The organism is Lactobacillus sp. ESL0225, assembly GCF_003692905.1.
Lineage (GTDB): Bacteria > Bacillota > Bacilli > Lactobacillales > Lactobacillaceae > Lactobacillus > Lactobacillus bombicola.
The window spans coordinates 173,014-230,684 of the sequence record NZ_REHK01000010.1; the positions used below are offsets into that span (position 1 = coordinate 173,014).

General features: G+C 35.3%; 51 protein-coding genes (2 of these 51 only partly in view). 10 read left to right on the top strand and 41 right to left on the bottom strand.

The features are described 5' to 3' along the window. The 5 genes from F5ESL0225_RS06885 to F5ESL0225_RS06905 all read right to left on the bottom strand — a co-directional run. Positions 1–199, bottom strand: the start of a protein-coding gene (locus F5ESL0225_RS06885; protein ID WP_122022214.1) for an MFS transporter. The gene continues 1,232 nt to the left of window position 1, outside the view; only the first 199 of its 1,431 coding nucleotides appear in the window; its start codon is at positions 197–199; its stop codon lies off the left edge, out of view. Between the two features lie 184 nt (positions 200–383). After that, positions 384–2,492, bottom strand: coding sequence for a BglG family transcription antiterminator (locus F5ESL0225_RS06890; protein WP_122022215.1), 2,109 nt, complete (start codon positions 2,490–2,492; stop codon positions 384–386). Between the two features lie 49 nt (positions 2,493–2,541). After that, entirely contained in the window at positions 2,542–2,832 is a 291-nt protein-coding gene (locus tag F5ESL0225_RS06895) for a PTS sugar transporter subunit IIB (protein WP_122022216.1), read from the bottom strand. Positions 2,833–2,850: 18 nt separating this feature from the next. Continuing rightward, the gene (locus tag F5ESL0225_RS06900) at positions 2,851–4,251 is read right to left on the bottom strand and encodes a PTS galactitol transporter subunit IIC (protein WP_122048131.1); all 1,401 of its coding nucleotides are present in this window, start codon (positions 4,249–4,251) and stop codon (positions 2,851–2,853) included. 27 nt (positions 4,252–4,278) lie between these two features. Beyond that, on the bottom strand, positions 4,279–4,731 hold the full coding sequence (locus F5ESL0225_RS06905) for a PTS sugar transporter subunit IIA (RefSeq protein ID WP_122022218.1): 453 nt from the start codon (positions 4,729–4,731) through the stop codon (positions 4,279–4,281). 403 nt (positions 4,732–5,134) lie between these two features. On the opposite strand from F5ESL0225_RS06905, the gene hflX reads away from it, so the two are divergent. After that, a complete protein-coding gene (gene hflX, locus F5ESL0225_RS06910) occupies positions 5,135–6,400 on the top strand; it encodes a GTPase HflX (protein ID WP_122022219.1) in 1,266 nt (421 codons plus the stop codon). Positions 6,401–6,549: 149 nt separating this feature from the next. On the opposite strand, the gene F5ESL0225_RS06915 is transcribed toward hflX, so the two are convergent. The 4 genes from F5ESL0225_RS06915 to F5ESL0225_RS06930 form a co-directional block, all read right to left on the bottom strand. Beyond that, positions 6,550–7,398: a C40 family peptidase gene (locus F5ESL0225_RS06915; protein WP_122048132.1), complete on the bottom strand. Its 849-nt coding sequence runs from the start codon at positions 7,396–7,398 to the stop codon at positions 6,550–6,552. Between the two features lie 198 nt (positions 7,399–7,596). Beyond that, positions 7,597–8,322, bottom strand: coding sequence for a C40 family peptidase (locus F5ESL0225_RS06920; protein ID WP_122048133.1), 726 nt, complete (start codon positions 8,320–8,322; stop codon positions 7,597–7,599). Between the two features lie 211 nt (positions 8,323–8,533). After that, on the bottom strand, positions 8,534–9,019 hold the full coding sequence (locus F5ESL0225_RS06925) for a C40 family peptidase (RefSeq protein WP_122022222.1): 486 nt from the start codon (positions 9,017–9,019) through the stop codon (positions 8,534–8,536). Between the two features lie 149 nt (positions 9,020–9,168). Further along, a complete protein-coding gene (locus F5ESL0225_RS06930) occupies positions 9,169–9,714 on the bottom strand; it encodes a guanylate kinase (protein ID WP_122024953.1) in 546 nt (181 codons plus the stop codon). A 94-nt stretch (positions 9,715–9,808) separates the two neighbouring features. Here F5ESL0225_RS06930 and F5ESL0225_RS06935 point away from each other — a divergent pair, with 94 nt between their 5' ends. Together F5ESL0225_RS06935 and F5ESL0225_RS06940 are read left to right on the top strand one after the other, a co-directional pair. Next, complete coding sequence (locus F5ESL0225_RS06935) at positions 9,809–10,126, top strand: DUF2187 domain-containing protein (protein ID WP_122048134.1); 318 nt, start codon at positions 9,809–9,811, stop codon at positions 10,124–10,126. Positions 10,127–10,212: 86 nt separating this feature from the next. After that, positions 10,213–11,712, top strand: coding sequence for an O-antigen ligase family protein (locus F5ESL0225_RS06940; RefSeq protein ID WP_122048135.1), 1,500 nt, complete (start codon positions 10,213–10,215; stop codon positions 11,710–11,712). Positions 11,713–11,755: 43 nt separating this feature from the next. On the opposite strand, the gene F5ESL0225_RS06945 is transcribed toward F5ESL0225_RS06940, so the two are convergent. Both F5ESL0225_RS06945 and F5ESL0225_RS06950 read right to left on the bottom strand, forming a co-directional pair. Continuing rightward, positions 11,756–12,376 (bottom strand): LVIS_2131 family protein, encoded by a 621-nt coding sequence (locus F5ESL0225_RS06945; RefSeq protein ID WP_122048136.1) that lies wholly within the window; start codon positions 12,374–12,376, stop codon positions 11,756–11,758. 78 nt (positions 12,377–12,454) lie between these two features. Then, complete coding sequence (locus F5ESL0225_RS06950; RefSeq protein WP_122048137.1) at positions 12,455–12,991, bottom strand: hypothetical protein; 537 nt, start codon at positions 12,989–12,991, stop codon at positions 12,455–12,457. 347 nt (positions 12,992–13,338) lie between these two features. Between F5ESL0225_RS06950 and F5ESL0225_RS06955 the strand changes: the two genes are divergently transcribed. After that, the gene (locus F5ESL0225_RS06955; protein ID WP_118896132.1) at positions 13,339–14,916 is read left to right on the top strand and encodes a multicopper oxidase family protein; all 1,578 of its coding nucleotides are present in this window, start codon (positions 13,339–13,341) and stop codon (positions 14,914–14,916) included. A 147-nt stretch (positions 14,917–15,063) separates the two neighbouring features. Next, positions 15,064–15,774, top strand: coding sequence for a C39 family peptidase (locus F5ESL0225_RS06960; protein ID WP_122048138.1), 711 nt, complete (start codon positions 15,064–15,066; stop codon positions 15,772–15,774). A gap of 194 nt (positions 15,775–15,968) precedes the next feature. On the opposite strand, the gene F5ESL0225_RS06965 is transcribed toward F5ESL0225_RS06960, so the two are convergent. The 7 genes from F5ESL0225_RS06965 to F5ESL0225_RS06995 all read right to left on the bottom strand — a co-directional run bounded on the left by F5ESL0225_RS06965 (position 15,969) and on the right by F5ESL0225_RS06995 (position 22,417). Next, entirely contained in the window at positions 15,969–16,421 is a 453-nt protein-coding gene (locus F5ESL0225_RS06965; protein ID WP_122022230.1) for a threonine/serine exporter family protein, read from the bottom strand. A 1-nt stretch (position 16,422) separates the two neighbouring features. Beyond that, on the bottom strand, positions 16,423–17,199 hold the full coding sequence (locus tag F5ESL0225_RS06970; protein WP_122022231.1) for a threonine/serine exporter family protein: 777 nt from the start codon (positions 17,197–17,199) through the stop codon (positions 16,423–16,425). 7 nt (positions 17,200–17,206) lie between these two features. Then, complete coding sequence (locus tag F5ESL0225_RS06975; protein ID WP_122024958.1) at positions 17,207–18,754, bottom strand: ABC-F family ATP-binding cassette domain-containing protein; 1,548 nt, start codon at positions 18,752–18,754, stop codon at positions 17,207–17,209. Positions 18,755–18,858: 104 nt separating this feature from the next. Then, positions 18,859–20,253, bottom strand: coding sequence for an MDR family MFS transporter (locus F5ESL0225_RS06980; protein WP_122022233.1), 1,395 nt, complete (start codon positions 20,251–20,253; stop codon positions 18,859–18,861). A gap of 42 nt (positions 20,254–20,295) precedes the next feature. Beyond that, entirely contained in the window at positions 20,296–20,739 is a 444-nt protein-coding gene (locus F5ESL0225_RS06985; RefSeq protein WP_158592407.1) for a MarR family winged helix-turn-helix transcriptional regulator, read from the bottom strand. An 89-nt stretch (positions 20,740–20,828) separates the two neighbouring features. Continuing rightward, on the bottom strand, positions 20,829–21,194 hold the full coding sequence (locus F5ESL0225_RS06990) for a hypothetical protein (protein WP_122022235.1): 366 nt from the start codon (positions 21,192–21,194) through the stop codon (positions 20,829–20,831). A 32-nt stretch (positions 21,195–21,226) separates the two neighbouring features. Next, positions 21,227–22,417 (bottom strand): LCP family protein, encoded by a 1,191-nt coding sequence (locus tag F5ESL0225_RS06995; RefSeq protein WP_122048139.1) that lies wholly within the window; start codon positions 22,415–22,417, stop codon positions 21,227–21,229. A gap of 149 nt (positions 22,418–22,566) precedes the next feature. Here F5ESL0225_RS06995 and pepF point away from each other — a divergent pair, with 149 nt between their 5' ends. Further along, positions 22,567–24,372: an oligoendopeptidase F gene (gene pepF, locus F5ESL0225_RS07000; RefSeq protein WP_122048140.1), complete on the top strand. Its 1,806-nt coding sequence runs from the start codon at positions 22,567–22,569 to the stop codon at positions 24,370–24,372. A 58-nt stretch (positions 24,373–24,430) separates the two neighbouring features. Here the strand turns inward: pepF and F5ESL0225_RS07005 are convergent, their stop codons facing one another. The 15 genes from F5ESL0225_RS07005 to F5ESL0225_RS07075 all read right to left on the bottom strand — a co-directional run bounded on the left by F5ESL0225_RS07005 (position 24,431) and on the right by F5ESL0225_RS07075 (position 41,000). Beyond that, positions 24,431–25,576 carry an ArgE/DapE family deacylase gene (locus F5ESL0225_RS07005; RefSeq protein ID WP_233551664.1) on the bottom strand — a complete coding sequence of 382 codons (1,146 nt, stop codon included), beginning with the start codon at positions 25,574–25,576 and terminating at the stop codon, positions 24,431–24,433. A 10-nt stretch (positions 25,577–25,586) separates the two neighbouring features. Further along, positions 25,587–26,333 carry an amino acid ABC transporter ATP-binding protein gene (locus F5ESL0225_RS07010; RefSeq protein WP_122022238.1) on the bottom strand — a complete coding sequence of 249 codons (747 nt, stop codon included), beginning with the start codon at positions 26,331–26,333 and terminating at the stop codon, positions 25,587–25,589. Next, positions 26,326–27,819 carry an ABC transporter substrate-binding protein/permease gene (locus F5ESL0225_RS07015; protein ID WP_122048141.1) on the bottom strand — a complete coding sequence of 498 codons (1,494 nt, stop codon included), beginning with the start codon at positions 27,817–27,819 and terminating at the stop codon, positions 26,326–26,328. The genes F5ESL0225_RS07010 and F5ESL0225_RS07015 overlap by 8 nt, the downstream gene beginning before the upstream one ends. Positions 27,820–28,170: 351 nt before the next feature. Next, a complete protein-coding gene (locus F5ESL0225_RS07020; RefSeq protein ID WP_122048142.1) occupies positions 28,171–29,400 on the bottom strand; it encodes a lactate oxidase in 1,230 nt (409 codons plus the stop codon). Between the two features lie 159 nt (positions 29,401–29,559). Beyond that, positions 29,560–30,357 (bottom strand): metal ABC transporter permease, encoded by a 798-nt coding sequence (locus F5ESL0225_RS07025; RefSeq protein ID WP_122022241.1) that lies wholly within the window; start codon positions 30,355–30,357, stop codon positions 29,560–29,562. Then, positions 30,357–30,977, bottom strand: coding sequence for a metal ABC transporter ATP-binding protein (locus F5ESL0225_RS07030; RefSeq protein ID WP_122025077.1), 621 nt, complete (start codon positions 30,975–30,977; stop codon positions 30,357–30,359). Before F5ESL0225_RS07030 ends, F5ESL0225_RS07025 begins: the two co-directional genes overlap by 1 nt. 51 nt (positions 30,978–31,028) lie before the next feature. Beyond that, entirely contained in the window at positions 31,029–32,222 is a 1,194-nt protein-coding gene (locus F5ESL0225_RS07035) for an SLAP domain-containing protein (RefSeq protein ID WP_122024966.1), read from the bottom strand. A 19-nt stretch (positions 32,223–32,241) separates the two neighbouring features. Further along, positions 32,242–33,129: a metal ABC transporter solute-binding protein, Zn/Mn family gene (locus F5ESL0225_RS07040; protein ID WP_370466423.1), complete on the bottom strand. Its 888-nt coding sequence runs from the start codon at positions 33,127–33,129 to the stop codon at positions 32,242–32,244. A 273-nt stretch (positions 33,130–33,402) separates the two neighbouring features. Continuing rightward, a complete protein-coding gene (locus tag F5ESL0225_RS07045; RefSeq protein WP_122022244.1) occupies positions 33,403–34,128 on the bottom strand; it encodes an LrgB family protein in 726 nt (241 codons plus the stop codon). After that, the gene (locus F5ESL0225_RS07050; protein ID WP_122024968.1) at positions 34,128–34,562 is read right to left on the bottom strand and encodes a CidA/LrgA family protein; all 435 of its coding nucleotides are present in this window, start codon (positions 34,560–34,562) and stop codon (positions 34,128–34,130) included. Before F5ESL0225_RS07050 ends, F5ESL0225_RS07045 begins: the two co-directional genes overlap by 1 nt. A 153-nt stretch (positions 34,563–34,715) precedes the next feature. Then, positions 34,716–35,444 carry a LytTR family transcriptional regulator DNA-binding domain-containing protein gene (locus tag F5ESL0225_RS07055; RefSeq protein ID WP_122048144.1) on the bottom strand — a complete coding sequence of 243 codons (729 nt, stop codon included), beginning with the start codon at positions 35,442–35,444 and terminating at the stop codon, positions 34,716–34,718. A gap of 1 nt (position 35,445) precedes the next feature. Further along, positions 35,446–37,152 (bottom strand): LytS/YhcK type 5TM receptor domain-containing protein, encoded by a 1,707-nt coding sequence (locus F5ESL0225_RS07060; RefSeq protein WP_199716458.1) that lies wholly within the window; start codon positions 37,150–37,152, stop codon positions 35,446–35,448. A 216-nt stretch (positions 37,153–37,368) separates the two neighbouring features. Beyond that, positions 37,369–39,315: a fructose-specific PTS transporter subunit EIIC gene (locus tag F5ESL0225_RS07065; protein ID WP_122048146.1), complete on the bottom strand. Its 1,947-nt coding sequence runs from the start codon at positions 39,313–39,315 to the stop codon at positions 37,369–37,371. A gap of 15 nt (positions 39,316–39,330) precedes the next feature. Further along, positions 39,331–40,245, bottom strand: coding sequence for a 1-phosphofructokinase (gene pfkB, locus F5ESL0225_RS07070; RefSeq protein ID WP_122048147.1), 915 nt, complete (start codon positions 40,243–40,245; stop codon positions 39,331–39,333). After that, the gene (locus F5ESL0225_RS07075; RefSeq protein WP_122024973.1) at positions 40,245–41,000 is read right to left on the bottom strand and encodes a DeoR/GlpR family DNA-binding transcription regulator; all 756 of its coding nucleotides are present in this window, start codon (positions 40,998–41,000) and stop codon (positions 40,245–40,247) included. Before F5ESL0225_RS07075 ends, pfkB begins: the two co-directional genes overlap by 1 nt. 158 nt (positions 41,001–41,158) lie before the next feature. Here F5ESL0225_RS07075 and F5ESL0225_RS07080 point away from each other — a divergent pair, with 158 nt between their 5' ends. The 4 genes from F5ESL0225_RS07080 (at position 41,159) to F5ESL0225_RS07095 (ending at position 47,112) form a co-directional block, all read left to right on the top strand. Then, on the top strand, positions 41,159–42,505 hold the full coding sequence (locus tag F5ESL0225_RS07080; RefSeq protein ID WP_122022250.1) for a threonine/serine exporter ThrE family protein: 1,347 nt from the start codon (positions 41,159–41,161) through the stop codon (positions 42,503–42,505). An 850-nt stretch (positions 42,506–43,355) separates the two neighbouring features. After that, the gene (locus tag F5ESL0225_RS07085) at positions 43,356–44,195 is read left to right on the top strand and encodes a PRD domain-containing protein (RefSeq protein WP_122024974.1); all 840 of its coding nucleotides are present in this window, start codon (positions 43,356–43,358) and stop codon (positions 44,193–44,195) included. A gap of 18 nt (positions 44,196–44,213) precedes the next feature. Beyond that, entirely contained in the window at positions 44,214–46,094 is a 1,881-nt protein-coding gene (locus tag F5ESL0225_RS07090; RefSeq protein WP_122024975.1) for a beta-glucoside-specific PTS transporter subunit IIABC, read from the top strand. A gap of 13 nt (positions 46,095–46,107) precedes the next feature. Further along, on the top strand, positions 46,108–47,112 hold the full coding sequence (locus tag F5ESL0225_RS07095; protein WP_122024976.1) for an alpha/beta hydrolase: 1,005 nt from the start codon (positions 46,108–46,110) through the stop codon (positions 47,110–47,112). Between the two features lie 71 nt (positions 47,113–47,183). Here the strand turns inward: F5ESL0225_RS07095 and F5ESL0225_RS07100 are convergent, their stop codons facing one another. The 8 genes from F5ESL0225_RS07100 to F5ESL0225_RS07135 form a co-directional block, all read right to left on the bottom strand. Beyond that, a complete protein-coding gene (locus F5ESL0225_RS07100) occupies positions 47,184–48,620 on the bottom strand; it encodes an FAD-dependent oxidoreductase (RefSeq protein WP_122024977.1) in 1,437 nt (478 codons plus the stop codon). A gap of 63 nt (positions 48,621–48,683) precedes the next feature. Next, positions 48,684–50,549 (bottom strand): FAD-dependent oxidoreductase, encoded by a 1,866-nt coding sequence (locus F5ESL0225_RS07105; protein ID WP_122048148.1) that lies wholly within the window; start codon positions 50,547–50,549, stop codon positions 48,684–48,686. Positions 50,550–50,579: 30 nt separating this feature from the next. Further along, positions 50,580–51,800 (bottom strand): nitrate/nitrite transporter, encoded by a 1,221-nt coding sequence (locus F5ESL0225_RS07110; RefSeq protein ID WP_122024979.1) that lies wholly within the window; start codon positions 51,798–51,800, stop codon positions 50,580–50,582. Between the two features lie 25 nt (positions 51,801–51,825). Beyond that, positions 51,826–53,310, bottom strand: coding sequence for an FAD-dependent oxidoreductase (locus tag F5ESL0225_RS07115; protein ID WP_122048149.1), 1,485 nt, complete (start codon positions 53,308–53,310; stop codon positions 51,826–51,828). 200 nt (positions 53,311–53,510) lie between these two features. Next, positions 53,511–54,419, bottom strand: a complete 909-nt coding sequence (locus F5ESL0225_RS07120; RefSeq protein WP_118896161.1) for a LysR family transcriptional regulator — start codon at positions 54,417–54,419, stop codon at positions 53,511–53,513. Positions 54,420–54,542: 123 nt separating this feature from the next. Then, complete coding sequence (locus F5ESL0225_RS07125; protein ID WP_122048150.1) at positions 54,543–56,345, bottom strand: FAD-binding protein; 1,803 nt, start codon at positions 56,343–56,345, stop codon at positions 54,543–54,545. 145 nt (positions 56,346–56,490) lie between these two features. Continuing rightward, positions 56,491–57,459 (bottom strand): asparaginase, encoded by a 969-nt coding sequence (locus F5ESL0225_RS07130; protein ID WP_122048151.1) that lies wholly within the window; start codon positions 57,457–57,459, stop codon positions 56,491–56,493. A 106-nt stretch (positions 57,460–57,565) separates the two neighbouring features. Beyond that, positions 57,566–57,671: the final stretch of a carboxymuconolactone decarboxylase family protein gene (locus F5ESL0225_RS07135; RefSeq protein WP_122048152.1), read on the bottom strand. Its footprint extends 215 nt past the window's final position; the window shows 106 of its 321 coding nt (coding positions 216–321); its start codon lies beyond the right edge, outside the window — the gene reads right to left on this strand; the stop codon is at positions 57,566–57,568.

A 57,671-nucleotide genomic window follows, 5' to 3' on the forward strand; every position in this document is an offset into this window, starting at 1 on the left:
CAACGATTAAATAAAGTGAAGCAACCCATTCTGATTGACTCATTGGTATATGTAAGTCGTTGCTAATTACTGGCAAAGCGATATTGACAATTGTTCCGTCAAGCGTAGACATAAAAGTAAAAAGACCTACAGCTACTAATATCCACCAGCGATTTTTTTGTACTTTTTGATCATTTTGGTAACTTAAAGTTTCCGTCATTTCTACCAGTCTCCTTAGTTTTTAATTTTGGTTAGGTACCTTATAAGATTAAATTATACACTTTATTTTCACTAATGCAAACTAATCAAAAGCGACCACCTTATTTCCGTGGTCGCATTCTTTTTAATATTTGTTAGTCCAATTAACAGTAAGCTAAATTAATACTTTTTAACTACTATTTTATTTAAAAGCATAATAAAATTTGTCGTACTTCTCGAATAGATTTAGCTTTAAGCAAGCGCAAAACATTTTCCTTATCCCTAACTATATCGACTAATTGTTCCAAAGCCTTCTCATGTTCACGTTTCATTCCTGGTGATAGGACAAACATACAGGTCACGATTTCTTTTTGTTGACAAGCTTCTATTACTAAAGGATGATCTAGTAAAATTAACACTATACCTGCTTTTTTACTACTAGTATCAGGTGCAGCATGTGCTAAAAAGATATTATTAGCTATCAGCATATACGGTCCATATTGCTGAATTAAATGTATAATCTTTTCGCAATAATATTCATCGATAATTCCGTCTTGCTCTAAGATCTCACATCCAAAATGCAGCACGTCCTGCCAATTCCAATCATCATTATTATGTAAAAACTTGATATGATTTGCAGATAACAGATTACTTAAAGTTGGTAAATTATAATGAACAGATTTTTGATTTTTTGGAAAAATAAAGCGATCTAAGCTCATTCTTAAGCCATTTTCATCTTTAACATCTGCATACTCATTGATGATAGAGACTAAACTATTAACAGCACTTTCATTATGCTCAATTTTACGTGGAATTTTTTGGCGTAATAATTTTTCAATCGCACTTTGATCATGCTTGGTCAAAACAGCCCTAACATTTACAACTGGAATAGGATATACGGTATCAGTTAAATTAGCTGTACTAATAATTAATTTTGCTTGATAAGACCGCTTAAAAATTTGCGGTAAATCACGAATTTCTAGTGGTAAAGAAAATTTTATCAATGGATACATTTTACTGAGTTCTTGATAAAGCATAGCAGATGTACCTATTCCACTAGAGCAAACAACTAAAACATCTGCTAGTGCTGCTCGTTGCAACTTGTCCATATCTGAAAAATCTTGATAATTTTTATGGCTAACTGATCCAAAATACAAGTATATTAAAGCAACTTCATTGCTTGGTAATTTTTTATGTAAGAATTGTTCAAGTGGTGCACATGCAACTGCCGTAAATTTAACCAATTCTGGATACTGCCGTTTGATTTCATCTACTTCATTTGAAGAAAATGGTAAATCAAACTTCACTCGGAAAAAGGTGGCATACAAATGGTTACATAAAACTTGAGTAAATAATTTATAAGAAATTTTTTGCTCTGTTAATTGCTCATAACGAAAAATAATTTCTTGGGCAATACTATCTAAATTATGGTATAAATCAGCCTTAACACAATTAACTTTAGTAGCTTGTGAACACAAAATAAATTTACTAAGAAAAACTATTTCACCTCTAGGCACCTTTTTTCCAATTAATGATTGCAATATTTTTTCACAGGTAAATAAAACATTGGTTGTATTAATTTTTATCCACTCTAAGTCTGCTGTGCTAGAAACACATAATCCATGCTCAATCCGCCATCTTGTAAAAGTTAACAAATATGCTAACTGTTCAATAGAATTTTCCGAAAAAGTCATTTCTAACTGCTTTTGCGCAGTACTAATTATTGTCTTAGCTTCAGTAATTGAAAAATCCAAATGTTTGATAAACTTAAAAACCAGCTTATTTTGATAAAGCAGTAATTCGTATATTACTCTTCGTATTGTCGACTCATCACTAATAATTCGATGCCCGAATCTAGAACTAGCGATTTCGAGTTGCGGAAAACGCTCATTAAGTGCTTTAAAATCCTTAATGATTGTATTACGTGAGCAGGAAAATTTTCTTGCCAATACATTAATTGAGCAATATTTGTTTTCCCCGATTAGCATCAAAACAATCATTATTTGTCGATCAGCGGCGTTGACACTTTTAATTTGACTATACCTAGATATGGTCTCTATTATCTCCGTATCAGCCAACAATTTCTTTTTTGTCTGATTAGTAATTTTATAACCATATTTAGGAACGTTAATGATTTCGTCTAAATTATTTTGACGCAAAGTTTGATTAATTAATTTTAACCAATTAAAAGCTGTTCGCCGCGAAATACTAAAAGTTTCTAAAATTTCTTTTAAACTTACAAAACCAGGGGATTTAACCAAATAATTTAATAGCCTTTTTGCCTTAACGGAACTGGCAGAATTGCTTGTCATCATGTTAATCACCCTTCAAATTTTAGTATCTTAGCAATTTGACAAAATAAAACTAAAGACCCAATTTGTTAACTACTTCATCGATGACATTTTCAACACCAATATTTGTTAACAATGGTAAGCCATTAATTACTGGTGTATGGATAGCCTCATTATCATATTGAGTTGTGGTAATCACTAGGTCGTAGTCATTAGCCAATGATTCGACTTGAGCCACAGAAGACTGACCTAAAGTATATTCAGCTGCAGAAATTCCTCGATTAGCTAATTCTTCTTGTAACTTATTCATTGCCGACGTACTTGTAACTACCCCAGCTCCACAGGCAACTAAAATTTTTTTCATAATATATTCTCCTTAATTTTACTTTTTATCTTGAATAGCAACTTCTCTACGCTTTTCTTCTGCAATAATCTTTGTTCTATTCCACCAACAAAGGCCAATAATCAAAAGCAACCCAACTGCATATGCAATTAACTTATATGGAGCTACTTGCACAATTAGCCACGGATATGGATTAGAGCCATAATCAATACTTGAAATTAAGGATGATCCTTTAGGAATAGTAAAATGAGCTGCACTTGCGCTGCTAGTAACCAATGGTGCTAAATCCGTACCTATCCATAATCCTAAAACCACATTAACTGCACCAATAATAAATGACCTAAAGAAATCACCATGAGTGATTGAAACAATTAATGGAAACATAAAGACAAAGCCGACTAAACCAATTGTGGGTAAGAATTTATTACCTGGTAAAATAAAAGCAAATAATAATGCTACCGGAATCATCAAAGTAGCACAAGCTAACACAACAGGACTACCAATTCCCACAGCAGTATCCATTCCGATATAAATTTTTCTTTTGCCAGAAAACTTTTTTTGAATAAAAGATTGAATTGCATCGGAAACTGGAACTACTCCCTGCAAAAGTAAAGCAGCCATTTTGGGCGTAATGATCATTACTGCAGACAAAGTAACTCCCATCAGCATTATCTTCCCTAGCTTCGTAGCCACAGTGATGCCTGGAATAAACCCATATGCCAAAATTCCAATAATAATCCCAATAGCAAATCCTAGGAGCGTCGGCTCACCCCACGAGCCAAACTTTTTATTAAAATCTTTAGCATCCATATGAATCTTATTAACACCAGGAATCTTATCCATCACCCAGTTAAGAATAACCGCAATAGGTACAAATGAACCTGCATAAGCATGTGGAATTGAAATTCCTGGTAATCCTAAATATTTCTCTGAAAGCGGCGCAGTTCTATCCGCAGTAACCATAATGACAATCATATTTACACTGGCTAAAAATAAACTGAGCACAATATCTTTAGTTAAGGCATAAACTAATGAGCCACTAAAGGCAAAATGCCAAAAGTCCCAAATATCAACATCAATCGTTGATGTGGTCTTAGTTACTAACATTAAAACGTTAATTGCAATTCCTAGCGGAATCATACTTACACCTACTGCCGTACCATAGGCAATCGCTGATGCTGATGGCCAACCAACATCAATTACTTGTAAATTCAAATGCATAACTTGAATCATATTCTTAATTGCTGGATTCATAACATCAGTTAAAATTGAAACAGTTGCGTTTAATCCAATAAAACCGATTCCGACCATTAATCCACCTCGGAGTGCTTTAGTAAATGGTACACGGACACATAGGCCAAAAATCAGCATAATAATTGGAATTAAAACAGTTGGACCTAAGCCAACAATATACATAATGAAATCAATTATCGGTTTCACAATAATTCCTCCCAAAATAAATTTTATCTAAATATGTTCAGAAATGACCTGATACAGTTTTTGATTACTAGTGATGCCCTTAAGTTGTTTTAATAGTTTTTGATCTTGAAACAAGGCCATTAATTTTTGTAACATTTCTACTTGACTATGTGGATTTTTTAATGCCAACATTACTACAATTTGAACCCTTAAAATCTCATCTGTTATTGCCATATTATGAAATTCTATCGGTTGAGCCAAAGTAGCAAATGTAATAGCTGCTTCATTAACATAATCAACATCTGTATGGGGGATTGCTACTGCGATTTCACCGCTAGGCAGGCCAGTAGGGTGAAGTAGCTCTCGCTCTTTAACTGCTTGTTCAAAAGAAATCTTAACTTTACCCTTATTTTCTAGTTTCTGTGCTAAATAATGAATAATTTCATCACTACTAGTTGCTTTTACATGGGCAAAAACCAAGTCTGGTTCTAAAATTTTCATTTATTCACTCCTTTCTTTATTTTATAATTTAAGCACTTACATAGTTATTATATAAGTAACTGTTACCATTAAATTCCAGTGCAATTACTGCACCAATTAAATTATGCTTATGTGCACGTTAAAGGTTAAAATCACGCTAAAGAGAGTTACTAACTAGTTTTAAATAAATAAAACACATCACTAAAGATGTGCTTTATTTATCATGATTTTTAGCGATTACAAAAGAGACTTTATTAATCAAAATTAATAATAACAACCAAATATTTCATTTTGGTAAACCTAGCCTTTTGTATTACAATTAAAATAATTTATAGAAAGAAGATGTAATCATGTGGCTAATTTAAGTTGAACAATAGCGATGCAATTACCAATTAAATTTTTAAAGAAAGAATAAGAGGCTTAAATGATTAATAATATCCCTCAACCAATCAAAACATTTCTCGCTGGCGTCAATTTAAATGATCCCAATTTTGATTATTATATGACTGAGCTCGCTAATTTAGCCACAGCTGCCAATTTAGATGTGGTTGGTCAAGCACGCCAAAATGCTACTCAAGTAGTCACAAGTACTTATTTAGGTATTGGAAAAATTAATGAAATTAAAAACATAGCCCATGGTTTGAAAGCACAAGTATTAATACTAAATGATGAACTGTCACCTATGCAAATCCGTAATTTAGAAAAATTAACAAAATTGCGGGTCATTGACCGGACAGAACTGATACTTGAAATTTTTGCGAGTAGGGCGCGGACTAAACAAGCTCAATTGCAAGTTAAACTGGCTCAGCTACAATACGAATTGCCCCGATTGCATCCATCAGAAAACAATTTAGATCAACAACGTGGTGGTAGTTTGGCCAATCGTGGTGCAGGTGAATCCAAATTAGAATTAAATAGAAGAACTATTGGTAAACAGATTGCGGCTATTAAGCGCGAACTAGAGCATGTTACAAAGCAAGAAGCGATAAAAGCTAAACGCCGTAATCAAAACCAAATTCCTAAAGTGGCATTAGTCGGCTACACTAATGCAGGTAAATCTACTACAATGAACGGTTTACTTACAAAATTTTCCCAAGAAAATGAAGCTAAGCAAGTTTTTGTTAAAAATATGCTTTTTGCAACTTTAGACACTAGCGTACGCCGAATTCAATTAAATAATAATTTTAGTTTTATTCTTTCAGATACAGTGGGATTTATCTCAAAATTACCACATAATTTAATTGAGTCCTTTAAGGCAACATTGCAGGAAGTAAAGGATGCTGATCTCTTAATCAACGTTGTCGATGCCACTGATCCCAACATGCTACAAACGATTCATACTACACAAGCGGTCTTAGCCGAGATTGGTATAAAAGATACACCTATGATTACTGCTTATAATAAAGCAGATAAAACTGAACGTGACTATCCACAAATTGAAGGGGATAATCTTTTATATGCCGCCACTAGTCAAGCTTCTATTACTGTCTTAGCTCAATTAATTACTCAACATCTCTTTGCAGCATACCAAAAAGTAGAATTACTTATCCCCTTAACTGCTGGTAAAATATTGGCCCAGCTTCACGAGCAAACACAAATAATTGACGAAGAGTACCAATCTGATGGGGTCCACTTACATGCTCGTTTAACACCAGATAAAAGTTTACAATTTAAAAAATATATAATTTAAAATTTTACACAGAAGAACCAATTCCTATTTAAGCAATAATTGGTTCTTCTTTACTCGCTAGAGATTTAGAAAACAGTCTAAATTAAGACAGACATTCTATTTAAACGATAAATTTTTTAAGATAACTAAATTTAGTAATTTTTAGGCAATTAAAAAATTACCCGCTTAGCCACACATGGATAAAAATATGAACTAAGCACTTGTTGAACTACTCCTTGCTCAGGGGTTGCGGCATGAATAAATTGATTATTACCTATATATATACCTATATGATATGGGGCATTGACCGCACCCCAATAAAGTAAATCTCCTGGCTTAAGCTTATCCATTGAAACTGTACTGCCAACTTTTACTTGATCTGTTGTAACACGGGGTAACTTAACTCCACCAACTTGATTATAAATATACTGGACTAACCCAGAACAATCAAAATTATTCGGACCGTTACCACCCCACACATAACCTTTGCCGACTTTAGCTTTAGCCATATCAACTACTGCTTGTATTCGTTGAGCTGCATTGACCATGTTCTGTGTATTTAGCCCACGATTATTTTTTGACTTGTTGGTAGGTACCACTAACTGCTGCTCAACTTTTTGTCCTTTTGTTTTTTTATGGTTTTTGATTCCTTTACTTACTTTATCTGTCAGTAGATGTAATTGTTTTTTATTATTTGGCTTTTCTTTTTCAAGATCTATCGTATAACGTGCTTCAATCCACTCATTTTCGCCAATTTTATACCACAGACGATCTTTACGATCGATTGCTATTTCTGCAACATTCCATTTACTATTATTTTTGGCACGAAAAGTAATTAATTGTCCACCTTCATAATTAGTCCAAATTTTTACGCCCTTACCAGGTAAATAATTAATTTGAACACGTTTAATTGGCGCTTTCATAGTTGTAGCATTGACCGACTTAAGTGGTGCAACTACAGTTACTCCAGCCATAGTTAGTGTAGTTGCCAGTCCCATTTTCCAAAAATTACGCTTCATTCAAGTCAATTCTCCTTTAATAGCATGAAAATGATTAAAAAAATAACATTAGACTTTATTTTAATTGCTTCAGCTATTTAATCAAGTCTACTTACTTAAATGATAACAAAAATTTTAGAGATCATGTTATCTAATTTTTGAATTAGCACTAAAAAACACTTAAAAAATTATTTTAAGTGTTTTTTTATTATTTTATTTTTAGTCAAGCACGCGCTTAGCAACTGAAGGATAGAAGTAAGAACTTAAATTTTCTTTAACAACGCCTTGTGCAGGAGTTGCTGCATGAACAAACTGATTATTACCAACATAAATTGCCACATGATATGGAGCACTTGCTGAACCCCAAAATAAAAGATCACCTGGCTTTAGATTTTGCATTGAAACTTGCTTACCTTGTTTAACTTGAGAATAGGTTGTACGACTAATTTCCTTGCCAGCCTTACTATAAACATATTGCGCTAAACCAGAGCAATCAAACGCGTCAGGGCCATTACTTCCCCACACGTATGCCTTACCAACTGCAGCTTTAGCTAAATCAGCCACCCTTTCCCCTTGCGAAGAAGCCTGTACATAAGCTGTTGCGATTCCTTTACCAACTTTTTTCTTTGATTTTTTAGTATAGCATGCCTGAATCCACTGGTTTTCCCCAATTTGGTACCAGGTTTGTCCAGCCGCATCGACTGCATCACTGATGACATTTACAGTCTTCCCGTGCTTAAGTCTCTTGCCGGTAAAATCAGGGTTCTCATAGTTATCCCAAACATTTACACTATAACCAGGAATATAGTTAATCTTGACTTTTTTGGTTGCAGCTTCAACCTGAGTCGCAGTTGTTTTAACATTAGTAGCATTAGTAATACTAATTCCTGTAATAGTCAAAACTGCAGCAGTAGTAAATTTTATTAAATTACTCTTAACCTTCAAAATCAGATTCCCCCTATACTTTAAGTAAAGTCGATAAACAAAATAATTTTAGCTCTACCTCGTCTTATTGATGGTAATTTTACTCGCAAAATATTACAAAACAATTACAAACATGATACCAGTAAGTAAAAAAGCCCTCAGAAGCTAAATTTTCCCTGAGAGTTTTTGTTTTATTTATTTTTTAGAAATATCGTTGAACTAAGAACTTTAATTATTCCAGTACTCGTTTTGCAGCGGAAGGATAAAAGTAAGTACTGAGTGGTTGTTGTCTGACACCTTGGTCAGGAGTGGCCGCATGAACAAACTGATTGTCACCTACATAAATAGCTACATGGTATGGAGCAACTGTTGAACCCCAGAAAAGTAAGTCTCCCTTTTTTAGTTTCTTCATTGAAACTTTTCTGCCTAAACTTACCTGTGAATATGTTGTTCTAGGTAAAACAGTATTGCCCGCCTTTTTGTAGACATATTGAACTAGCCCCGAGCAATCAAAGGCAGACGGACCAGTAGCGCCAAATACATAACTCTTACCCACTTGTTTTTTAGCAAGCTTCGCTATTTTATTGCGACTCTTGGTTATTGTGCTGGCACTAACATCATCAGTAGTCGCATTTACTGCTGTCGCAGTGGTCAAGCCTGTAAAAAATAATACTATTAATGCAATTAATTTAATTAAGTACTTACGTCCGTATTTCAAAATTAGTTCCTTTTCTCAAACAAATATTTCATAACTTCTAAATCAACTTTCTCTATCTTAACCATTAAATATTACATATACATGTCAAATGAGCTACAAAACTATAAGATTTAGTTGTTAAAAAAACTCCTTTTGAAACATTTACTCATTTAGCCTTGTAAATGACGGATGATTGCTGTCAATTTTCTTTCTGTTTCAATCCAATTATCATTAACTAAAATATGAGCATCTTTTTGCAAATTTTGCGGTAAGGGGTTTAATTCACTACCACTAAGTCTTTCTTTAATTTTAGCTAAGTTGTCGCCCCGTCTTAATAGTCGCTGCTGTAATTCTTTCTTAGTACTTGCAGTTACATACAAAAAATATACCTGCCCTCTGATTGCATTAATATACGCTTCGACTCCGCTTATATCCACAATCAGAGATACTATCTCACTTTTTTCCCAAGCTTTATCAAGAGCTTCTCTACTTGAACCATATTGGTAAGATCCATATCTAGTATGCTCAAAAAAATGTAATTTTTCAAAACTAGTATTAGTTTCAAAATGATAAGATTGATTTACAATTTCTTCTGGACGTTTGGGCCTAGTTGTGTGCGTAACCACCCGTGGAATGCAGAATTTTTCTAGCAGATATTCTGAAATCGTTGTTTTTCCTGCACCACTCGGGCCAGCTATTAAAATTAATTTTCGCATAATCCAGGCTCCCTCTACTTGAAAACAGTTTATTTTTATATTAGTATCTTTCTATTATAATTAAACATGGGTAAGAGAGGAAGTAAAACTCATCATGAAAAAGACAGATATAAAATTAGATGATATTTTAAGTGCAAAATCTGAAGAAGAACTTACTAAACCCTTTTTGGGTAAGGTTGAAAAAATTTATGAAAATTCTGCCCTGTTATCAATTATCGACTACGATAAAGCTGATAAAACGGCAGTTAGTGACCTCAACAAAAAAATTGTTGTTAATTTTAAAAATCTCAAGAGTGCACCCAAGCGTAAAATTAAAGAAATTCAAGCTTTAGCTAAAAGTGACGTTAAGATTGAAAAAATTACTAAAAGTGACCTCAATAACATCGAAAATCCCATTGACAAAAATAAATAGATATACTTTATAAAAGTAGTGCTTACCCCACTACTCTTTTTTTAACTATTTTACTTTAAGCAAAATAATAATTATGGAGAAAAAAAGTGAAAGAAAAAACAAGAACTATTTTATTTTGGTTTATCTTAAGCCAACCTTTTTTAGATCTTTATTGGTTTTATCATGGACAATTAGCTAATATTTTCCCCTTTACCTTACCAACCATTATTCGCATTTTGGTAGTCGGTACATTAATCGCCCTTTTTTTTAGCCAAAAAAGGTCTTGGCAAAAATTGACAAAAGAAAAACTGCTATTAGTTTATTTGCTACTATTAATGATTTATTCTGCGTTGCACTTATATCACGTCCGTGATTTCATTAGCATAAGTTTAAGTGATTATGGCTATTCGACTAGTAGCGAAATTTTTTATTTAATTAGAATGGTTTTACCTTTAATTGTTTTATATTTAACCAAAGAAGTAAAATTTACACAAAAGCAATTGCAACAAGTAATTGAAGGTATTTCCGGTCTTTTTTCTGGTACAATCGTAATCTCTAATCTATTTGTGATTTCCTTGAAATCTTACGAAACAGGCACAATCAGTGCTAATATCCTTTCCTGGTTTACTAACCAAAATATTGGTTATTCACATATTGCATCAAAAGGCTTCTTTAATTTTACCAATATGATTTCGGCAGTACTGTTCATGTTATTACCTTTAATGCTCTACTATATGTTTACCTCTTGCAGTTGGCACACTGTTTTTCTGACTAGCATTCATGCCTTAGCTATGGTTGAAATTGGTACTAAGGTAGCTGCCATTGGTCTAATTGGTGGACTTAGCATTTGTTTACTTTTATTCTTATTTCATAAATATGTGATTAAAGATGTCAAAAACGGTAATTGGGCCTTATTAATTGCTATTTTTATTGGTTTAAGTTCACTGGGGCTAACAGCTATTGGTCCAGCTGTACAACGTTACAATTATGAAATTTATTTAGCAAAACAATCTGACCATGATTTAACAAATGAAAATCACAAATTAAATCAAGGATTAAAAAAATATCCCACTGGCAAAAAGCGAGCAGAATTTTTATGTGAATTTATCCAACACAATTATCAAGCGTATGCTCTTAATCCCAAATTTGTTTTTAAAAGTTATCCGTATCAATCTGACCCTGAATTTTGGTTAGCAATTATGCGCGAACCAGGTCAAAATCGCATGGGAAATCGCCATATTGAGCAAGCCATGCTTAAACAAGTTGTTAAAACTAATAATAACCATTGGGATAAGTTCCTTGGAATTTCTTATGTGCGTGAGAACAATATTTTTAATCTGGAGCGCGACTTTGTAGCTCAAATCTATTCTTTAGGTTGGATTGGAATGCTCTTGTTTGTCGGCCCTTATTTATTAATTTTATTTTATGCAGCTTATAGATGGTGCCTAAATAAGTCAACTCGTACTTACTTAATCAGTTCACTGCTTGTTGCTAGTACTTTCGTCCTTTTGGCTGCATTTTCCTCTGGCAATGTACTTGACTTTTTAACTGCCAGTTTTATTTTAGCCTTTATTGAGGGTAACTTATTAGTCTGTCTAAAAAAGTAATAATACAAAAATGATGGTCTAATTAACCATCATTTTGTTAAAATTATTTTTGCTTAATAAACGAAGCATCGGGAATTCTGATTAAATAATATCTAGTTGCTACATGACCCGCATGCAAGCCAATTCCATTTTGCCAATCTTTCTTATATTTTGCTGTATAAATAGCAACATAAGCATGCTGAAATTTTTGATCCATTTTGCGCAATTCCTGTTCACTATAAGGAATTTTAGCTGCGTTAATGTCTAACGGACTTTTACCGTAAACTACAGTTGCAAAATCACTTGAAACTTTAGCTTGCTTGCCATTACGATAATAAGTATAAGTCTGTGTACCAATTTTTTTCTTTTTAGAGTCAATCACAACATAACTAGAATTACCTGAGCCAGTATTCATGATTAATGGCTCATAAATAACGGTTGCAGCAATTTTACTAGTATCTTCTAAATCAGGATTGTCTAACACAGTCCTTCCGAAAAGCCATAACGCACCTACCAACAAAATGGCTACTTCTAAAAAATCAATAGCTAAATTTAACCAGCTGAATTGCTGGTGTTTTTTTATAATCATCGTAATATGGCGCTTACGAATATTTTGAACCACAAAAAATAAATACAGAATAATGATTACCCATAGTAAAACACCAAGTAAATTCCAGCTAAACATGATCGACCTCCCGTAATATCTTCATTATATTGTAAAAAATTGCTTTTGGATAGTCATCTCAATCAAACTTGCAACTGCTCAATCAATCTTCTTAGCTTTATTTTCTGCCTTACTTTTACTTGTCTTAATCGTTTTCTTAACGGCCGTAGCCGGTTTTTTATATTCTCTAACTTGTTTAATCTTTTCGACCATCAAGTCTGTTAATCGCTCAATTAGCTCAGGTTCAGTTTCCTGCATTTCTTTTTCAGTGGCTAATTGGTCAATCCTAAAACCCGATGCGTTTAAAAATTCCGACTTAGTTTCAAAATAAACAAAAACTGGATAAGACTTATCCTCTTCAAAAAAGTTAGCAATTTTTTTGTAATTACTATATGGCAAATTGATAATATTAATTTCTAAAGCAAATGTCACTGGTCGCTGTCCAGTTACTTCAACTGCAATACGACTCAATGAATCGTGCTTAATAGCAGCTACCGTTTCTTTAATCATTTTAGAAGCAATAATTTTTATTTTACTCTTGGATTTACTAATATCGGCATATTTAACCGTCTCTAAATCCTGTAAATAGTCCTCTTGCTCAATTTTTTCAGTTAAATCTGTTAAGTTAATTTTCAAATTACAAATTCCTTTATTTCTATATTAGTCCTATATACGATACTCAAATTTTAGTTCAAAAACAATTTTTTTTGATTGCTTTTAAGATTATTTTTAAAAAACATTTTTTTAAAAAATATAATTTTTTTCAACCTTTTCTAAATTCATATTATGCTATTTGTAGTATTGACACAGGGCTATCAGGCTAAAAAAATAACACTTTTCCGTTTACTATTACTTAAAAGTTGCATATAATAAAACAGCTGAAAAAATATAAAGCCCCATGCTTTACAAGCGTTTTCACAAAGAGTAAATTTAGTATATATCAAAAAATTTAGCTAAATTTTTTAATTGAAAGGTAGACAAACATGTCAGATAAAGTTTACACAGATTATTTTTATAATTCAAAAGATTTTGATAAAAATCATGGTATGGGCTACAAAGAACTTCATATTCCAGAAGGTGTTGAAGCACAACCATTAATTGTTCCACCAGTTTTGGAACCAGATAAACAAGAGTACAATGATGTTTGGTATACCATTGAATCTCAAGAAGGTGATTTCCAATTTTTACCTGGTAAAAAAACCCATACTTGGGGCTATAACTTCCCAGTTCTTGGTAAAACAATGGTATTGACTAAGGGGCAACATGTTCACGTAACATTGAAAAATAGTCTTCCAGAGTTAACCACCTACCACTGGCATGGTATGGAAGTATCTGGTCCTGGTAACGATGGTGCTTGTCACTCCCCTGTGTATCCAGGTGAAGAAAAACATATTGACTTTGTCGTTAACCAACCTGCAGCACTCACTTGGCTACATGCTCATCCATGTCCATCAACTGCTTCACAAGTTTGGATGGGACTAGCTATGGGTGTGGTCGTTACTGATGCTAACGAAGCTCAGTTGCCAATTCCTAAAACCTACGGCAAAGATGAATTTCCAATTATCTTGCAGGATCGTATCTTCCATGAAGATAATCAATTTGACTATAAAGCTGATTATAATGCAATGGGTATCTTCGGAGATACACCTGTTATTAACGGTGTGGTCCGCCCTTATGTTGATGTCACTACTCAGAAAGTTCGTTTAATTTTCTTAGGTGGGTCTAACCGTCGTGAATGGCGCTTACACTTTAGTGATGACTTAGTAATGACCCAAATTGGTGGTGATGACTCATTCTTAGAGCATCCAGTTAAAATGACTAAAGTTTTAATCGGGCCAGGCGAGCGCCAACAAGTAGTTGTTGATTTTAGCGACTATAAAGAAGGCGATGTGGTTAACCTTTACACTGATGACTTTAAGTTAGTTGAGTTTAGAATTCACAGCTATGAAAAAGATGATAGCGTAATTCCTGACACCTTGTTCAAGCCATATAATCCAGTTGTTAATCCTAACTCACCCGTTCCCCATGTTACAATGGACAACCATAACATGATCAATGGTAAGTTATTCTCAATGCAAAGAATTGATTTAAAGCAGGAATTAATGAATGCTGAGTACTGGGATGTAACTAATACCAATGATACCACTCATGGGATGCTACACCCCTTCCATATTCATGGAGCGCACTTCTTAGTTGTCTCACGTAATGGCGAAGCACCTTATCCAAACGAACAAGGTGTATACAAGGATACTGTTGAAGTTGCGCCACAAGAAACGGTTCGGCTGAAAGTTTACTTCCAAAATACTGGTGTCTTCATGTACCATTGCCATATCATTGAACACGAAGATGCTGGTATGATGGCCCAAATTCAAATTGTTGATCCAAAAGATCCTGATAAAAAATATCACCTAATGGATATGGAAACCTTAACCAAGGCTTTTGCCGAAGAAAAGGGTATTCCAATGGATGAAGTCTATTGCCCAGGTATGGATACTGAAGGTATGGCTGTTAAAGGTGAAGATCATACTATGGATGCATTTTCAGGTGCAAGTCACCACTAATTAATTTTAATTAATACAAAAACGTCAGGAATTTATCCTGGCGTTTTTATATTATCTCTAACTAGAGCAAAATAATATTTTCTAATATTTATTAAATTAATTCTTCTAATTTTGCGCTTCTGCTACTTTCATGCTATAAATAGCTTCATGAATAGAAAAAAACAGCTTACTAAATATTTAACATACCTCGCACTTACCCTTATTAGCCTAGGGATAGTTTTTATTGTACACAATTTTAATCAAATCAAAGACAAATATGATTGGTTAACAATTAAATCAGAACAAAAATTAATGGTTCCACTCGAAAATCAATATCCCGATTTACCCAACGGGTGTGAAGTCACGTCATTAGCGATGCTTTTACGCTATTATGACATTAAAGTCTCCAAATTAGATTTATCCGAAAAAATCAAACATGTATCTTCCTTCTCCCAAGATGGACGCTACCGCGGCAACCCACATGTTGGCTTTGTCGGCTACATGAGTCAAGCCAATGCTGGCTGGTGCGTTTATAATGAACCCTTAGAACAAGTTGGTCAGATATATACAAATCGCATAGTCAATTTTACCGGTCATGATTTCATTCAAGTTCTGCGGTTAGTTTCACAAGGACATCCTGTATTAATTATCACGACTACTAATTTTAACCATGTTACTGACATGCAAACTTGGGTAACGGCCCAGGGGCCTGTCCATGTAACACCTTCCTCTCATGCCTGTGTAATTACAGGCTATAACAAGGATAAACAAATCGTCTATGTTAACGATCCATTTGGCTATCAAAATAAGCCTGTGTCTTGGCCTAGTTTAGAAAGAAGCTTTAATCAACAAGGCAAACAAGCTTTATATATCAACTAAAAAAGAGCAGATTCACTTAAGAAACTGCTCTTTTTACTTAAGGCCTATTGTTAAAATAGGTGACCACTTCTGTTCACATCAGGTTAGTCAATACCAACACTTCCCGTGTCTGCCATTAAAGGCGGGTGTCCTCTTATCTAAAAGGCGCAATTGCGCTTTGTCGACTCGCAAAGATTATTATAGGCAACATTTACTTATTTGTAAATCTTTTTTATTCTAAAAAAGATTTCGACACACATATTAGATAACAACATTCCTAAAGCTATCGCCCCTGTCACAATAATTACCCGCAAAATTGCATCACTGGCACCATTAAGATTGCCAGCTGTCAATTCACGCACTGCCTGATAGGCTGGCACTCCTGGAACTAGTGGCACAATTGCTGGAATATAAAAAACAGTTGCTGGACATTTTTTCTTCCGCGCAAAAATAATTCCTAAAATACCCACGGCAAACGAGCCGAATAAATTTGCCAGCAAGCGGCCCATGTTAGCTTGCATCGCTAGCCAATAAATTAACCAACAAATAATCCCACTAATTCCTGCTAGATTGAGCACTCTTCTAGGCACATTGTTAATAATTGCAAAGCCAAGAGAAGTAAGGTAAGCAAAAATAATATTAATAACTATTTCTAACCAGAAAGGCATTTTACGCTCCCAAAAATTTCAAAACAATGCCGACGCCACCACCCAAAGCAAAAGCGGTTATCCCTGCCTCACATATCTTAACCATTCCCGAAAGTAAATCTCCTTTAAAAAGATCACGCAAAGCATTAGTCAGTGCAAGTCCAGGTACTAATGGCATTATCGCCCCTGTTAAAATATTATCTATTATCATCTGTGGAAACAAATGGACTAACCCTACAGCAACAGCTGTCATAACAATAGCTGCCACTAATTCTGATAAAAATTTAATTTTAGTATAGTGCTTAAAATAATAAAAAGAAATAAAACCAAGTGCACCAACAACTGCAGCTGCTGGGAAATCAATCCAATCATAATTATCCATAAACATTACCATTAATGTAGCACTTGCAATTGCAGCACTAAGTACTTGCAACCATAAAGGAAAAGTAGGATAGCCACCTTGGGCAATTTTATTAACTTCCTGTCGTACCTGCTTTAAAGTAAGCTCTTGATTTGCAAAGGAACGGGATAATGAATTAATCCGATCGACTAGTTCAAGATTAATATTACGTTCATGAATTTGGATTGTTTGACAATAATTACCACGATCTAAACTCATAAAAATTCCAGTTGGAACAATAAAAACGCGGGGATCAGTTTCACCTGCACTTTTGGCAATCCTAATCATTGTATCCTCGACACGATACATTTCACTGCCGCCTTCAATCATCAGTTCGCCTACTTTTAAGCAAGTATCCAATAAATCCTGATAAAAAAGTTTTTCATTTTCGTTGCCCATTTTCCCCTCAAAGTTTATTCATCGTTTCAATATCAATTGTCTTATCAATCCAGTCGCCTTGGAAAAAGTCACGTTCATGGCTGACAATAATTACAGCACCAGAAAACCTAATAATAGCTTGTCTCAAGGCATCTTTTGCATCACGATCTAAATGATTTGTTGGCTCATCTAAGAAAAGTAAATTAGCCGGTTCAAACTGCATCTTAGCTAATTTGACTTTTTCTTGTTCCCCACCAGATAATTTTTTCAATGGGTTCATTGCCTGCTGAGCAGTTACGCCTAGCCTAGCTAAAGCACCACGTAATTCTTTAGGTTTTTGCTGTTCAAATTCTTCTTGTAAATATTGTAGTGGCGTCATATTATTGTTTGGCCAAGTTAAATCTTGCTTAAAATAAGCTATTTTAGTAGCTACTGAAATTTCAAAATGCCCTGAAATCGCAGGTAACTTCCCTAACAAAGTTTTTAGCAAAGTTGATTTACCAATGCCATTAAAGCCAGTAATTGCTACTTTTTCATTGCCACCAAGCGAAAAGTTAAAAGCCTGTTTTACAAGCGGTCGATCATAACCAATTACTAAATCTTGTGTTTGTAAAAGCAAATTAGCCGCGGTGGCCACATAAGGAAATTCAAATTGGACGTGCCGATTACCCTTAGGTGGATTAAGAACTTCTAGCTTAGCTAATTGCCTTTCTCGTGACTTAGCACTTTTAGCTCTTGTTCCAGCCTTATTTTTGCGAATATAAGCCGCAGTCTTAGCAATCTTGCGTTGCTGATTAGTGTAAGCTTTCAGATAAGTCTCTCGATTCGCCGCCTTTTGCTTCATAGCTTGCTTTAGCGTTCCCGTATAGCGAGTAATAGTACCTAAATCAATATCAATAATGCAGTTAGCAATGCGTCCCAAAAAATCATAATCATGACTGACTACAATAAAAGCACCTGCAAATTCATTCAAGTAATTCACCAACCAGTCAATATGTGAAACATCTAAATAATTAGTTGGTTCATCTAAGACTAAAACATCCGGGGCTTGTAGTAGTAATTTAGCCAAAATGATTTTCGAACGTTGTCCACCCGATAATTCAGATACATCATGGTCATAACCTAATTCAGCTAAGCCTAGACCCGAGGCAACGCGTTCTATTTCAGTGTCAATGCCATAAAAATTATGTTCTTCTAGATAAGTTTGTACTTTACCTGCTCTTTCTAGCAGGTTATTATCACCGCTTTCTCCATACTGAACATATAAATCATTTAATTCGTTTTCTTTTTGATAAAGTGCCGTAAAAGCTGTCTGCAAAAAAGCCCGAATTGTGACCCCAGGCGTCAATTTAGCATATTGATCAAGATAACCTACACTCACCCGATTCTGCCATTTAACCTGCCCTTCATCTGGTAAAATTTCGCCGGTTAAAATTTTAATTAAGGTTGATTTACCAACCCCGTTTTGACCAGTAACGCCCAAATGATCCTCTTTGTTTAACACAAAATTGGCATTTTCATATAGTGTCTTATCTACAAAGTGCTGGCCTAAATTACTAACTGTCAACAAGCTCATCATCCATCTCCCTCAATTAAAAACACACTTGCTTTAGTATATAATAAAGTCGATTTTTTAGCTTGTTTTTGATAAAAGATTAGACAATTTCTAGGAAACTTTTATTAGTACTTCTTTTTTTGCGGTAAAAAAAGCGAACACGCCATTCCTACAAAAGCTAGGCAAGTTAGCAAAATAAATGCTGCATGAAATCCATTAGCAAGTGCCACTGTCTTATTAGTTGAGCTATTAGCAGTAAGTGATACTATTAGCATAGCAATTGCTGTCCCAAATGAACCCCCAATTTGACGTAAGGTAGAAGCAGCAGCATTAGCATGTGCTGTCAAATTTGGTTTCACTAGATTAATTCCAGCAGTAAAAGTATTCATCATCGTAAATGAAATTCCTATCATCCTGATTGCATAACATATGCTAATATTTAATAGATTAGTTTGCGCATTGAAAAAAAGCATTGGTAGGGTTCCTAAAATAAGCATTGTGAAACCAAATAATGAAATTTTTTTAACTCCTAATTTATCATATAAACTACCAGCAATAGGATTGCAAATCATCATTATAATTGCTCCTGGCATAAGAACCAATCCAGAAGTTAAGGCACTTTCAGCTCGTATGGTTTGCAAATATAGTGGCAATAAGAGTTCCACGGCTACCATTGCAATATTGCTACATGTACTTAACAAGGTACATAAATCGAATTGCCAATTTTTAAACACTCGAACATCTAATAATGGTTGTACTAAATTTAATTGACGATGGACAAATAAAGCAAGTATAACTATGCCTAAGCCGAATAATACTAATAATATTGGTGTAACCTTACCAGTATTACCAACCTCTGAGAGAGTATACAGTGTCAACCCAAATCCAATTATTGATTCAACAAAAGAAACAAAATCCGTTGCTCTACTTTTTGGAATGGTAATATTTTTCACTACCGAAATTGCCGCAACCATGACTAGTAGGCTAGCAATACTTAATGTCAAAAACAACATACGCCAACTAAAATATTTTAGAATCAAACCAGAAATGGTTGGACCAATTGCTGGACCAAACCCAATTACTAAACCCGTAATTCCCATTGCCATTCCGCGTTGCTCTTTAGGAAACAAAAGTAAAATTACATTTTGCGTAAATGGCATTAAACTACCAGCGGCTACCGCCTCAATCAAACGTCCCAACAATAAACATTCAAAGTTTGGAGCTATTAAACAAATTAACGAACCAATTAAAAAAATTGACATCATTGTTAAATAATTACTTTTCAATTGAAATGATTCAAAAATCCAAGCAGAAATAGGTATCATTAGACCAACAACTAACAAATATGCAGTAGTTAACCACTGAGCTGTTGTTTGACTAACATTTAATGAATTCATGATTGTAGGTATTGCATTATTAAGGAAAGTTTCAGCTAATAATGCTACAAATGAACCAAATAAAAGCACAATCATCATTGAATTACGACTACTTTTTGATATTTTTTTAAAATTTTGTTTCATAATTCCCTCTTTAGTGTAGCAAACTATACTTTTGATAAATAATTATTTTAAATTATTTATGATAACATCTAATATATTAACCAACTTATTGCTCTCACTTTCAGTTAGATGCGTGCTGATTTTATGATTAACTTCATTCATTACAGCATATATTTTATCAATTTTTGCCTGCATCAGCTCCCTTCCCTTGAGGGTTAAATTCAAAGTCACCTGCCGATGATCACTGGCTAAAAAACCGGTTTGAACCAATCCAGCATTTTCTAAGCGTCTAACAACACTACGAATAGTTGGATGACTTAACACAAACTTGTCAGCTAATTCTTTTTGAATTATAGGTTCATTATCTGCCTCATAAAGAACAACTAAAATCATACTTTGGACACCAGTAAGACGATAATTACCAAATATACTACTCATTTGATTATTAAGCTCGCGTTCAATTAAGGTATTTGCAACTTTAATCTTTGACCCAATTTCTTTTTTCATTTTTACCTCACAAATGTGTAGTTTACTATACATTTTATAAAAAGCAATAGTAGCAAGTGAATTTTTTAATAACCTTACTACGATTTAGCTTAAAGTGATTTTCTTTCCCGTTCATACTTTTGTAGCGCATCTAAAACCCTAGGCCAATAATGTTTAGGTAAAATCAACTGTAACTTATTATTATAGATGGGGAAATCCGTTTTTTTCATTCCAGTAATTTGAGCTAAATCTTCATCTGATAAGTTAAATTCACTAGCTATGCGCTTAATTTCAACTGAGGCATGTCCACGAAACCATGACAAAATGAAAAAAATAATTGAAAAAAAACTAGCTCCTAAAATTGAAAGAGATACTCCCCAGTTAAAAGAATGCTGAGCAATAAAAAAAACAGCAATAAAGGCAATTAAAGCAGAAATCAAGCCATAAATTATGGGGAAAATTGACTGTTTTTTCATTTTGATCCTTTCTACTTTTTACTCAAAAAATTCTATTTATCGATTGCATTAACATTTACACTTGTATCAGCGCTACTTTGAGATTTATTATCTTCTTCACTCGAAATAACTGAATGATAAATTTGATAATTAGTAAATGGATTGGGATCTTTCCATTTAATATTATTATTTTGTTCATTCATGGTGTTCAATCGCGTTTCATCATTATCCAAGACTTCTTTTGTCAGATTTAAGTTAGTACGTAGTTTATTGGAAGCTTTTTGCAGTTCACTGGTTGGTGCCACTTGAATTGATGAACCATTTATCCAAGCATCATGGCCTTGAATATAATTACTATCAAGATTTTGGGAACAATTGCGATAATTTAAAGCCAACGCTAGCATGTCATTAAAGGTCAGATTAGTTTTCACATATTTGGTAAAAATTTTGACTAGTTTGCGATAATTGGCTACAGAGTCTACTGAGATTGCTTTATTAACGACTGCCGTAATTACTTGCCGTTGCCGCATTTGCCGGCCATAATCACCCCGCGGATCATCATGACGCATCCGCACATAGGCTACTGCATGACGGCCATTTAAATGCTGCTTACCTTTATGGAAATCACACCAATCATAAGAAAACTTAAATGGTACGTTAACATCTACCCCACCAACTGCATTCACCAGATTTTTAAGCGCCTGCATATTAACTTCCACATAATAATAAATAGGGACATTCAGAAGTGCTGATACCGTGCGCATTGAAGCGGAGCTCCCCCCAACACCATAAGCAGAATTTACCCGAAAAATATTATATTTATCACCAGGATCGCCTAAAATATTCGCTAATGTATCACGCGGAATTGAGGTCATCGTTGCCTTACTCTTATCTGGATTAGCTGTTGCCAAGATTAAAGTATCTGAATTACCCCGATCATGGCGGCCTTCAATACCTTGATCGACTCCTAGAATTAAAATTGAAATTGGTTGCTTATTGGCAATCCGCGCTGAAGTAGCAGAATTACCACTTTCACCATCAATTGCACTATGCAAGGTAAAGTACATATGCGCAGCCCATGCTAGACTGCAACAAATCCCAAAAACCGCAATAATACCACAAATTCTAGCAAATATATTACCTTTGTTGGTCACTTTGGGTTTAGCAAAAACTTGATTACGATAAAGATTCGTAGACGCTCTCCTTCTACGATAGTCTTCTCTACGTTTTGAATTTGGATTCATTACTTTTATTTAATCCCTTCATGATTTGTCCATGTTTATTTGTATCACTTTCAAAGTTGAATTAGAATATTAACAAATATAATTAATAATATCTTATTTTTTGCTTTTTGGCATAATTATTATCAAACATATATAAAGGAGAAACTTTAATGACCATTCCGAAAAGAAAAGATGTACCTGTCAATCTTACTTGGGACTTAACCCGCGTTTATCAATCCGATAATGCTTGGGAGGATGCATATAATCAGATAAAAAAAGAAATATCTACTTTAAACGATGTACAAGTTAATTTTACTAATTCCGGTCATAATCTTTATGCTGGTTTAACTAAAATATTACTAGTCCAGCGCCAACTAGAAAAAATCTATGTTTACGCTTCAATGTCAAGTGATGTTGATACAACTAACGCACATTACTTAAATTACGTTGCTCGTGCTCAAGCGATTGCCAGTGACTTTGCAGCCGCAACCGCCTTCATTAATCCCGCAATTTTAAATCTTTCTCAAGAAAAGCTGACTGCGTTCAAACAAGAAGAACCACGCCTTAGCGAATACGACCACTTATTAGAACAAATCGTCCAACTTAAGCCCCATACACTAACTTTTGAAGAAGAAAAGCTTATTGCCGCTGCCGGTGATGCCCTAGAAACTTCTGAAAACACCTATAATGTATTAACTAATTCTGATCTGGAATATGGTTATGTCGAAAATGATCAGCAAGAAATGGTACAACTATCTGATGGGTTATACTCTGTTTTAATTCAATCCCAAAACCGTACTGTTCGCCAAGGTGCCTTTGAATCAATGTACACTACTTATGAGCAATTTCAAAATTCGCTGGCCTCAACCCTTGCCGGAGTTGTTAAAAAGCATAACTATATTGCCAAAGTTCATCATTATGGTTCCGCCCAAAAAAGTGCGTTAGCTGAGAATAATATACCTTCAGTTGTTTATGACACTCTAATTAAAGCCGTGGATAAGCATCTAGATTTATTGCACCGCTACGTTAACTTACGTAAAAAAATCCTTAATCTTGATGATTTACAAATGTGGGATATGTATGTACCTTTAACGGGTAAACCTTCCCTGACATATACTTTTGAGCAAGCTAAAGCTGAGGCTAAAAAGGCATTAATTCCTCTTGGCAATGATTATTTACGTCAAGTAGACTATCTATTTAATAATCGCGTTATTGATGTGGTTGAATCGCAACATAAGACTACGGGAGCTTATTCAGGTGGGTCTTATGATACTGACGCGTATGAGCTGTTAAATTGGGCCGATAATGTCGACTCTCTTTATACATTAGTTCATGAAACCGGACATTCAGTTCACAGTATGTTTACAAGACAAAATCAACCCTACGTCTATGGTGATTATCCCATTTTTGTCGCAGAAATTGCTTCAACCACTAATGAAAATATTTTGACTGAGTACTTTCTTCAAAATATTACCGATCCTTTGACGCGAGCCTTCGTACTTAATTACTATCTTGATTCATTCAAAGGGACACTGTATCGGCAGACGCAATTTGCTGAATTTGAGCAATACATTCATCAAATGGATGCCCAAGGTGAACCATTAACTGCTGATTTTCTTAATAGCGCCTATGGTAAACTTAACCAGCGCTACTATGGCGATGCAGTTGAAGCTGGTAGCGCTATTGATAAAGAATGGGCTCGTATACCACACTTCTACTATAATTTTTACGTCTATCAATATGCAACCGGATTTGCAGCAGCCACTACTTTGGCCAATAAGATTGTTTATGGCACAGTGCAACAAAAAGAAGCTTATATCAACTTTTTAAAATCGGGTTCTAGTAATTACCCCGTAGCAATTATGCAAGCTGCAGGTGTTGATATGACTAAGCCTGATTATTTAGAAGAAGCCTTTGCTACCTTTGCTAAGCGACTTGAAGAATTTGAAACTATTGTGAATAATAATTTCAAATAATATTTATATAAAAAGCACTTTCTAACGAAAGTGCTTTTTAGTTATCGCATTCTTATAATTAAATATATTCTTGCCAAAAGCGCCAAGCTAATACCTGATACAATTTACATCCTAATAAGTAGTCCTTTATTTTAATAAATTCGTTGGGTTGATGATCAGTTTTACCTTCCGCTGGCCCTAAAATAATTACAGGAAAATTGCCAGCTTGAATATATTCAGAGGCATCAGTCGCACCTGTTCCTGCTGTAAATTCGCAGTCTTTACCAAATTCTTGCTGAACGACTTCTTGTGCTAATCTGGCTAATTGACTATTAGATTGATCTGGTAGGGGTACTTCAGGATAACTGTAACGAATTGAAAGCTTTGCTCCTTGAGAATTTAATTTTGCAATTATCTGTTCTAACTCACCACAAATTTGATCATTCGGATATTTCGGAGTTGTCCGAATATTACCAGAAAGCCAAGCCTGATCTGGCACAGAATTAATTTGATTACCACCCTGAATCTGACTAATCACATGTGTCAAAGAACCTAAAATAGAATCTTTTTCTTGGTGACTATCCATTAAAGATTGCGCTTGTTGTGTAAACTGAATTAGTGGCATAATAGCATTTTTACCTTCTTGTGGGATAGAGGAATGTACGCATTTTCCACTTGAAAACACATAATAATCGATTATCCCTTTATGCGTTACTCGAATATTAAAATTGGATGGCTCACCAATAATAAGTCCGTCCAAGTCTTGAACATAACCTTTCTTGGTTAGTTGCGCAGCCCCATATTCACCAGTTTCCTCACCAACTGAAGCCAAAAGACGAATTCGACCAGGTAACTTTTTACCACTCTCAAGCAAGTCAAGCATTGATACAATCATTGCAGCTAACCCTGATTTCATATCACTGGCTCCACGACCATAAATTTTTCCATTATAAAGCGTTGGTGTGAACGGTGGAAATTGCCAATTGGTTTGATTCCCAGCATCTACAACATCTTCATGACCAGAAAAGCCTAATAACGGTCCCTTATTGCCTAGTGTAACAACTAAATTATCCCGACCAGGTTTATAAGTAATACGCTCAATTTGGACTGGGTAATTAGCAAATAAAGCTGCTATATAGTCTGCCACTAAGCTTTCATGATCGTTTGCCGAATCAATTGCTAATAAATCAGTCAAAATCTTTATTGCACGCTTCTCATCCACCATTTTCCCTCTCTTACGTTTCTAATACCTTCGCCAAAAAGTCTTGAGCCCTTTGTGTTTTTGGTTGTGAGAAAAATTCTTCTGGTTTCGCTTTTTCTTGGATATAACCATCTGCCATAAACCAAATTTCATCAGCCACATTTTTGGCAAAACCCATCTCATGCGTTACAACAACCATTGTCATCCCTTTTTTAGCTAAATCCTGCATTACTTTAAGAACTTCACCAACCATCTCAGGATCAAGTGCAGATGTAGGTTCATCAAATAACATTACTTCTGGTCCCATTGCTAAGGCCCGCGCAATAGCAACTCGCTGTTGTTGCCCTCCAGAAAGACTGGCCGGAAAAGTATCAGCCTTATCTTCCAGTCCCACTTGTTTTAAGAGCTCAATTCCCTTTGCTGTAGCCTCTTTATCACTAACATGCTTAACTTTCATCGGAGCTAACTTAATATTTTCAATAATATTCATATGGGGAAATAAATTAAACTGTTGAAAAACCATACCCATTTTTTCACGTAAAGTGTCAAGTTGATTTTCACTTAAAGCTGTTAATTCTTTGTTTTTAAATAAAACTTTCCCCGCAGTTGGCTGATCCAACAAGTTAATACAACGTAAAAAGGTACTTTTACCAGCACCAGATGGTCCAACTAAACAAATAACCTGACCATCCCGAACCTCAGCATTAATATCCTTTAAAATGTCATTTTGACCAAACGATTTTTTTAAATGTTCAACTTTAATCACTGTCTCATTAGTCATGTTTCATTTTCCTTTCAAATACTTTCATTAAACTGGATAAACTAAAAGTAATAATAAAGTATAAAATCATCGTGATGACTAAGGGCATAACACCTCGATAAGTATCCGCCTGAACAATTCTTGATTGATAAATTAAGTCTTTAACTCCAATGACCGATACAATTGAACTTTCTTTAATAAGGGAAACAAATTCATTACCAAGTGCTGGCCAAATATTTTTCATTGCTTGAGGCATAATCACATAGCGCATTGTTGCTGAGCGAGAAAGCCCTAATGAACGTGAAGCCTCTGTTTGTCCTTTGGCAATTGAACTAACCCCCGAACGAATTACTTCAGCCACATAAGCAGCTGAATTAAGAGCAACAGCAATAATTCCTGATAATAGTGCTGGAATATTAATAATTAGCCCTAACCCAAAATAAATAAAAAGCAACTGTACCATTAATGGCGTTCCTCGGACAAATTCAATATAAGCCGTAGCAATTGTATGAGCAAATTGATTATGGCTTAACCGCATTAGCGCTAAGATTGCGCCAAGTAAGAAGCCGAAGAAAACCGAAATTGCTGAAATAAATAAAGTATACCCCACACCAGCTATAAAGAAATCCTTATATGCCCACATTGAATTAGAGGCCTTAGCAGCCTTTTGGTTTTTACCATTGGTCAAATATTTACCAGCTTTGGGTAAATAAACCTGATTAATCAGGTCTTTTTGTTTAATTTCTGCTATCGACTTATTAGCTGCATTTACTAAGCTCTTTGCCCCTTTATGAAAAGCAATTGCTGAGCCAGCTGAATCAACCTTAAAGCCTGATGGAATAGCAGTAATACTAGAAGTATTCTTCGCAAAAGCACCGGCAGTAGCCGTATCAACAGCAACCGCATCAAACTTTTTAGTTTGCAAACCTAAAATCAAATCACTATCTTTATCCATTGTTTTTAATGTAACTTTTTTAGCCTGCTCTTTAATAAGCGTAGCCTGTAAACTACCGGTTTGTGCACCAATTGCCTTGCCGGCAAATGAGTGATAATCATGATATTTATTCTTGTCGGAAGTTCTGATTAAAAGATCCTGGCCACTTTTGTAATATGCATGACTGAAGTCTACACTTTGTGCCCGTTTTGGCGTTGCATCCATACCGGAAATAACCATATCAATTTTGCCGGTTTCTAATGCTACCAGTAATGAATCAAAGTCCATTGTTCGGACAACTAGCTTAACACCTAAATCACGCGCCACCTTTTTTCCGATTTCAACATCGATTCCCTCAACTTTCGACTTGCCATTAATATTTTTAACAAATTCATATGGAGGAAAATCAGGACTAGTCCCCATTATCAGTTCGCCTTTTTGTTTGACTTTTTGTAAATAATTATCTGTCACCTTGGGTCCTGTTTTACTAGCAGCACCAACATTTTGCGGGATTATGGTTAGTAGTATCATCAACAATAGAATACTTTCAAGCCATTTCCATGCTTTTTTCATTGTTTTTCCTCCGTGTATGTAATAAAAATAATTATAATAATCAAAAAATAAAAGCACAACGACTAATTCAAAATTCGACATAGATAGCAGTAATCCAAAGAACCTGCCACAAAAAATATAATAATTTAATTAGATTATTTTAGTTAATTGATAACAAAAATAAATAAACATAATTATAATTTAATTTATTTTATAGAATTACAATTTGAATTTCAATATTTTAGTAAGTCTCCTAAATTTGATTATAATAAAAACTCCGAAGTTAAGACAACTTCGGGGTTTTTATCAATTTTTACAATAGTAATCTTTTTCAAAATTAAACAAAGCCCATCAACAGGCAAAAACAATTAATTATGAATGAGATGCACCTGAAACAGTATCCATGCCGCCAGCTTTAAGTTGGTTTTCCTTAGTTACAGGATAAGGCTTGATTCTTTCAGGGTCTGTATTTGAGCTTAAATTATCAGCCGTATAATTAATATTAGTGATTTTAGCATGCTGAATATCAGCAACAGTTTTACAACCCGTCAATTGCATATCAATCAAAAGTTCCTTATTTAATTGCTCAATTACTGATTGCACTCCTTTAGCTCCACCTAAAGCCAAACCATAAAGATATGGTCGCCCAATTCCGACTAAATCTGCTCCTAGTGCTAATGCTTTAAAAACATGTGAACCGCGGCGAACACCCGAGTCAAAAACAATTGGTACACGATGGTCAACCGCCTTAGCAATTTCAGGTAGCATATCAATTGTTGCTGGTCCACCATCAATTTCACGACCGCCATGGTTGGTAACAACAATTCCATCAGCACCAGCTCCCATTGCTAAATAGGCATCTTCAGCACAGACAACTCCCTTAATGAAGACTGGCAACCCGGACATTTCCTTAATCCGCTTAACATCTTCAGGACCTATCTTTTGGGCAGAAGAGGCATACATTTGAGCAACAGTTTGCCCCTCTCCTTTTGTACCTTGATAGCGAGTGAAAAAGTCTAGGGGAACTGGAAAGGCGAATTGTGTGCGTAGATTAGCTTCACGAAAGCCAGAAACTAGCGCATCTACAGTTAAAAAGATACCTTGATAGCCTGCTTTTTTAATTGCATCAAAGACCATTTGATTAAAATTCCAATCTTTACTTAAATAAAGCTGAAAAAAGCGTGGTGCCTCAGGAGCAGCTGCAGCAATGTCTTCTACACTCTTATTAGCATAGGTACTCGAACTAAACAATGCTCCTGCTGCGGCTGCTCCTTTTTGAGTAGCCACTTCCGCATCTTGATGTGCAATTCCATGACATGCAATCGGTGAAATCATTATTGGTGTCTTCAACTTCATTCCCATAAAATCGGTATCAAGCTGCGGATCTGCCATATTAGTCAAAGCGCGCGGAACAATCTGAAAATGATTAAAAGCAACGGTATTATTTCGCCATGTCCATTCATTTTCTGAACCTGATGCAATGTAGTAGTACGCCCCTTCTGGCATTACTTTTTTGGCCCGTTCCTCAAGTTCGTCAAGGTTAATCATCTTTATATATTCATCACGGTCACTTTGGGGAAAATCATTATAATAAGCTGTCATAAAAAAAACTCCTTTACATGTATAACTATCTAAATACTATTATACATGAAAGAGCTTTCTAGAGTTAGTGAAATAAAATAAAATTAGCTTTAATAATGGTCTTATCATTGCTTATTTTTTCACAATATAGGTAATTAATAATAACATCGCTACTTTAAATCACAAATTATGTCTAAACATATTAATAAAGTAAATTACTAAGTAAATAGCTACTTCAATTACAGCAATAAAAAAGGTTACTGGTAAATTAGTAATAAAACCCAGATATAATCCTAGCCAGACTCCAATTAGGGCAAAGAAGACTGACCAAGCAATCATACTGGGAACAGTTTTACCAAGATAATTGGCTGTGGCTGGTGGTAAAGTCAATAAAATAAACACCAAAAGCGAACCAACTATTTGCGCACCAATAGAAACAGACATGGCTAAAGCTACTAAAAATACTAAGCTAACTATTCCAGTTTTTATGCCGTGTGCAACTGCACCAATATGGTCAAAGGAATCAAAATTTAACGATTTTTGCATTCCAAAGATTAACATTAGAACAATTACTGATAATATAATCAGTTGTAAAACTCCTTGCTTATCAACACCAATAATACTACCAAATAAAATGTTAGTCGCATAATTGCTGTTACTACCAGAAATCGCTAAAAATAAAACACCTAAGCCAATAAACAAAGCAGAAATTGCACTAATTGATGATTCTTTTTGCTCACTTCGCAGTGATAATTCACCCACGCTAATTGATCCAAGCAAGGTAAACAATAACATCCCCCAAAGTGGACTTATTCCCAGCCAAACTGCAAAAGCTGCTCCAGCAAAGCCAATTTCCGATAGCGTATGTGCCAGAAAACTAAAATTACGTGAAACAACATAGACGCCTACCGTACCACAAGTTATTGCAATAAAAGTACTCGCTAAAAAAGCATTACGCATAAAGTCAAATGCAAACATTATTCATACGCCTCCTCAAATTGGCTTATTTTACCTTGCTCGATTTGGCGATTATTTAAGTAAAGGTAATCTTGCATATATTTACGGGCCAACGGCACATCATGCGTCACAAATAAAACAGTTATCTTATGCTTTTCATTAAGATGCTTAATTAGTTGCATTAATTCATCTTTAGCTAAAGGATCCAGACTAGCTGTTGCTTCATCTAAAATAATCATATTAGGGTTGTCTAGAAGCGCTTGGGCTAAATAAGCCCGTTGCTTTTGCCCTCCAGATGCCTCGCCCATTCTTGTATGTCTGATTTTGTATAAATTCGTCTCTTCTAGTTGCTTTTTAATAGCAGACTTAGTTTTCTTGGTTTTAAAAATGGCAGAATTTAAACCAACAAAGGCTTCAATTGACAGCGGATACTCTGCATCAATATTACGAAATTGCGGTACATACCCTAAACTAACCGTCTTCGCAAACGCAAAACTACCAGATGTAGGCACTAACATATTCATTAAAATATTGATTAAAGTTGTTTTTCCTGTCCCATTTGGACCTAAGAGTGCAGTCATAGAACCCTGTTTCAGTTTAAAACTTAAATCCGAAAAAATCGTCTTTTTATCAAATTTCATAGATAAATGACTTACTTCCAAAATATCAGCCAATTTGCACTCCTTACTTAATTATTTAAAATTACCAACTTTAACAAATTGATTTAAACCAATTGGATAATATTTACTACTTTGGATTTTTACTGCACCACCATACGTGCGCAAATCAATTCCACGAAGTAATTTTCCAACCTTAACGCGATAACCATTACCATCATAAACAAAAGCATTATGGGTTAAATGCCTTAAACTCCCCTCAACATTGCTAGCAACAACATACTTGTTAAGGTCAATTTGTAAAAATTTCCGCCCTTTAATAATCTTATCACCATAAATTGTCAACTTAGCACCAGCTTTTTTCAAGGGCTCAGTTGTTGCCCGACCATTACCATCATAAATTAGGGCATCATGCAACAAAATCTTGGTACCAACTGGTTTAGGTAATACTTTATCAGTTGAATTATTATCTGTACCATTATTATCATTAGGGGTCTGTCCAGTGTTATTATTGCCATTGTCGCTAGGAGTATTGCCAGCTCCACTATTGCTACTACCAGTTCCAGTATTGGCACCTGTATTGTCTAATTGATCATAATAATATTTAATTAAATCAAAGAAACTATCCATTGAATAGCCCCATTTAGCAAAATAGCCATCAGGATCACCATGATCTGTTCCCCCCAAGAACTTAGAGACGGCACTATGTGACCATACTGTTCCATTGCCATCATGGACTGCATTAGTTGGCGTAATATTATACCTATGCATTATTTGTGCCACATAAATTGCATCATTATTTATGCTTTTCGCAAAATCATTAATATTATTTTCTTGACATAATTCTACTTGAAAGAAGCGATTATTAGCATTAGGACCTGCTCCCCAAACGCCATAATTAGGTGTCATCATCTGAATTACCCCATTATGATCAACAAAAGCATGAACATATGAGTACATATTCATCCATTCACGATTGAAATAAATTGCTTCATCATGAGCACTTGCATTAGGCGTCGCAGTTTCATGAATTACCACCCCTTCTGGCTTACCCTTACGATAATAGAGGGGATTATCAGCATAAAAGCAGTTATACGGTATACCTTCTTGCTGCAACATTTTATAAAGATAAGTCAAACCACTATATGTATTCTGCTTAGCCAGATCATTGATTTTATCAGCTTTAACAGTAATTGGCTTAGCCATAGTTTCTGTGCTACCAACAATTAACCCTGTTGCTAACGCTAAAACTGCAATAATTTTTTTCATTTTCTCTTTCCTCGTATAACTATTGTTTAGCAATTTTAGCTAAGCTATGATAATTATCCGTCATCCAATCAAGATAGGTAGTTTTAACTGGAATGGTTTCTCGTACTTTTAAAACGGGAATTTTTTCCTTTTGTGCTAGACGCACAAAGTTATTTACTGTTGTACTAGACGTTTGTGAGTTAACTACAAAGAAAGCAATTTTGTGTTTCTTAATACCGGCAGTCATTTGCTGAATAGTTGCTGGACTAGGATCAGTATTATTTTGAATTGCTTTTTCAAAATCTTGATTTGCTATTTTAAAATTACCAGCTTGGAGTGCATAATCAAATACTGGTTCACTGACATAGACAGGCTTCGAATGATGTTGCTCAAGTTGATTAACATTTTGTTGAATATCTTTGATTTTAGCCAAGTATGCTTGCCCATTTTTACGATAATAACTTGCATGCGTAGGATCTTTCTTACTTAATCGCTGAACTAAATCATCGACATATTTTTTGGGCATTGCCAAATCAAACCAAATATGCGGATTAGCTCCTTTCTTTAATCCTAATAATTCTTCACCGACTAGAACCGGCTTTTTATCAACTGAAGAAGCTAGCTTATTCATCCAACTATCATATCCTAAACCGTTTGCGACTATTATATCTGCACTTGCCAATTTCTTAGCATCATTTGTTGTTGGTTCAAAGTCATGCGGATCGGAATTCGGATTTTTAATAATCGCTTCTGCCGTACCGTATTTGCCAACTACATTTTTGGCAATATCTGCATAAACATTAGTTGTTGTCACAATTGTCATTTTGGTATTTTTCTTTGGCGTTTGCGTACAAGCAGTCAAAGTTAATACTATAAGCCCTAGCAAAGTGGTTAAAGTAAATAATTTTTTAAATTTAAAATTCATTATTATTGTCGTTCCTTTTTATAATATTTTTAAATAACGCGACCAGCAAATCTAACAAAATTTAATAGCCACTTACTATTAATAACTATTATACACTAAAAATGCGCCACTATTTAAGTGACGCATTTTAAACATTGCTAACAAGCCAATTAATATTGTATTTCAGTAATTTTTTCTTTATCATGATAAATTAAATTTAATTTTTATAAAACAAAAAACGCACTTGATAGCCAGTACGTTTCCAGTGTAAGTAAACATAATACAAATTTTTAACAACTATAATCCAATCATATGACTAAAGACTGGAACTAACAAATTATCAACTAAAGCAGTTGCAACAACAGCAACGGATGCCATCGCTCCTTGAACAGATCCCAGTTCTAAGGCAAAAGCCGAACCAACTGTGTGACCAGATGTTCCTAATCCTAAGCCTGCACCTAAAGGATCTTCATTGAGATTAAACCATCTCACTAGTTGCTTACCAAGGGCATAAATAACAACTGCATTGATAATGCAAGCCATTGCAGTTACTGAAGTATTACCACCAATTGCCTTAGTTAACGGCATTGCTACTGCAGTGGTAGCTGATTGGCTAAGCATTGACTTAATGCCTACATTATCAAGACCAACTGCTTTAGAAACAAGCGTAATTAATATCATCGAAATAAATGTACCAACAACTAAGCCAAGTAAAATTACTAGCCAGTTTTTCTTAACAACATCGTTACGTTTGTACAAAGGGACAGCGAAAGCAATTGTTGCTGGGGTAATAAACCAAAAAATGATATCTCCACCGGGTTTATAGGCTTGAGTATAAACTATTGCTGTAGTTGTATTGAAGAATTTTGCTAGAACTACTAAAACAGCAATTCCTAAAATCATCCCCACAAATAGAGGCTGGAAAAGAAAGAAGCCGTTAGACTTTTTGAATAGCCATTGACCAATCAAGAAAACAATCAATGATAGGAAAACTCCAAATAACGGATTAGTTATAAATTTCATTACTTAACATCTCCTATTTTCTTTTTATGCTGTATATTTACCTGGCTCTCGGTTATTTTATTAATAAGCCAACTAAAAAATCTGGTTGTATATGCAATAACCACTAACAAAATAATTGTAGCTGCTACAATTACAATTATTAACTGTATTCCTTGTGCTTTCATAATTTTTAAGTTAGCCGCTAATGAAATTCCTGATGGAACAAACATAAAACCAATTAAAGAAATTAGGACACTGCCAAAAGAGTCAACCCATTCTATCTTAATCACTTTAGTAGTTAATAACACATAAAGTAGAATCAATCCAATCACTGGTGTTGGTACCGGAAATGACCTCGGCATCAAATCTGAAATCATTTGTGACACAAATAAGATTGCAGCATAAATAAACATCTGAACCAAAATTGGTGCTGACTTCACTTTCTTTTCTTCCATAAAAACCATTCCCTTTCTCTCACAACTTGCTTTCAAGTAATACCATAAGCTAAATAGAGAAAATTGTATCTGGTTATTGGATGAACTGCAAAAAATAAACCACGAATTACCTAAAAGCGATTTCACAAGGTGCTTAAGGTGAATTTTATGTCCTTACATGTCTAACCTTCTTTTTAATTCTTTTCGATAAGATCGACCTACTTGAATTTTGACACCATTATTCATCAAAAGTAATAAGGTATGATTAAACCACGGCTGAATTTCTTTAATATCTCCAATATTTACGATAGCGTTACGATGAACTTGGACAAATGTTACATCAGTTAAATGCTGCTTTAGCCAGGCCAAAGTTTTCCTTGTTTCAAACTTTTGTTTGACAGTGGTAATCGTTAATACTCCGTTATTAACTGTAGCAGCAACTATATTTGCTTTTTTAATTACCACATTTCGATCATCAAGTTCAACAATCAGAACTTCACTTTCAGTACTTGATGTCTTCTGAAATTTAGCTGTTAAATTTGCAGTAGCTTTTTTTAAAGCACGGTCAATTCTCTTTTGCTCAAATGGCTTGAGTATGTAGTCAAACGCCCCTATATCAAAAGCCTTAACCGCATAGTCATCATATGCAGTGGCAAAAATAATTAGTGGTGCGTGAGCTAACTGCTTCAATTCTTCTGCAAGTTCAAAGCCATTTTCATCATTTAATGAAATATCTAAAAACAATAAATCAATTGGATACTTTAGCAAAATTCCTTGAGCTTCTTTAATATCTTCTGCTTGATAAAGTGTTACTGGGTGATTTTTTAAACTCGGACTCTTTTTAATTAAATATAATAATTCCGTTCGTGCTAACGGTTCATCATCTACAACTAAAATTTTCAACTTAATCTCCTGCTATCTTCTCAATATTTTTACTTTGTTTCATTGGTATTTTCATGCTGAAAGTTGAACCAGCAGAACTAGTTACAATTTTAAGTTTGCTACTCGTTCCGTATAACCCTTGCAGTCGTCGATTTAAATTATAAAGTGCGGTCCCACTTCCACGTGATTCATCAATTACTTCTTGTCCTAAACGAGCAAGAACTTTTGAATCGATTCCATTTCCATTATCACTAACCTTGATTTCCAAAGATTGTCCCCTTTTTGTCAAACCAACCATAATTTTATTTCCGGTCTTTCTCCCCTTAAAAGCATGCCTAATGGCATTTTCAATAAAAATTTGTAAACAAAATGGTGGTAGCAAGGTATCAGCCGGTACTTTGATTTGATAATTAATTGAAAACTTATTAGGGAAGCGGAGTGTCTCAATTCCTGTATATGCTTCAACATATTTTTTTTCTTGTTCTAATGAAATTTCTTTTTTTTGACCATTTTTAAGACTGAGTCGAAAATAGGTACTTAATTGCATTAATGCTTCGTGCGCTTTATCAACATTTACCCGCATCAATGCCCCAATGGTATTAATCGCATTAAATAAAAAGTGTGGGTTAATTTGGAGCTGAAGTGCTCTTATTTCAGCCTCATTAACTAGGCTGGTCTGTTGTTCAGCAATTCCAATTGCCAATTGTCCAGAAAAAATCATCGCTAATCCCCGAACCAAATTTTCCTCAACAACCGTCATTTCCCGTCCTTCACGTAAGTAGAGCTTTAATGCTCCAATTGTTGCATCATTAACTCTTAATGGACAAACAATTGCTGAAGTCAGGGGGCAATTGTTGTGAGGGCAGCCAATGTCTTTTTTGGAATACGCCACCTTCTCCTTTCCAGTTGAAATTACATATTTAGACATATCAGTAAGCACTGGCTCTCCCGAAATATGGTGATCTTCTCCCATGCCAATATGAGCTAAAACATTTCTTTGATCGGTCAAGCCGACTGCATCAAAATGAGTATATTCTTTAATTATTTGACAAACGTGTTTAGCCGAATCAAGATCGAGTCCATTGCGAAAATAAGGTAGTGTCTTGTTAGTTAATTCCAAAACATCTTTAGTTTGAACCGCTCGTAATTGTCTTTCATTAGATAAATAAGTCTGCAAAATCTCAATAAACAAGTAAGAGCCAATTGAGTTAAGCAATATCATCGGAACAAAAATCAATTTAACCAATCCAAAACCACGAAATACGAAAATAAAGACCATCTGAATTAATTCAGCTAGCAATGCTAAAACTACTGTCCAGAGTGTAGACGGGTACAAATTGTTTTTTTTAACACGATCTCCCAAGAAACCAATTAAGAATCCAATTAAGATTGAACTAACAATATAAAAATAATCAGAAAAGCCACCAAAAATTACCCTATGTAAGCCACCCACTAATCCAACCAACATTCCAACATAAGGTCCACCGGTCAAACTAGCTGTAGTAATTACTAACATTCTTGTATTAGCAATCGAATCAGATTGAGACATTTTAGTAATAATAAGTGGTGTTACAATTTCTTTCGAATTCGAAATCTCTACCCCCGTCAAATTTGAAATAATTACAAAGATTGAAAAAATTATAAATAACCATATTTGCGATTTAAGCGTTCTTTTTTCAATTAGATTCCTAAAAAAACGCATATTTACAAGCATGAATGCCAGAACCATAATAAGACCTAATCGCTCTGACAATAAAATAAATAGATTAAACAAATTATGCTCACTTCTTTAACTTATGTTCGACGACTCCAATTTTAACTCTATTATGCCATAATACTAATTTTACAATATACAAAACATTTTTAATTGCTCATTTTAGGTTATAAACAGCAAATAAAAAATCTCAATCCAAATGATTGAGATTTTTTATTAAATATTATGTTGTTAATTATTATGATTGATATTCTTCTTCCACAATCCTAAAATCACACCAGCTACAATTGAACCTACAATAGTCGCTACAAAGTAAAGTAAAATATGGTTAGCTAGCGGCGATACCCATAAACCACCATGAGGTGCTGGCACACCAATCCGCCAAAAACCAACTAAAGCTCCACCTACTGCTGACCCAACAATACATGAAGGAATAACATGCTTAGCATCAGCTGCAGCAAACGGAATTGCTCCTTCAGTAATAAATGAGAAACCTAAAATCCAGTTAGTAATACCTGCACGACGTTCATCTTCAGTAAACTTATCCTTAAAGAAAGTAGTCCCGATAGCTGTCGCAAAAGCGGGTACCATTCCACCAACCATTACAGCAGCCATCATCACTGCTGCAACTGTTGAATGAGGATCATTAGCAAAAGCACCAGACGCAAATACATAAGCTGCTTTATTGAAAGGTCCACCCATATCGATTGACATCATCGCTGCTAAAATAGTTGTTAGTACTACTAAATTACCTGTCCCCATTTGATTTAGGAAATTAGTAATTGCAAAGTTAATTGAACTAAAAATTGGATTAACAATGTAGTACATGATAAGCGCAATCAATAACAAACCTAAAATTGGGTAAATTAGCATTGGCTTCATACCTTCTAGAGATTTAGGTAGCTTGGCAAATAGTTTCTTTAAGCCAACTACTAAATATCCAGCAATAAATCCGGAGGCAAGTCCACCCAAAAATCCAGCTGGTGATTTTGCATTAGTTACCACATTAGCCACATATGCTCCACCATATGCACCACTATAAACTGTTGCCATAAATCCACCAACAAATCCCGGCATTAAAGCAGGTAAATCACCGATTGATTCAGCAATATAACCCGATAAAATAGGCACCATAAAGGCAAAGGCCATATTACCAGCATTATTCAAAAAGATGAAGGCTGGCGATTTTGGTCCACCAGCATAGTTTTCGATAATGAATGAAATAGCCATCAATATACCACCGCCAATGACAAATGGTAGCATATGAGAAACGCCGTTCATCAAGTTCTTATATACTGAACCCCAGAAGCTTTGCTTGGTGTTATCTTCTTCAGCTGATACTTGACCATCAGAATGATAAACGCTGGCTTTATCATTTAAAATATTATCAATCATTTCATCTGGTTTATTGATACCATCAACAACAGGACGATTAACTAAAGGCTTACCATCAAAGCGGGGCATATCAACTTTTTTATCAGAAGCAATCACTACACCCTTGGCACGACTGATTTCAGCTGCAGTTAACTTATCTTTAACTCCTTCAGAACCATTAGTCTCAATCCGTACCTCAACACCACGCTTTTTACCAGCTTTAATTAAAGCTTCTTGAGCCATGTATGTGTGCGCGATACCATTGATACATGCCGTAACACCAACGATTAAAGGCTGATCAGTATCACTAGCTGGTTTTTCATTTTCAGCTTTCTTAGCCGCATCGGTTTTTTCTTCCGCTTCTTCGAATAAAGCAATAACTTCTTCAGGTGTCTCGGCCTTCTTCAAAGCACTTACTAAATCTGGATTAATTAGTAAACTTGATAATTTGGCTAAAGCTTCAAGATGGGTATTGTCAGCGCCAGCAGGGGCAGCAATCATAAAGAAGAGGTAAACTGGTTGACCATCAAGCGAATTGTAGTCAATTCCTTGCTCACTTTTAGCAAAAAGTACGCGTGCCTTATTAATTGACTCATTACGAGCATGTGGCATTGCAATTCCGTCACCAATTCCAGTAGTTGATTCATTTTCTCGTGCCCAAATTGACGCAATAAAATCAGCTTCATTATTAACAATTCCAGTTTCAACTTCCAAATCAGCCATTTCTTGAATAGCATCTTCTTTGTTAGTCGCCTTCAGTGACATAATCACTGATTCTGGAGCTAAAATATCTCTTATTTTCATTTCAATCTTTCCTCATTACGAAATCTGTTCTACTTTAATTTGTGGTAAAACAGCATCAATTTGACTTTTAACTGCAATATCTTTAGTAAATGCTGTTGCTGCACCACAGGCCATTCCAATTCGAAAGCTTTCTGCTGGATCCCCTGTTTGTACATAGGTTCCAACAAAGCCAGCAATCATTGAATCGCCGGCACCAACAGAATTAATAGCGGTACCAACTGCTCCTTTAGCATGATAAAAATGATTATGAGTAATCAAATAGCCACCTTTACCAGCCATTGACACCATTACATTTTGTGCACCCATCTCAAGTAATTTATGAGCGCAAGTCAACATCTCTTCATCAGAATTAAAACTAGTGTTAAACAAATCGGCTAATTCATGATGATTAGGTTTAATGACCAATGGCTTATATTCTAAAGTATCTAAAAGAGCTACTCCAGTTGTATCAACAACAAATTCTGCTCCGGCTGCTTTAATTGTTGGCAGTAACTGTTTATAAAAATCTACAGGTAAGCCTGGTGCTAATGATCCACTTAAAACTACAATATCACCTTGTTTTAAATCGCTTAAGCGATCTTTAAAAGCCGTAATTTCTTGTGCAGTAATCTTAGGACCAGCAGCATTAATTTCAGTTTCTTGTTCAGCATGAATTTTTACATTAACGCGAGTAACATCAGAAATTGTCACAAAGTCATTAACAATACGGCGTTGATTTAATTGTTGCACTAGTTCTTTACCAGTAAAGCCACCGACAAAACCCCAAGCTGTATTATCAATTTTCAGTTGATTTAGGATTTGGGAAACATTAATCCCTTTACCTCCCGCTAAAAATGAACAGTTATTGCTTCGATTGACCTCACCACCGTTTACCTTTTCTAATTGAATCACATAATCAAGTGCTGGATTAACAGTGACTGTATAAATCATTAATTGGCCTCCCTTAAATTAATCTTAGTAGGTAATAAACCTTTTTGTTGTGCTTGAAGCACATTTGTAATCACAGTAACATCCTTTACATTACCAAAAATTGCAAAACTACGCTCACCAATTTTAGACGAATCAGCTAGAACATAAGTACAATCTGAACGTAATTGCGCTCTTTTTTTGATATTCGCTTCATCAGGATCTGGTGTAGTTAAACCACCAGCATGGTCTATACCGTTGGTACCGATAAAACTTGCTGCAAAATTCATATTTTCTAGCTGTTCAAGTGCCGCTTGTCCAACCACAGCATGGGTATCATCTTTAATTCTGCCTCCCAAAAGTATGGTCTTAATATTATGAGTAAGAGCACTCAAAGCCGTTTCTAAACCATTAGTAATCAGCGTAATTTGACCAACTTCAGCCAAGAAAGGAACCATTTCATAGGCAGTTGTCCCCGCATCTAGAAAAATATAGTCTCCTTCATGCACATAATGGGTAACTGCGTAATGAGCAATGCTAATCTTTTGTTCGTGATTCATTGTGAAGCGAATATGTTGCGAAACGTCATGAGCAAAATTATTAATGGATTGCGCCCCACCATGAACGCGCTTAATTCGCCCTTCATGCTCCATTTGAATTAGATCACGGCGAATTGTAGATTCTGATGTTGCAGTCATTTTACACAAATCACTGACATGACACAGTTCATATTGATTAACGTAGTTTTCAATTAATTTTTGTCGCTCCTGCGTTAGCATCCGCTTCACCTCTCTGGTTATTTTAGGCGGTTCAACCATTAAAAGCAATCATTTTCGCTCAAAATAATTCATTTTTATGCAAAATGAGTCTAAAATCCTCTTTTGGTAGTTGTGGTAGAATAAATATAACTTTTTAAGAAAGGTAAGTCCCAGTTATTATGGCAGTCAATGATATGCAACATCATTTATCAGCAAAGCATCATATGAAAATCCATTGGAAAGATTTTTATAAAAGCGCTGATGATACACTAATCAAAGATATTACTCTAGTTGAAAAAAGTTCGTTAGTTGGCAGAATTGGGGGGATGCTTTTAGAATGTGGTACAGGAGCCTGGCGCGTTCGTGACTCAATGAATTCAATTGCACGCGCATTAGACATTACCTGCTCGGCTGATATTGGATTAGTGACAATTGAATATACTTGTTTTGATACTGATAACCTATCTTATTCACAAACATTGGCACTAGCTTCAACCAATGTCAATATGAACAAACTAAACGCACTTGAAGATTTTGTTAGACGGTTCGAGCGGGACAATGATTACTTAACTATTGGTGAAGTTGATTATAATCTTAAAAAAATTGAGCAGCATACACGTAGCTACCCCCTGTATATTGCAGCTTTAAGTGCTGGCATAGCCTGTGCTAGCTTCATTTTCTTACTTGGTGGTGGACTACCAGAAATGAGCTGTACTTTTCTAGGGGCACTAATTGGTAACTATATTCGAGGCTTAATGGGTGAACATCATATCACCTTAGTAGCCAAAATTGCTACCGGGGTAGCCATTTCTTGTGCAGTTTATTTTATTTGCTTTAAGTTAGGACAGAAAATTTGGCTTTGGGATGCCAGTCACTCCTATGGCTATATTGGATCCATGTTATATGTTATTCCGGGCTTTCCCTTTATTACTTCTGGATTAGACCTCTCAAAACTTGATATGCGCTCAGGATTAGAAAGGATGGCTTATGCTATCTTGGTCATTATGATTGCTACAATGGCTGGTTGGGGAATGGCAACGCTACTCAATTTAGCACCAGGTACAATGCCTAAACTTAATTTAACACCATTTTTATTAACTATTTTCCGTCTACTTGCCAGTTTTTGTGGCGTATTTGGCTTCTCAGTAATGTTTAATTCTAAACCTTCGATGGCGCTAGTTGCCGCTTTAATCGGGGCAATCGCTAACACATTAAGGTTAAGCTTAGTTGAATTTAACCATATACCAGCCGCAATGGCTGCTTTTATTGGTTCCCTTTTAGCCGGCTTACTTGCCAGTTTTGTACGTGACAAGGTTGGTTTTCCTAGAATTGCAATTACTGTACCTGCAATTGTAATTATGGTTCCAGGCCTATACATGTATCAAGCAGTCTTTAATTTTGGGATAACTAATATTAATATCGGGGCTTATTGGATTATGAATGCTTTAATGATTATCATTGCCCTACCAATTGGTCTATTAATTGCTCGAATTTTGACTGATGCCAAGTGGCGCCATGCAGATTGATTTTTGCTATTCAGAAAAGCCACTTTATTAAGTAGCCCCGTAGACAAACTGGGCAAAACCAAATTAAGACCTAAAGTATTACTGTCCATTCTCTCAGTAATTAAAAAAGCCAGCATTTAAAATGCTGGCTTTTTATTATTTACTCTTTCCTAAAACAAATTAATATGCTTAAGTTCCAAATCACTGCTTAAATTAATTTTTAAACAAAGTCACACAATTTTTTTGGCGCTTGCTTTTTCAAATTCAAAAATTTAGCTTTCATAATAAAATTTTAAATAGATTAATTCAAAGGTAGAATCAGTTCAAACTAGTAGTATCTCTGTCAAACCTTTTTTATTTTCCATCAATGAAAGATATTTAATTCCTTTTGATATGATAACCTACTTAATAAGACCCATCCTTTATCACAAACAAATAAGTATGAATATTACTTTTAAAATTAATTACATCAAAAAGTTCTGATAAGAAAATATTTTGATAGCGTCTCTGATAGCCCTAAATGTCAGCGTTATATACCCTACTAGTAATTAGCTAATTTATTTTAGAAATAATAAAAACAGTATTATTTAATAGTAAATACAAGATTAATCTATAGCAAGTATAAATGTTTAAAAATAATACATACTTAATTATAATTAATTAGTTTTTTTAAAAATACACTTATCTCTTTGTACAAACATTGTAAGTGATTAAATTTTATTTGCTTAATATTTTGTAAGCGGTTATAATGATTAATGTAAAAGAATAGGGATAGTTACAGGTAAAGCTGGCGTGGCCTACTAAATCAATCGGTTTAGTGGGCCTTTTTGTTTATCTACGGAGGAAATAACTGTGACAAAAGGAGTTTGAAATGATTATCAAGAAAAAATTGAATAACAATGCTGTTATTGCCTTTGGTCAAGACGGTATTGATCAAATTTTGACTGGTAAGGGTATTGGCTTTATGAAAAATAGAGGAGATAAAGTTGATCAGGAAAGATTAGAAAAAAGGTATAAATTAAGTACTGCTGAGCGGCAAAATAAATTAATTAGTATTGTTGGCACAATTCCTCTACAGTACTTAGACTTTACTGATCGTATTGTAAAAAAGTTATCAATTAAATTAAATGAAACATTTGACGACAATATTTATATTGCTTTGACTGATCATATCTATTTTACCGTTTCCAGATATCGGAACCACGAGAGTGTCAACACATCCCTTTTATGGGAAGTAAAGGACATTTATCCAAAAATATATCAACAGTCTTTAAAAATTTTACAGGAAATAAACAAAGAATTTAACGTTGATTTAACAGTAGATGAAGCAAGACTGCTGACCTTTCATATTGCAGACAATTTAAAAACTAATGAACAAAATTTTGATGTTGGGGATTCGATTAAAATGGTCACCGATATGCTTAATATTGTTAAATATTATTTCAATATTGAATATGACAAAAATTCTTTAGAATATACACGTTTCATTATTCATTTGAAATTTTTAACTAAACGTATCTTAGGCAAAGAAAAACAAACCTCAGAAGCAGTTTTTTTCTACTCTGAATTACCGCAAAAAATGCCAGAAGCTTTTAAATGTATGCAAAAAATCAAAGAATACATCTTAAAAACGCAAAATTTTGATCTCTCAATTGGTGAACAATCATATTTAACTATTCATATTCAACGAATTATTTTAAATCATAAGTAACAGAGAAAAGAGGAAAAAATGAATAATCAAGAAATTGCTCAACAAGTTTTAAAAAATTTGGGTGGTGAAAACAATGTCATCACTTGTACACACTGTGCAACTAGACTACGTTTTACCTTAAAAGACATACAGAAAGCTCAGACCGCAACAATTGAGAAATTACCTAGTGTAATTTCAGTTGTTAAAGCAGCTGGACAATACCAAATTGTCTTCGGACCTAAAGTAATTGACATTTATAATGCAATGAGCGACATTTTGCATATGAATAAGCAGTCAGAGGAAACTAAACCACAGCACAAAAATATTTTTGATGCTCTAATTGATTTAGTTTCAAGTATCTTTACTCCTATTTTGTATGTTTTAATTGGCTCTGGAATTATCAAGGGATTACTGTCCATTTTTACTTCATTAAAGTGGATGAGTGCAACCTCTGGCACCTACGAAATATTCAACGCTGCTGGTGATAGTTTGTATTACTTTTTACCAATGATATTAGCTATTACCTGTGCACAAAAATTTAAAACTAATCTTTTTGTATCAATTACAATTGGAGGAGCGTTAGTTTATCCTAATATTGCTGCCTTATACGGTAAAACTATTCAATTTATGCATCTTCCAATTGAAATTGCAACATTTAAAAGTAGTGTTTTCCCAATTATTTTTGCCATTTTCACCTTATCTTATTTAGAAAAAGTGTTAAAAAAGGTTATTCCAACATCAGTCGAAAGTATTTTTGAGCCATTAATATCTTTACTTATTTTAGTGCCTCTAACAATTATTGTTTTTGGACCAATTGGCTCTGCTTTAGCCGATGGGATTGCTAGTTTTTATATGTATTTATATGGTTTAAGCAAAGTAGTTGCAGGCGGGTTCATTGGTTTCTTTGCCCAAGCAATGGTAGTTTTTGGTATTCACTGGGGGCTTTTCCCAATTATTTTTTCAAATATTCAAAAATATGGTTTTGATACTATCTTAGCAGTCTTTGGGCCAAGTATTATTTCTCAATCTGGAGCGGCATTGGGGATTTTCTTGAGAACTAAAGATTCTAATATGAAAAAAATTGCTTCATCAGCCACTTTAATGGGTTTCTTTGGTATTTCTGAGCCTGCAATTTATGGCGTTACTGTAAAATATAAGCGTGCCTTTTTAATGGCAATGATTGGCGGTGGTATTGGCGGTGCAATTGCTGGTGCAGCAGGTTCTAGAGCAACCGCAGTTGCTGTTGCTAGTGTCCCTAGTTTTCCTGTTTATTTTGGTCATGGCTTTGCCCAGTTTGTTATCGGATATTTTATGGCATTCGCTATTGCTGCAATTTTGACTTACTTCTTTGGCTATGATTCTAGCATTGATAATAATAAACAAGTAATCGCTGATACATTAGACAGTCAGCCTGCTGCTTATAGCAGTAATTCTAATCAACAACAAGAATCATGGGCTAAACAGGAATTAGTAGCCCCGGTTGATGGCAAAACAATTCCATTAGCAGATGTCGATGATGAAGTCTTTTCCTCTGAATCACTCGGCAAAGGTGCTGCCTTTTTGCCTATATTAACCACTCAAAAAGTTATTGCCCCCATTGCTGGTGTAGTAACAGCTACTTATCCATCTATGCATGCGTATGGTATAACTTGTTCAGATGGTCGCCAATATTTAATCCATATTGGTATTAATACTGTAGATTTAAATGGTAAGTATTTCACAAATGGAATTGTAAAAGATACAAAAGTTAAACAAGGCGATGAGCTGTGTACTGTTGACTTTGCCAGTATCTCTGCAGCAGGTTACGATTCTTGTGTTATTATAACTTTGTTGAATTCAACTGCTAAAACTAAAGTTTTACTTAATGCTGACAGTTCATGTAAAATAGGTCAATCTGCTTTAACTTTTAGTGAAAACTAATTAGGTGATTAAAATGATTATTAAAAATTCAGCTTATGGCGAAAATTATGGTTTACTTGATCCAGTTGTTCTAAAACGAACAAAAAAAAAGAAGCCATTTTCTGATAGAAAAGCAGAAAAAAATATTAACTTTGCAAAGATTGATTTTGCTGCAATTAGACAGGGAATGGGATCACCAAATCAAGATCTTACTAAAACAAGAGTTATTGTCAAAAGTATTCTAATTAAATGCAAAAAACGTTATATTCCTGCTTTGGTTTGTCATCCAGCCAAAACTAAAATCACTAAAAATGCTTGTCTCTATTTACATGGTGGCGGATTTATTGGTGGTAGCAGTACAATGATGCTTAACCAGTGCAAATTAATTGCTGAAAGGGCTGATTGTACTATGATTTCTCTAGATTACCGCTTAGCTCCAGAAGCGCCATTTCCTAACGCTCTTGAGGATACATTAGAAGCGCTTACGTGGACTATTAATCACCAAAAAGCTTTAGGCTTTGCTAATTCAAAAGTATTTGTTGCTGGTGACAGTGCAGGAGGAAACTTAGCAGTTGAATGTGGTTTATTGGATAAGGGCCATCGTATTAAGCAAATTATTTCAATTTATGGCGCTTTAGACTTACAAGAACCAGCTATGACCAGTTATCACTGGAACTATGCCAACTACGAAATGGATAAACATCAACAGGACTATATCCATACTAGAATAAATAAAATTATGTATATTAATAATTTGATGCGTCCACTCTATGCTAGAAGTCAACCTGTTACCAATCCATTGATTAGTCCAGTTTATGCAACTGACTTTACCAATATGCCGGTTGTAACTTTAATCGAAGCAGAATTTGATTATTTTTTGCCAAGTAATCATTTTTTTGCTAATTTACTTAACCAAAATAGTATAAAAGTTCAAGAGATTCTATATAAAGGGCTAGATCATGGGTTCTTTGATCGTTTAGGCTATCTTAAACAAACAGAACAAGTTTGTGATGATCTCGCTAACATTATTAAAAATTAATTCAAATAAAAACTGCTAAACCAGCATAAGTACCTTACTCAATGGTTTAACAGTTTTTTTAATTATTAAAATTACTTATTAACTATACTTTGAATAGCATTTCGCCCAGAGAAAACACAATATCCAGCATGGGTTCCCGGCACGTTAACACCGTATGTATCGCCATAGAGAACTGCGGAACCATCACCACCAATTGCATATAAGCCTCTAATTAATCGTCCTTCAGTGTCTAAAACCTGATTATTGACATTAACCCGCAAACCATCACCTGTAGTATAGGCTCCAACACCTAATTCAATTGCATAAAATGGACCATTGCCATCAACAGGTAATAGATATTTAGCAGGTTTATGGAAATCCGTATCTTCGCCGTTTGCTGCCATTTCATTGTAATGTTTTACGTATGAAACCAGATTTGGTGTATCGATTTCTTCTGCTAATTCCTCAAGGGTATTAGCTTTGTGTAAGTACTCACGACCATCTTTTTCAGCCTGCTCTATATCATCACGCAAGGTTGGATAACGATCTTCCGGTACAAAAGGCTTCATTGATCTTGGATATGATTTGTCTGTAAAGTCATCTAAGATCTTTTGACTAAAAATACAAAAAATTCGATCTTGGCGATTCATAGCATTGCCTTCATTAGCCCAATTAACAACCGCTGCGCTTTCATCAACAAAGCGTTCGCCCATTTCATTAACCCAACATTGCGGTTGATCACATACAGAACTCCAAATCGCTGTCCCCCACAACTTATAAGCAGGAATGGTCGGGTCTTTTAATTGTCCCCCGAACATCATTGCCATTCCAGTAAAGAATTTCTTGGCACCCAAATTCCATGCTAAGCGCAGACCATCACCGGTATTTTTGCCAGAATTAACAGGAATAATATTTTGCGGATTTTGATGAGCAGTGCTGGCTAGTAATTCTTGATCGTTCAAATAACCCCCAGTTGCCAAAACTATATTCTTAGCTTTAACAACTCGCTCTTTTTCATCAATCATTTGAAGTAAAGTTACTTCATAAGAATTATCAGTTTCTTGCTTTAAATCGATTACCCGCGTTTGCGTAACCAGCTTCACACCTTTTTCTTTGGCATATGGCTCCAAGCCATTATGAATTGCGTCATGGCCTTTCCCTTCAAACAAATGCCATGTTTTAGCACCATCACCGAGTCCGGCAACCATCGTAATTTTAGCGCCTCGCTCTTCAAGCCAAGAAACATTCGTACCCGCTTGATCAATGTACTTTTGCCACATTCTGCCATCGGCACGATAATGAGAATAATTTAATTCTTCTTGTAAAAGCTCTTTTTTGTCAATAACCGCATCTTCTTGCTTTTGTATTACTGAATCAGCAGCAAACACCCCTTCAACATAATTACCTGTACCACCTGTCGTTTTTCCTTTTTCAACAAGTAAAGTTTTTAAGCCTTGATCACCAGCTTCGGCTGCTGCGGCAAACCCAGCAAGACCAGCACCAACAATTACTACATCATAATCTTCCATTCTTTAGACCTCATTGCTTTAGTAAAGAACATGGTCAATTCAGTTAATCCATGCTTTTTAAATTTAATTACTTTCTTTAGCAGTTTCTGCTGCATCAATTCCTGCTAAACGACCAGAAATGTAAGCAAAACCTAGAGTACCACCTTCAAAATCAACATAAGCTTTGCCATACATCCCGGATGCATCAGCACCAGCAATATATAAATTGGCAACTGGTTCGCCGTCAGGCTTCAATGCGCGCATCTTTTCATCAATTGTGGCACCGCCTAGAGTCCCAAGATTACGGGCAATAAACTTAACAGCATAAAATGGGCCCTGTTCAACTGGAATCATGCGCTTAGTGTCAGAGAAGAATAACTCATCTTCCCCCTTCTTCTTAGCTTCATTGTACTGGTCAACTGATTTTTGCAAATTGATTGCGTCAACTCCCATCTGCTCAGCCAATTCAGGAATGGTCTGACCAATAAAGACAACATTCGTTGATGATAATTGTTTCAAAAGAGTCGTAAAATCAGTCTTTTCTTGCTCACGCTTAATACTTTCATCAGTATCCGTTGGGAAGTTAAATTCCATGTAAAATTCGCGCTTGTTCTTCCATTTGCCATAGTGATCTTCAATTGCGACCGTGCCGCCTTCCTTAATCTTATCAAGCATGGCCTGATCTAAAATAACAAATTCGGTTTGCTGCGGTTGTTCAGATAATTCCGCTCCGTGGACTGCAAAGTCTAAAGCATGGGTTTCACTAGCATAACGTTGACCGCGCTTATTGACCCGCAAATTAGGAAAATCGGCTAAAGCATTTAATGGCATCCAACTAGGACCAACTAGCTTAGCCATTGCTCCAATTTCCTTATTACTAAAAGTTTGCCAAAAATAATGAGTTGAACCATTGATATGACGGGCAGTGCCAGCTGACCAAGCCATATTTAAACCATCACCGGTATTTTGCAAAACCTGCCCTTGGGTACTAACATCACCTAGATATTCTTTACGCATTTCGGCATTACCACCAAAACCACCAGTTGCAATAATGACCTTTTTAGCGTTGACTTGTAATTCCTGCTTATCACTTTGTGCAATTAAACCAATAACTTGTCCTTGATCATTTTGCAATAACTTCTGCCCGGCAAAGCCAAAGTACATTTGTCCACCGAGAGATTTAAACTTTTCAATCAGTTTGGTAACGGCTTTTGTACCACCTTCTTGATAACCATGCAAAGTTGCCGGCATCCCAATATGATCGAAACTGCCACCTGTTCCGGCATCAACCAACTTCATAATTGCGCCATTTTCATTGAGCCAGTCAGCCGTTTTTCCAGATTCATCAATAATCCGGCGTACTAAAATTGAATTCATATAGCCTTGAGAAGCATCCATATACTCATCATAAAGCCACTTTTTAGAAACGACTTGGTCTTGATCTTTTTGTTGCTGACTATCACCGGCAAACATCCCACCAGCAAAGGTACTAGCACCAAGGGGGGAAATGGTTTTTTCTAATAATGCAACACTTGCGCCATGCTGTATGGCAGCAAGTGCTGCAGCTACACCGGCTCCACCTGCACCCACAACTGCAATATCAACCGTAATTTCCCTTTTAGTAGTTGTACTAGTTTGAGCACTATTTTCTTTTAAAGCAGCAAAATCAACTTCAGCTTTAGTCAAAGCACTTTTGACACCTTCAATAATCCCGCGCGAAGTTTCAGATGCCCCTGAGACTACATCCACATCAATTGACTGCTGATCAACAATCTTTTGCGCCATCTTCTGAAAAGCATTATCTGCTAAACTATCTGGAGCATATCGATCAAGTGAGTTTACCCTAATAATTTGGTCACTACCCACCTCAACTTCAAGGTTGATTTGACTCTCTTTTCCTTGTCCTGAACCGGTATATTTACCTGGCTTATCTGTAATTTTTTTGGCCATTTTAAAAATCCTCTTAATTTAAATTAGTTACTATTTACGCCGCCGTGCATCATTTGCGTCTGGCAAAATAGCAATGAAAATAGCAGTTAACATCAAAACAATACCTTGAATAATAAAGGTCAACATATAGTTGCGCCCAGCAACCAAAGAAATAATAACTGGAATACAGTATGAGAAAAGTAATGATACAGTGCCAATTAATCCACCAGCAGAACCCGCATACTTCGGTCCAATTTCTGGAAAAGTAATCGGCATTGCTTGCATCAATGGGCCAGTCATTGCGCCAAATAAACCACCTAGAACCAAACTAATAATTAGAGGTAAGCCTAATGGAATAAACCATGTGATAGCAATTAACATCCCAGCTAAAAGTGTCACTAAAATCATCAACGGCTTTGCCTTTCTTGCTTTACCAATAATTGCAGGACCAAAAAGAGAACCACATAGACTACCAATAGTTGCAATTGCAGCAATTGTATTGCCTTGAACAGAAGATAAACCTCTGGCAGCAAAAGCTGGTGGCATAATACTTGAAAATGCTTCGCTCGCACCCATTCCAACACCGACACTAATTGCAACAATCCATGTCTTCTTACTACGAGCTGCAGCCTTGAAAAATTCCATTGATGATTCAGTATGATCTTGCTTTACTGCTTCAGGGGGAAGTTTTTCACCTGCAGGCATATCTTTCATAAAAAATAACCAGCAAATTGCCAATACAAGTAGCAAAATCGATGAAAACATATAAGCTGATTGTACACTCGGAAATCTTGGACTAGTAATCCGAGATAAGATGATGCCAACACTAGCAGACGCAAAGAATATTCCCATTGCAATGTTTGTATCTTGTTTAAACCACATGCCAAAAATTTTTAAAGTATTGGCATTTAATAACGCCATATAGACACCAAACAGTAGTAACATCAGCATCATAGTCATAAAGTTATGAGCAATTAAGCGACCAAATGCACCGATAACTGAAATAATCAAACCAATTGAAACAATTTTTTTAGCACCAAACTTATCAGCTAAAGTACCTGCTGGAATACTCAAAAAAACCGCAATCAACATTGGTGCCATAACTAGGCTTTGAAATTGAGCAGTCGAAATATGAAGCATTGGCATAATTTGAATAGCTAAAGCTGAGATTTGAAATTGAATATAATTACTCGTTAAATCTAGTAAGGCGACAATGGTCAAAATTACCCAGCGATAATTTGAAAGCTTGGGCATTTGTCTTTCATCCATCATTTTTAAAACTCCTTTTTAAATTAAACTAATTTTCTGCTGCGAATTGACCGGCTAACCTACCGAAAGTTTGTGCGTGACTGCAAGTTAAGCCCGGAACACGGTCTGGATATGAGCCCCAGAAGAAACCACCACTAGCATTACCTGCTGCATATAAGTGCGGAATTGGGTTACCATCTTTATCAATCACTTCCATCTTAGAATTGATTCGTAAGCCATCAAGCGTCGCTAAAAGTCGTCCCCCCATTATGACGCCATAATATGGACCATGTTCAACTGGGTATAATCTGAATTTTTCTTTGCCAAAATCAGTATCTTTACCTTGCTTACACATCTGGTTATACCGTTTAACTGTTTCAACCAACTTATCTTTTGGTAAAGCTAATTTTTCAGCCAGTTCTTCAATCGTGTCAGCCTTTTGTACCATTCCATCATCAAGGCGGCGTTGAATTTCGGCCTTATTTTCTTCAGTATTATAAATTCCTGGCCAACCTAAGCGAGAACAGCCTTGCGTATCAAACTGCGCTAAATGATCCATAGTTTCTTCAGACCAAATTTGTGCTTCAAGATAACCAGGTTGTTTTGACATGGCATTAATATCAAATTGATAAGGAACACTTTCATTACCGAAGCGTTCACCATTTAAATTAACCTTTAGTAAGGGATAGGCACCTAACCAAAAGTACCCCGGACCTTTAAAGTCAATTTTATAAAAATCTTCAGCCTTAGTTCCTACCGGCACCGCCCCGCGATCAAAAATAATTTCAGCGGGTTCTTCATCTCGCGCTGCGCCTACTTTTAGACCAGCAAGAATACCTGAGCCATCGTCACGTGGTCCATCAGAATAAACATTCTTCTTGTATCCAAGTGGATTCCATTTCTTCATTAAATCAACATTGCCACCATAACCGCCAGTACAAATAATAACGCCCTTAGTGGCTTGATATTGTGTTTTTTTACCACTAGCACGGTCACTAGTAATAACGCCAGTTACTTTTCCTTGATCATTGGTTAAAATTTCTTCCATCTTGGTATTGTACTTAAGCATCACACCTAATTGCTGCGCTTTATTGAGTACCCACTCACCATAGTGCGCCCAACCATTATCTGGCGTAGCAATTGCTAGTTCAGTATTAAAAGCGGTATTAACGATAGTTTCATAGTGAGCATCTTTTTGTGGTCTTAAAACACCACCATTTGGTTTCAAAATCTGATCTTCAAGCCAATTAGCTGTTTCATCAGCATGGTTAGCCCAAGTCCAAAGTAATCGTTCATCAACATTGTCTTGGAAAAAAAGTGTTAAAAAATTTAATAATTTAGCTTTATCAACCTTAATTCCTGCTCTTTTTTGCGCATTGCTATTAAGTGCTGCAAAAAAAGAACGAAAGAGAAATTGTGAACTTCCTTGCTTATCAATTAATAAAACCTTGGTCCCTTTTTCAGCCGCTGCACACGCTGCCATTGCTCCCGAATTACTTGCCCCAGCAACGATTACATCATAAGTATTCTCCATTTTTATCCCTCACTTTTAAAGTAATCTTTTAAGCACTTTTATCATACTATCAATTTAGTGAATCTTTGCACTAAATTAAGAATTTAAGATTACTAAATGGAATAATTACCAAAATGATAAAAAATAAGTAACAAAAAATGCTTGTATGACGCCCTTTTTTCTAGACTACAAGCATTTATTTAATATTTTTAATTTGTGCATTATTTATTTTTTTGCTTTAAATATTCTGTGATTGCTTTATTTAAAGTCGTAATCACTTCTTTTAAAACCGACTCATTAGTAAAAGATTTCATATAGGCAATGCCATATGGAGAAATATCATGATAATCGATTGGGACATAGCTGATATCAGTAGCTTGATAATCAGCAATAAAATTAGGCAAAATACCATACCCCCAACCGCCACGAACATAAATATTCATTGCCAAAAAATCTTGAACAAATTTAATATGATCCATTCCCATATGGTTAATCAACTCATTTTGAAAATTGACCTGTACATTAAGTGAACTATTTGGATCGAGCAAAAACAAATCCTGTTTAATCAAATCTGATAAAGAAATTACTTTTTTTTGGGCCAATGGTGAATCAGGGGGACAAGCTACTACTACCTGACCCTGAATTAAAGGTTCAAACTGAACGTCATCTACCACATTGACATCGTCACGTGCAATAGCGCATAAATCAACATGATGATTAAGCAACTCGCCAATTGAGTTATTTAGAACAAAAACAAACTGGATATTCAAATTACTTCCAGCCTCGCGTAACTTACGCAAAAAAAGGGGCAAAACACTTTGCTCTAATGGCGTATCACAGACACCGATTCGCAAGAGGGTCTCTGGGTCATTTCTTTTACTTTGTAAATAGGCAACAGTATAATCCATATCATCTACCACATTACGTGCCACACGATAAAAATATTTACCCGCATCCGTAAGTGAAATGCGATGATGCCCCCGGTTAATCAAGGTTACGCCGATAGTATTTTCTAAGTCTTTAATATTCTTGGAAACTGCTGATTGAGAAAAGTTCATTCTCTCTGCTGCAATTGTAAAACTTGAATTATCTACAGCCTTGATAAAGCAACGTAACTGAGTAAAATTCATTTTTATTCTCCGCCATCAATAAATTCTTTATTCAAAATATAATTACTCTATTTTACTCATTATAACTAAAGTTTTTTGACTACACAAAAAGATCATTACTAATAATGACCTTTTTAACTATCTTTATTTAATCTTGCTTAAGGCATCATTAACGGCATCCCGTAGTCCCCTACTGGTACTGGAAGCACCGGTAATTGTATCAACATCAGTACGATTTTGCTTAACCATTTCCTTAGGTAAAATCTCAATTGCTTTTTGTCCATAATCAGCTGATTCTGCCTGCTTCAACACTTCAATTTCTTGCAAATTCTTATTTTCATCAACAGTAACTCGGACTACAATTTCGTCACCCATACCGCGACTTGAACGACCAATGTATTGATTTTTAGCTGTGGGGTAAGTTTCCCGCCTTAAATCAGAATTTAAATGTTTCTCACTTACCGAAGCACCACTTGCCACGTCAGCTTCATTAGCCAATTTTGGTATTGCAGCATTTTCCCCAGCAATCTTACCCCAAATCAAACATTCGGCTAAGTTGCCACCACCTTGGTATTGATTGGCACTAATCCCACCTAATTCTCCTGCTGAATATAAGTGTGGAATTACTTGACCCTTAGTATCGATAATCTCAGCTTTCACATTTCTTCTGGGACCGCCTTGAGTATTAAGCATCGTTTGTTCCAGCTTAACTGCAAAAATTTCAGCTCCAGTAAAAGCTTGTAGAGTAGTTGACGCACGATGAAATTCGGAATCGTTATGTTCTTCACATGCATGATTAAACCTAGCTACCGTCTGATTCAAGACCGCTGGTTCAATTTCAATTTTTTCTGCTAATTCTGCTGGTGAACTAGCACTAATTATCTGATTATAATATGGTGCATAGCTACCAATTATTGGATCGTGATCAAGCTCCTCTTTCTTCTTGCTGTCAAAAATTAGATAGGGGTGGACTTGATTCATTGGCACTTTCCATTGACCATGATTCTTAATATGGCCATGTCGATTTTCTTCTGCTTCATTAAAATATCTTGTACCATCATCACCAATCACAAATGCGCTACCATGAGCAACTTTTTCATTTTGTTCACCTAACATTAAACGACCGCGCTCACCTTGAGGTACAGCAAAAGCCATTCCGTGTAAGAGACCCAATGACTCAAAATTATGCATATGCCAAAGATCAGCACCAACTTCTTGTGCCAGCCGAACACCATCACCTTTATTGTAAAGTGTACCTAAAGGAGCTAATTTTTTTGCTCCTAAATAATCTTCAACCATGCGCTGATTATTTTCAAAACCGCCAGTAGCCAGTACTACACCATTTTTAGCTTGAACGTTTAGCCTCTTATTATCACGTTCAATTACAACGCCCTCAATTACTCTAGTTTGACCATTTTGAATTAATTCAATGGCTGATGTATTATACAAAACATCAATCTTGCTTTGTCTTTTGCTTACTTGATTTTTTAAAATTTGCCATAAAGATGCATCAAACCATGATTTGGCGACCGTTGTAAAATCATGCGTTTCTGAACCTTCATATTCAGGAAATTCTTCGAATGCCCAACGTGATTGAGGTGCATAGTCTTTAGCACTGCATGGTTCTACTTCTAAATACTTAGAAACATATTCAGGCATTGCCACCATACCTTTAACATAAGTGTCAATCATCTCTTCATCTAATGACATCGGTGCTGTTAGTTGTTGATAATATTTTTTCATTTTGTTAAAATCTTCACCAGTTCCCAATAGCTGAGCAGAATAACGCGTATTCCCACCCTCATGGCCTTCTGGAGCAGCATCGACCAACAAAACCCGCGCATCTTGGTCCGCAGCAAAACGGGCAGCTGTTGCCCCCGCGCCACCAAATCCTAGTACTACAACATCATAATTGGCATCCCATTCAATATCTGCTTGGTAAATCATAAGCTTTCTCCTATATGCAATCGCTTTCATATATTTTATGAGAATAATAGCACATATTACAACCTCAAACAACCAATAATTTATAGTTATTCATTATCTGTAAGTTAGAAATAAAAATCGTTCATCAGTGATGAACGATTTAAACTTAATTATTAATATATTTTTTTAATTCTAAGCCTGATAAGCCTGCACTCAAGCCAACCAATAATTTAATTCTCGCCTTTTGCCCATTTAAGCCCCGACAATAAATAATTCCCATCTTATTTAAGTTAACTCCGCCGCCTTGATAATCATAAACCGGCTCAGCAATTCCATTAAAGCAACGTGAAACTAAAACTATTGGAATCTTATGCTCAACAAGTGCTTGAAGCTCTAGTAAGGTTTCAGGTGGCATATTACCAGCTCCTAAAGCCTCAATTACAATACCATTAGTTGCGGTCTGGTTCAAAGCCCGAAACAATTCCGTTCCCATCCCTGCGTAAGCTTTAACTAAAAATACTTGATCAACTACATAATTAATTGGTAGATGTTGTTGCGGTTTAATTGTCTGTACATAATTGACATGACCTTCTGAAACAATACCGATTGGTCCAAAGGTTGGCGTGCGAAAAGTGGCAACATTTGTAGTATGGGTCTTAGTTACATAACGTGCTGAATGAATTTCATCATTCATAACTACGACCACGCCTTTACCCACTGATTCTTTGGAACTAGCTACCATGATTGCCGTCCGAAAATTATATAGACCATCACTTCCAATTTCATTAGAAGAGCGCATTGCCCCTGTGACTACTACTGGCATGTTACTAGAAATAGTTAAATCTAAAAAAATTGCGGTTTCTTCTAAGGTATCCGTCCCGTGAGTTACCACCGCACCATAAAATCCCTCTGCTTCAGCCTGACGAATTCTGAGTGATAACTGTAACATTCGTTCTGGATTCATATGCGGCGAAGGTACATTAAAAATTTCTTCAGTTACTAGTTCAAGTTCACTTTTATTTTTTAGAGAAATATTAGCGAGTGGATTGCGTTCATTGGGTTTAATCTTACCTGATTCATCTTCTGACATTGAAATTGTACCGCCAGTATGTAAAATAAGGATTTTTTTAGTCATAATTGGTAACCCCTTCATCAATATAAAAATGTTGTTTTTACTTAAACACATTATAGCCGATTTGACTGGCTCTATTGCTGAAGTAGGACAATTTTAAAACAATTACTTATTCTCCATAAACCTCTTTTACCAAATCAAAAGTCGACCAAGCTTTAGGCCAGCCACAATAAAAGGCTAAATGAGTAATAATTTCAACCATTTCTTCTTTAGTT

Bases quoted from the DNA above. Each gene is read 5' to 3' on its own strand.
- F5ESL0225_RS06890 (WP_122022215.1), bottom strand. From the start codon at position 2,492: ATGATGACAAGCAATTCTGCCAGTTCCGTTAAGGCAAAAAGGCTATTA.
- F5ESL0225_RS06895 (WP_122022216.1), bottom strand. From the start codon at position 2,832: ATGAAAAAAATTTTAGTTGCCTGTGGAGCTGGGGTAGTTACAAGTACG.
- F5ESL0225_RS06905 (WP_122022218.1), bottom strand. From the start codon at position 4,731: ATGAAAATTTTAGAACCAGACTTGGTTTTTGCCCATGTAAAAGCAACT.
- hflX (WP_122022219.1), top strand. From the start codon at position 5,135: ATGATTAATAATATCCCTCAACCAATCAAAACATTTCTCGCTGGCGTC.
- F5ESL0225_RS06915 (WP_122048132.1), bottom strand. From the start codon at position 7,398: ATGAAGCGTAATTTTTGGAAAATGGGACTGGCAACTACACTAACTATG.
- F5ESL0225_RS06930 (WP_122024953.1), bottom strand. From the start codon at position 9,714: ATGCGAAAATTAATTTTAATAGCTGGCCCGAGTGGTGCAGGAAAAACA.
- F5ESL0225_RS06935 (WP_122048134.1), top strand. From the start codon at position 9,809: ATGAAAAAGACAGATATAAAATTAGATGATATTTTAAGTGCAAAATCT.
- F5ESL0225_RS06945 (WP_122048136.1), bottom strand. From the start codon at position 12,376: ATGTTTAGCTGGAATTTACTTGGTGTTTTACTATGGGTAATCATTATT.
- F5ESL0225_RS06955 (WP_118896132.1), top strand. From the start codon at position 13,339: ATGTCAGATAAAGTTTACACAGATTATTTTTATAATTCAAAAGATTTT.
- F5ESL0225_RS06960 (WP_122048138.1), top strand. From the start codon at position 15,064: ATGAATAGAAAAAAACAGCTTACTAAATATTTAACATACCTCGCACTT.
- F5ESL0225_RS06965 (WP_122022230.1), bottom strand. From the start codon at position 16,421: ATGCCTTTCTGGTTAGAAATAGTTATTAATATTATTTTTGCTTACCTT.
- F5ESL0225_RS06970 (WP_122022231.1), bottom strand. From the start codon at position 17,199: ATGGGCAACGAAAATGAAAAACTTTTTTATCAGGATTTATTGGATACT.
- F5ESL0225_RS06975 (WP_122024958.1), bottom strand. From the start codon at position 18,754: ATGAGCTTGTTGACAGTTAGTAATTTAGGCCAGCACTTTGTAGATAAG.
- F5ESL0225_RS06980 (WP_122022233.1), bottom strand. From the start codon at position 20,253: ATGAAACAAAATTTTAAAAAAATATCAAAAAGTAGTCGTAATTCAATG.
- F5ESL0225_RS06985 (WP_158592407.1), bottom strand. From the start codon at position 20,739: ATGAAAAAAGAAATTGGGTCAAAGATTAAAGTTGCAAATACCTTAATT.
- F5ESL0225_RS06990 (WP_122022235.1), bottom strand. From the start codon at position 21,194: ATGAAAAAACAGTCAATTTTCCCCATAATTTATGGCTTGATTTCTGCT.
- F5ESL0225_RS06995 (WP_122048139.1), bottom strand. From the start codon at position 22,417: ATGAATCCAAATTCAAAACGTAGAGAAGACTATCGTAGAAGGAGAGCG.
- pepF (WP_122048140.1), top strand. From the start codon at position 22,567: ATGACCATTCCGAAAAGAAAAGATGTACCTGTCAATCTTACTTGGGAC.
- F5ESL0225_RS07005 (WP_233551664.1), bottom strand. From the start codon at position 25,576: ATGGTGGATGAGAAGCGTGCAATAAAGATTTTGACTGATTTATTAGCA.
- F5ESL0225_RS07010 (WP_122022238.1), bottom strand. From the start codon at position 26,333: ATGACTAATGAGACAGTGATTAAAGTTGAACATTTAAAAAAATCGTTT.
- F5ESL0225_RS07015 (WP_122048141.1), bottom strand. From the start codon at position 27,819: ATGAAAAAAGCATGGAAATGGCTTGAAAGTATTCTATTGTTGATGATA.
- F5ESL0225_RS07020 (WP_122048142.1), bottom strand. From the start codon at position 29,400: ATGACAGCTTATTATAATGATTTTCCCCAAAGTGACCGTGATGAATAT.
- F5ESL0225_RS07025 (WP_122022241.1), bottom strand. From the start codon at position 30,357: ATGTTTGCATTTGACTTTATGCGTAATGCTTTTTTAGCGAGTACTTTT.
- F5ESL0225_RS07030 (WP_122025077.1), bottom strand. From the start codon at position 30,977: ATGAAATTTGATAAAAAGACGATTTTTTCGGATTTAAGTTTTAAACTG.
- F5ESL0225_RS07035 (WP_122024966.1), bottom strand. From the start codon at position 32,222: ATGAAAAAAATTATTGCAGTTTTAGCGTTAGCAACAGGGTTAATTGTT.
- F5ESL0225_RS07045 (WP_122022244.1), bottom strand. From the start codon at position 34,128: ATGAAATTTATAACTAATCCGTTATTTGGAGTTTTCCTATCATTGATT.
- F5ESL0225_RS07050 (WP_122024968.1), bottom strand. From the start codon at position 34,562: ATGGAAGAAAAGAAAGTGAAGTCAGCACCAATTTTGGTTCAGATGTTT.
- F5ESL0225_RS07060 (WP_199716458.1), bottom strand. From the start codon at position 37,152: ATGGTTCTGGCATTCATGCTTGTAAATATGCGTTTTTTTAGGAATCTA.
- F5ESL0225_RS07065 (WP_122048146.1), bottom strand. From the start codon at position 39,315: ATGAAAATAAGAGATATTTTAGCTCCAGAATCAGTGATTATGTCACTG.
- pfkB (WP_122048147.1), bottom strand. From the start codon at position 40,245: ATGATTTATACAGTCACTGTTAATCCAGCACTTGATTATGTGATTCAA.
- F5ESL0225_RS07075 (WP_122024973.1), bottom strand. From the start codon at position 41,000: ATGCTAACGCAGGAGCGACAAAAATTAATTGAAAACTACGTTAATCAA.
- F5ESL0225_RS07080 (WP_122022250.1), top strand. From the start codon at position 41,159: ATGGCAGTCAATGATATGCAACATCATTTATCAGCAAAGCATCATATG.
- F5ESL0225_RS07085 (WP_122024974.1), top strand. From the start codon at position 43,356: ATGATTATCAAGAAAAAATTGAATAACAATGCTGTTATTGCCTTTGGT.
- F5ESL0225_RS07090 (WP_122024975.1), top strand. From the start codon at position 44,214: ATGAATAATCAAGAAATTGCTCAACAAGTTTTAAAAAATTTGGGTGGT.
- F5ESL0225_RS07095 (WP_122024976.1), top strand. From the start codon at position 46,108: ATGATTATTAAAAATTCAGCTTATGGCGAAAATTATGGTTTACTTGAT.
- F5ESL0225_RS07100 (WP_122024977.1), bottom strand. From the start codon at position 48,620: ATGGAAGATTATGATGTAGTAATTGTTGGTGCTGGTCTTGCTGGGTTT.
- F5ESL0225_RS07105 (WP_122048148.1), bottom strand. From the start codon at position 50,549: ATGGCCAAAAAAATTACAGATAAGCCAGGTAAATATACCGGTTCAGGA.
- F5ESL0225_RS07110 (WP_122024979.1), bottom strand. From the start codon at position 51,800: ATGATGGATGAAAGACAAATGCCCAAGCTTTCAAATTATCGCTGGGTA.
- F5ESL0225_RS07115 (WP_122048149.1), bottom strand. From the start codon at position 53,310: ATGGAGAATACTTATGATGTAATCGTTGCTGGGGCAAGTAATTCGGGA.
- F5ESL0225_RS07120 (WP_118896161.1), bottom strand. From the start codon at position 54,419: ATGAATTTTACTCAGTTACGTTGCTTTATCAAGGCTGTAGATAATTCA.
- F5ESL0225_RS07125 (WP_122048150.1), bottom strand. From the start codon at position 56,345: ATGATTTACCAAGCAGATATTGAATGGGATGCCAATTATGATGTTGTA.
- F5ESL0225_RS07130 (WP_122048151.1), bottom strand. From the start codon at position 57,459: ATGACTAAAAAAATCCTTATTTTACATACTGGCGGTACAATTTCAATG.